Below are 57,671 nucleotides of genomic sequence, written 5' to 3' on the forward strand. Positions count from 1 at the left end.
CAGCAGGGGTGTCATCGGGTCGTCATCCACCGCATCCGAGGCCAGATAGCTGTTTTCGACATCCCGTTCCAGCAGGCCTTGCCGTTCCAGATAGCGACCCACCCGGTGGGCGATGGTGTGCGTCAGCTGGGTGAGCTCTGGGCTGGTCGGCGCCTTGACCCAGCGGAAACGCGCTGAGCCGTGGGATTGCTCGACATACACACCGTCGAGAAACAGCATGTGGAAGTGAACATTCAGATTGAGCGCCGATCCAAAACGCTGGATCAGGGTGACCGCGCCCGTCTTGGCCACTTGGTGGGTATGGCCCGCTTTCTTGACCAGGTGCGTGGCAATGACGCGGTAAACGATGCCCAGCACCCACCCCATGATCTCGGGCCGGCTGGCAAACAGGAAACGCAGCTGAAACGGGAAGCTCAACACCCACTGACGCATGGGTTGTTCAGGCAGTACTTCATCAACCAGCAAGGCGGCACTTTCGGCCATCCGCCGCGCCCCACAGCTCGGGCAGAAACCGCGACGCTTACAGCTGAAAGCGACCAGGTGCTCGGCGTGGCAAGACTCGCAGCGAACCCGTAGAAAGCCATGCTCCAGCCGCCCGCATTGGAGAAATTCTTCAAATTCCCGTTGCACATAGCCCGGCAATTCCTTTCCCTGCTCTGCCATAAGCGCAGCGAATGCCGGGTAATACTCGTCAACGATCTGATAGAGAAGGGTTTGCTCGGGTCGGTGGCTCTGGTAACGACCAGTATCCCGATCCCGGCTGGCCGTCCTGGCCGCCACATGAGGCATGTTCCGCGTCCTTGCAATACTGTGTTTACATACAGTCTATCGCTTAGCGGAAAGTTCTTTTACCCTCAGCCGAAATGCCTGCCGTTGCTAGACATTGCCAGCCAGTGCCCGTCACTCCCATTCAGTACTTAATGAAAGCTACGGAACAACTAATAAATTTTATGGTTTGCATCTCACCCAAGAAGAAGCAGAAAAAACCATCCCGAAATTATTAGAACGTACTCAAAAGTATTTAAACCATAAAAAAGGTTAATACCCTTGCGTTGATCAGCTAATTGATCAACTGCTGGCTTTATAAACGCAAACGATGTTTTTTTAGTTGATTAAAATAATCCAAAACTTAATTTTGATAATTCAGCACCCATAATTCTACTAATGCATTTCCATCAAGCCTTAATTCAAACCATATTCAATTAACAATGAATTAACACCACTACGGCGTTATTTCTTAAATGTGGTATATGGCTTTACCCACCCCCTACTCGTCTATGGCTAATTGTTCCAGTGTCAGTCAAAAAATGAAATATAATTCATTCTCAAAAATGAGAATCTGTTCACAAATGGGAACGCGAAGCAGCCTTAATTTTAAAAATACCAGTTCATCTAGACTAAATTTGAGTAAGTCTGATTAATATTGAATAAAAAACCTAAGTTTTTCGCCGTATGTTTTAATCTTCAATGGTTTAACTTTAATGAAATTTTTTTTAAATAAACTAATTTAGTGGATTTTGACCGTTATAATGGTTTTATCTCGAGGCATATTGCCTTAAACTTGGAGCCGTGTGATATTAAAACTATCTAGTATCTTTTCTCATGAAGCTAGGATTGAATCCCTTGTTATTCAATTTGAAGCCGATTATCAAACTGCACTAAAGCAAGGTTTAGATATTTACTTTGGCGTTGGCTATGCAACTAATGAGGATAGTCAATCTATACAGGCGTATCTTGTGAAAGATAAGGAGATTTATAAAAAGCATTACTGGAGTTGGGAATACCCAAGAACACCACACAAAATTGAAAAAACTAAAGCTGAGCACCGCCATTGGTTAAACCTAGCTGATGTACGAAACGCTGCGCTCGAGGCGAATATTACAAATGAAGCAGATCTACAATCTGTTTTACAACGTTCATTCGCTACAATATAAAAAGGTAATCTAAATGATAAAAAAAAGTGTGGGTTTTGAACGTGCTTCTGATGTTCAAGCCATCGTTTACTCAGTAAATGATGGATCTGCAGTTTTTGTCGTACCAAATGGCTTTGTGGTGCTGGAGGTTCCATTGTCACAAACTCAAGCCGAGTACTTCAAGATGTATGAGAAGTCACCTAATGTATTTGTGTTGCACGGTAAGGCAAAATTCCATTACGTGTGTGATTGTGAAGTTGAACTGGTTGGCTTTAGTATAGAAAAATCTAAGCTAACAAATCAATTGGTCAATCCAAGCTTATTTAGCCACATTGATAAACCTGCAGTCAGTATAGATTGCGTCTATGATGATATGTCTGCACCAACTATAAGCCCTGGCTTTTATTGTTAATTAGCTGGTATAAAAGTAGCCCGAAATTCGGGCTTTTAATTTGTCTGAAGACAAGTTATTTCAACTCGCACGGCGCTTTAATTCTGATGTTATTTGCCCAAGAAAAAACATCCGAACCTTTTTGTGGGAAAGGCTGACTCTTAGAATACTGCAACCAACACACCGAATTATGGGTTGGATCTTGTGCCTTACGTTTTTCACGTAATTTAATCAGGCTTTCTCTTAACGCTGCAGTATCGTATTTTGGATCAAGTGACATAAAACCTACCGCAAACAGATCCGCATAAGATTCTCGCCATAGTTGCGTTTTACCGCTACTTTCAGCGGTTACAAAGGTAGATACATCATCCATCTTTACTTTGGACCGATCAGACGGCGCAATTGAATTTAATGCTTTAAGTGGCTGGCCAAGTTCACCAGGCACATCGGTCGCACGATCTAAACAGTGAGATAACTCGTGCGCTAATATCAGCATTTCCCAATCGTTGTAGCTTACATCGGTTTTTGCTTCTTTATACATGGTGTTCATGCTGGTTTTAGACATATTCACCAGGCAATATCCTGTACTAGATCTTAATGAAGCTGGAGAAGCTTGCGGTATATCTAAGGAAGTTAAAGCCCAACTTTCGTTAAAGTCACCTAACACAAGTGGCGCGTTGTAGTTTTCCTTGGCAAACTTTTGTAGTTGATTGAAGTTACTACCCGGTACCATCGCAGCAATATGGTCATGGTTGAACTGTTTCTTTTCTAGCGTTTTGAAACACCATATAAAACCATATGACAGTAGAAACATTAGGAATGGAACAACAGCAACAGAGAGCATAAGTAGCATAAAGTTTTCGTCTAGTCGCTTGGTTCGGTCTTTGGTCTTAATATAAGGTGTTGCCAAGCACCAGCTGAGCACTACTGTCATCAAGATTAAAATAACAAGAAAAGTCATGGTGTAGCCAACTGGTTGAATAAACGTAAAGGCAATCCACGCAAAACAAGTTAGGACGGTTAAGGTCCACAAAATGATGTTTAAAATGATTTTTGTTTTCACGCCGTTGGCATCCCTAATCTATAAAAATAAATGTGGCCCATTAAACGGGCCATATTGAGTCTGTTCTCTTCATCATCGCCAATGTGGTCGATATAAATATATTAATAAACCATCAAAGCTAAAAACTTTTCTTAAAAATTTAAGATGCCTGCACACCAGGATAATCGTTGTAGTTGCCATCAATAAATTGATTGGTAGATTTACTGACATCATCATACCAAATCGGCATGCATTTCGACTTGTCAGTTTGATCGATGGCCATGTATGGAAGTCCTAATTCGTTTTGAATCAATTCAGCATCCATAAATGGCTCAAGAACCTTCATAGGAATGGAAAACAAACACTCAACATACCCATTATCATGAATGACCTTCCGGCTGGCTTTAGAAGCACTGTCAAAGCGCAATGCATTCCACAAGTGAGAAGCTTCATTGATGGTATGTGGTTGTTTTAGGTAATTAGGATTTTCAGACGCATAGATCGACAGTGTATTCACATCAATCATCAGCTTAAGTACACCTGAACCGACCATATGTTCAATCGGTATATACAGCATGATAGCGCCGTATCCTAAGCTTCGTTTTTTAGCATCTGGATGTTCACCAATACCACCAATAACGCTATGAATAAGAATAGGTAGAGTTGTGTTCATTTTATAAACCTTTCAATAGTTTTATATCTCTTTATACATTTGATACCGCGTATAGCAGATATATAACACGGCGATGTTAATAGAGATTGCATACAGCCATTAATATTGATTAATGACTTCATCCATCACATAAATTGAGTAGTTGTACTGGTCTAAGCGATATTTGCTTTCTTCAGTATGTTCACTGGCCAATGCTTGTAGTTGAGTTTCGTTCATGGAAGAAGCATAGCGGTTACGGATTGATTTAAGCTGGCTCAATTCTAAACGTCCAGTACTCTTGGTCAGATTGCTGACAGTTGTGAATAGATCCTGGTCATATTCTTGCAATTCACCATACAGCCAAGCAAGGTGTTCTGCATTGATGTATGGGTTATTTTTTTCATAGTAGTTTTTCAGTTTGAATAAACTCAAACCACATATGAACACAGCAACTATAAGGCTAATGACAAGCCCCTCACCGAGTTTAAGTAGGTATAGGAATATAAAGATACTAATCACGCCAATGGCAATAGAGATATATCGCATGGTTTGATTTTGGAACATTTCTAACATGGGCATTACTCACTTTTTGTAATGTTGTTTTGATAAAGATGGTCTATTTGAGCGATGGCAAGTTTCATGCGTTCCGTGGTGCAAGTCAGGTCGTCATCAAAACGATGGTTGAATTCAACAATCCCCTGTTCTTCCATGTCTTGCATTTCACGCTTAGCATTACTTAAGCCTTTTTCTATACCAACCAGATTCAAGTTAAAGAAGTCTTCTAGTAGCTTTTCACTCTCAATGATTTGTTTGAGCTCAGTAACATAGACTTCAGTTTTCTTTTTGCTGATTTCCGCAGCCATCGCATAACGAAAGTTGCCGTTTACAACAACAGTTTTGAGGTCTGGTGAATATTCGTTGTATTCACTTGGAATTCGACTAACGGACTGGACGGCGTGACTCCAGCCATACTTCTGAAAATATTCAATTCCCGTCATGGTATATACCTACGATTGTTCTTTTTTAAGTTCAATAACAGCCAATAACGCTTTGTTTTGGCGTTCCAATTCATATTGTTTTTGGCGGTCTACATTTTGGCGATCGAAAAGTTCTCTAATCTGCTGTTTGTAGTGGTTGTCATAGTACGAATAGGCTTTACGTTCTGCTTTTCTACGTGCAATGCGAACTTTGGGATGCCAGTTGAATTCTTTGTCGTCTGCATAACCCCTCATGAACTCAACCAGTTTGCTATCACCACGCATTTTACAAACCTTAATGAAGCCCATTTCTAAAACTGTAATTGGCGCACGGCGCGGATCTCCAAACTCCCAACGCCGTTTAATCCCAAAGCCACACATCTCTATTTGAACCGTAATCATGGTTTAACCTTTATCAAATGTTTGAGCTTCTGGATCTTCGACATTAAATCTGGACCATCACTTTCATGGTAAGCAAGGTGTTCATTAACGAATGTGATAAAAGCATCCAATTCAGTTTGAATCGTTGCCAATTGATTGCGTAACCACTGGCATGTGGCTTCATCTTGTTTTATCGCCGTTTCAAGCAATCCTCTCGCATGTTCATAGGCATTTGCCTCACCTTGCGCCACCATATCTGCAGATGATTTCCAATCGCCCCATTTCTTATTCCAAAAGTCATCAAGCAGCTGCAGTAATTTTTCTACTTCCAATTGGTCATCGCTGATGGCTGGTGTTTGCATTTGATAGATAGACTTTTTAGTTTCTACTTCACTTTGCATCCAACCATCACGAAAAGCTTCCCATTTCGCCTGATGCACCCAAGAAGAATAATTGCCACTGGCCAACAGACTACCGACCACGCCGTATTTATTTTCAAAAGCGCTACGAGCTTCAATTTCTGAAGCAATGTTTTCATTCATGTTCATTGTTATTCACCGTCCGTAATTCAATTTCAGTTGAAGTGGCTAAACGGATGGTACGCTTGGCATATGCGATGCATCCGTAAAAAGTGGAACCGTGCGGATTGATTAGGTCCACGTACAAATGGCGAGTGGTGATGCGGTTGATCTAGAGCAATGCGTATCAATCATGCTGACTATCCCCATGAAGCAAAGGCACTTGTAATGAGATTTTTGTTTCCTTCATCTCATGAAGTTTTTGAATCGCACGTTCTGGATCTATCACCCATGCATCAAAGAGCAGTTGTGTGACAAAAGAAAACTTCTCACCAACTTTGCGGAACGGTGTGCCGTGGCTATTCAGGAATTGTTCAAACACAAGATATTGCTGTTCGATGGCCTGGTTAAGTTCAAACAGGTCAATACAGCCCTCTATCAAGTTGTACTCACCTAAAGCATTCGGCATAAACATCCATTTACGCTCATGGGTTAAGCCATCTACATGTAGGTAGGCATGTTTGTTGAGGCTAGTCCACTCAGGTTTCATCATGACGTAGGTGTTGTACTCGTCATCTTCAAGATAGTTGTAGTGGGTAGCATCAACGGGTTTCTTTGCTAAAACAGAAATGGCCTGTTCAAGTGTCAGACCGAGAATGAGTGCATGTGGTGTAGTTGATGATTGGTGATCCATATTCCCTACCCCTTAGATTGTCGGGCTAGTCGGTTTAGGACCACTCAAACAAATTTCGTTTTGAACGTGATTGTAGATCTCAGCCAAGTGAGGTCGTGTGCTAAAGAATTGATCTTCTGATGTATCAGAGAGGTTAGCACTCATGACTGTGAGTAGTGCTTCATTTTTGAATTGCGCTTGAACCGCCGACTTTAATGCACCATTCAATGAAGCATGCAGATTGTTGAATAGCGAAATAACACGGGCATTCTGATCATTCTTTTTGAAGAAGATAAAATTAACTTCACGTTCACGGAAAAACACCAGCTGATATTCAAGCCCTGATTCTGATAAATCATTCCCCATATCAATCAATGCATCATCTGGCACGGCGAACGCAGCGTATTTTGAATCAAAGTTTTGAAGTGCTTTACTTGAGATTAGATTCAAACTTACTTTGCCTTGAATCGGCACACATTGGCTCAGTTTCTTAGCCAAGTAATGTGCAGCAGCCATGTGATGTGATCCACCAGCATTTTGAACAAAAATCTTAGGACTCCAGCCATAGATAAAAAATTGATCAGTGGTTGTATCTGGAGAGTTCAATAAACGGATTTCTGGCCATAACAACATTCGATCTAAATTTTCCATACTCACATCACTAATGTAATCAGGGCATGCGTTTTTTACAAAATCATCAATGCTACGGTACTGGCTTAAATCCGACTTGGAATTTGAGAAGCCCCCAATTTCAGATAGGTCAAGTAAGCATGGTGTTTCAAGATGAATGATTTCTGCAAAAATCGGATTAAATACTTCAGCCAATTCTTCAGCAAAGGTAGAGATGTAGAACGGCTTATGATTTTGCGTATCTTGACCAAGGTAGCTGATGGAATCGTTATCTTTGGCATGTGGATTCAAAACAATGTTTTTGCCTGGTACAAAATTAGTAGGAGATATACCAGTCATACAAAGAGAATCTTTGATTTGATGAAAAGGGAAAACATCGGTCATGGCGATGCTGTCAGAATTGACTAAACGGGTATCAATAAAGGGTTTTAACTTGAGATTCTTATAAAGCTTATGTTTTGCTGAAAATACCGAAAGTAAAGTGTCTAACATTTTAAGCACTCCATTGATTAATGCTTTATTAAAACTAATAAAGATATATTAATACAGAAAGTGCTTATAAGTATTTTTTTGGAAAATTAATTTAAGAATTGCGGTTGAGTGGTATTAGTTGCAAGTGGTTGTACGGCGTTGTTATCGACAGACTTTGAGTACTGTTGCACTTCAACAATTCGCACACCTTTAACGTGTAAACGTGTTTTATAGTCAGTCATTCCAAGTGTTTGTAAGTCGTCTAGCTGTTCTTTAGTCATTGCCTATATCCTGTATATTGGATGTGATTTAAGGGCAATTTAATTGATGTATTAAGGATTGTAAAGGGTAAAACACAGTTCATTAAACTTTTTATGAAATGGTATATACCGATTAAGCCTAAAACAAAACAAGGTTTTAAAAAGTGGTTTAGTTATGTTTAAGAATACGCACGTTAAAACTAAGTTATTATATTAAAATGCATCTAAACTAGGGTTAAAACCAAACTGGATGCCAATATGTGTTCAAACATTGAATCTTACGCCGTGAACCTATCCAATGTACCTAAAGCTATCTCTTGCTTGAATATGTATGACTTTCAAACGTTAGCACTAGGACCAACCTATTTACCCCGATTTATCACTTGCAGATCGCCACATTCCATATACGGCGCTATTGGTTGCATTTGATGTGAATGCGTCTGAAAAGTTTCGCTTAATCGAAATGATGGTGCCTGAAGCCATTCCGCTGTCGCAGTTGTTGTTATTGGCCATATTCAATGAAACGCCGTATAAGAGCGAATATGAAATAGCCCAATACATGCCGAGTGATGAATTAAGGCGTATTAAGTACAAACAGCTCACCCAAAAAAACTAAAGGCTGGATAACCAGCCTTATGTCTTCTACATGGATGCGTTTAGTCATCCTTTTTTTTGATTGTAATGCCTGATCGTAATGAAGCTGAAGAACCTTTTGAACCAAGTATCACCAACAATTTTTCAAAAGTAACGCATTCGTGCGAGAACGGGTTTTTCATCAAAGCTTTTTCAAACTTAGCTGCATACTGTTGTTCTACGAATTCCATTTCATTTTTAGTGCTATGTGAGATGGCTTGATCAAGACTGGCTTTGTTTTCCGCAATGTATTGTGTCTGATCTTCAGGTTTTACATGGCGTGGTATCTGAACAAGCTGATATTCAGTAATTGGCGCAACGGTTAAGTCATATCCTGTTAGGATCTCTTTCAATTCATCATAGTAGCTGTCTAGGTTCATTGGTGTGATAACGGCGCGAGTCACAGTTTCAACATCACTTTCCTGTTGAGCCTGTTCAGGTTCGCTTATACGTTCACCATAGATATTAAATTCAGCATCAAGATCCGCATTGTTGTAAGCACCAGCTTGTACTTGAGGTGAAATGTCAGAATCTTTACCGAAGTACTGGAACTGTTTTCGCTTCTCAATAATCTGGTCTTTAATGTTTGCTTCTTTTTGTGCTGAAACAATACTTTCACGGTGTTTTTGTTCTTTGGAGATTTCACCTTTCGCCGTGGACGAAGACATTACTGTTCTTTGACCAGGTGCCATCCCTTCAGGTGTGATGGATTCAAGACGTCTTGCTTCAAGAATCTGATGTACAAAATCTTGAGTAAAGTCTTTTACCGTGTTGTTGTTTTCGTACAAGGTGTTATTGAGCTTTCTGCAGATCTCAAAATCACCAAGCGCCGTGACATTGGCAGATGAATTGTTGTCTGTCAGTAGCGTGTGTTTTTCCTCAATCTCATGAATGAAGTCTTCAATTTTTAAAGTAGGATCGTAGATTTCAGATTTTTGGATATTGAAGATTGGGCAAAGGTCATTTAAGCGTAAGTACTTGGGTTGATCACCAGCCACATAGAACGCCAACATTGATACGATTTTAACGTCTGAAGTTTTACCACCTTCCCCTTTAGTTGATATGAGCAAGGTAAATTCGCCGTTGTGCTGTCCGGCAATTTGTTCAATTGTCACACGTTTTTCTTTGGCGAACTGGACTTCTGTTTGTGGTACCGAACGGTTGAATACTAGACCTTGATACATATTGATTGAGTTAACTTTACCTTGCCACTCTTCACCAGCAAAACCATCAACCAATTTGTATGTTGTACTTTCAGCACCCGAAGTAGTACGTCCAATGGCTTTAACGGTCGTGTTACCCCATGTAGCAGCTGCTTCCTCTTTAGATCCACGTTCAATATCTTCAAATGTTTGAGCACCGAACGTAATAGAGAAGTTAAGCGAACGTGCCTGAGCTGGTAAAACCGAAGCACCGACAATAACGATGTAGCCCCATTCGTCCAAAAATAGCTTAAATGAAGTAGTGGCGTTGGTTGGTCGTGCGTCAATAATGGCACGGCGTAAACCTTCCATTTTGTTACCAAGGGAACCAGCCATCATTTGTTTAATTGAGCCAATGATTAATTTTCCGAGCATTTTGAGTGAGTCTGGTGAACGCTCAAGAGCTGGTAATGGCACAGTTAAGATACGGCGGTTAAGTACAACGTCAAAAATATCAATATCACCGCCATGCTCTACACCAAAGATGTGACCGTAGTTAAACGTCAAGTCGTTAATCGCTTTGGTTAACTGCATGGTGATATAACCGTGTTGCTCACGGGTTTTGGTTTCTTGTTTCTTTAACTTTTTAGGGTTGCTTGAATAACCAGGTAATGAAACGAGGTAGCCTTGAAGTTGTTCAGCCACACGTTCAAAGTCAATCCCGTATTTATCGTTATGACAAAATACCAATTCTTCAAGTGCTTCAAGTTCCATGTATTGCGTGAATACTTTTGGTGAAAGCTGAATGAAGCCATTGTCACGTAGATAGACCAAAACTCGTGTAAGTGCGGCGATAAAGGCCATCGCACGACCTTTCCACATGTCACCACCGCCACCGCCTGAGTCATCAAGCAAGTTGATCAAGAATTCAATCAACATCCCTGAGCTGGTGTTGCTCATTTGGTTCATTGAGTTGGTCATCTTGTCGGTTTGTGCACGTAGCATGTTACGACCTGAGGTAATGAAGTTGATCGTTAATAGATCCTCATTACGCCCAAAGCGGTTACATAAACGATAGTGGTCTTGTTGAGCCTTGGTATCACCTTTTGCGTCTACAAAGATATAACCTGAGTTTTGTACGTACTGGTTGGCACAGTTACCTAGCATGTATTCTGTTTTACCCGAACCCGTAGTACCTAACACAATTTGATGTGTACGGTCATCGGAGTTAGATGCATAAACAGGTAGACCAGTTTCACGGCAACGACCAAGGTAAGTCACACCCTCACCTTGTAGCTTATCGCGATTGGTACGTGCGTATTCCAAAAAGGCTTTTGGATTGTCCAGTACGTCATCTTTTACGCGTGATGTAATGTCAGTTGACGCATCCAGTGAGTTTGAATGCAACGGCGCACGGAATGGCCACTCAAAAAAGTAATCATTCGGATGTGTGTAGCGTTTTAATAGGTAATACGCGATCCCTATAAATATCTCACCGCCAAACGGAACAACAAACAAAATAACTGCAATAGCACCAAGAACGCCAACCAAATAATTAGCGCCGTCTGGCGCTGTAAGTTTTAAATGGATTTTCTCTAAGCCTGATCGTGTATCACGCTTAAGCGAACTTGGCCTGAACTTTGTTTGTGTGCCGTATTTTTGTGTAGAAGCCATGCTTTGCGACCTACTCTTTTATCTTCAGGATAATAGGCAAAGTCGTTGTTTAACGACCTTACCCATTTCCAAGCACTTCAATGTATATACCAATTAACGCAAATCTATATAGCTGATTGGAGTTAAGAAGAAACAGCTTCAGACTTACGTTGGTTCAGTAATTTTTTCTTCATGTTTTGCTCAAGTTCATAGCGTTGATATTCAACAACCATCTCTTGTGCCATGGTAGAAATCACTGAAGCAGTTGCTTTGTTTTCGTCAAAGTCCGTGCCTTTATTTTTGGCATTTTTCTCAATCATGGTACGCCGTGTCTTAATCTGGTTCTTCGCACCTTTTGGATAGAATTGTGCAAGGACCTTCAACGCCTTACCACGTTCACCGATAAGGTCATACGTGTAGTTACGGAGCGCACGTTCATCGGGATGTGTACTGAGTGACCATAAAAGGATTGGACCAAGTGAAACGGTATATAAGCCCGAACATTCCATTTTTTCGAGTTTAATTTTACTGAAGTACGTTAAGCCTTGATCTGAGAAACCTACGTTACCTGAACCAAGCGCATCCATTTCTAGTTGAGTTAGACCGATGCTGTCACGAATAGCTTCACGAGATTCGCGTGTACCAGGATCGACAATCACATACGCCGTAGCAAAGCCCACCAAGTCTTTAAAGTCTTCTACTTTGTGAGATGCCAAGTTAAGACGAGCACCCCATTTACGCAATGTACGTGCGTCTTCAGCCAATTCTTCTAATAGGATTGGATCGCCTTTCGCAACGTGCAATTCGTCATAAGACATAATTTTGCGGTCTTCAAGAAGCTCATTAATCAGTTGGGTTGCATATTCACGATAAGCTTGTGGGAATTTTGGAATATCGTCACGGCTCACGGCGAACTTACGCTTAATGAACATCCGTACAATCTGGAAGAATAGAGATGTAGTTTTAGGATCTGATGATGTCGCAACTTCGTTTAAGTCGATAGAAGCTACACGAGCGTTACCGATGTCAAAGTTAGTGTGATAGAAGAATGCTGGATAGGTATTTTGTGCAGCCATAATCTGATGCGCCAAAAAGTCCAGTGCTCGTTCATTATCAATATGAACATCACTCCAAACATCTAAAATTGATGAATCAGAAAGGGTTTCAATCATATCGCCAATAGTCGGCATTGCGTAACGGTGTGCCAACGTGCGTCCACGGATCTCATTCAAAGAATGGAAAAGGTCACGTAGAGCGTAATAAGAAATATCCTTACCTTGTTCAGAATGTGGCTCAATCAGTCCGTGTTTTTCCATGATGCGATCTAGTTCTGGATCTGCAAAGCGCATGTACTTACGTGCTTTATGATCAGCATTCGTATCATCAGCAAAATAGAATGTACGGCGTAGGACCGCACCAATAACGTCAGAAGTATTTTTGGCTGGTTGCCCTTTCAATTCAGGCGGTGTTACCAATGAACTTAAAAACGCTGTCATTTGACGCATTTCGTAGTTTAACGGGTAGCGTAAGCCCATACTGAATTCAAGCGGATTAATCGCTTCTTCTTTTGAGTTTTTAATACGCTTATAGATGGCATAGTGACGTAGCTCTTCAGGCAATGAATCTTGCACTGTTTCTACTAACCCACGGCTTGACTCACCCACATCGACAATATAGGTCAACGGGATACGCTCGTTACCAGGCATCATGATGTCCTCAAGCATGCCTTTGTTCATTGTGACCGATTTACCCGTACCCGGTTTACCAATGTTAATAGTCGTCCATACAGTCACTTCATTTGAGAACGAATCAAGAATAATCAGTTTACCGTCTAAGGTTTTGTTGAGCTGATGCCCTTTATGGAATGGTGAGTTAATACGTGTCAGCGGTAACATGTAGAACACATCAAACAGCGGTGCCGGTGAAATAGGTGCGTGATTACGTACCATCAAGCCCGGTATATGTGATGCCCAAGTCAAAATAGGATCGCCAGCCTGTTCCATGACTTTTGCACCGCCCCACGCTTCAAAACTCTTCCAAAGCTTTTGGCGCCGTCCTACAAGAATGTTTACACCATCTTCGGTATTTGGTGCCCATGTCATCATGGTCATTTGCAGACCAGCAACAGTGTCTACTTGATCTAGGTCATTTTTAGTGGCCATCAAAATGTTACCAGCATTACGAATGGCTTTGTTTTGTGCCGTCATAAAGTGAATAACGCTTGATAACGTGCGTTTCATCATGGTTCCAGCCATACCATCACCAGTAATACAGTAACTCACCGCATATGGGATAGAACGGATGTTACCGCTAGTGTCGTGCGTTTTGGCCTGGTGTAATAAGCGGAATAGCGTTTCAAACGTATTCGTCTTCGCTGGATATATATCTACCATCAATGGAGCATATACAACGCCGTCAGTGATAACACTTCCCACTGGATAGAATGAACCTTGACTTGTACCAGGTAAGATCGCATTCGTCATGAGTTGTTCTGAGATCGGTTGATACAAAACGTGTGACGCATCATGTTCTGATGGTATTTCTTTCCAACGCATCGGTAAGCGTGTATTCAGCATCGGCACAGACAAGGTGAAGTCATCTGAAGTTGAATGTGAGGCAATTTGTTTTTTAATCGCTAGACCAGCTTCAACAACATTCAATACTTCATAGATTGCTGGAAATTCTTCAGTTGAGAGTGAGTTTAAGAATTGTGAGACAAAAGACTCATGGTGTACGTATAAGCTGTCCGATGATTTAAGCATGTCTTGAGCATTGACCGTACTTGGCATTGTAATTTGCGACAGTAGCTTTTTACGGTTTTTTGAGTCTTGAGCCTTATCGATTGGCGATAGTAAGGTTGGCTCAGAGATTAAAGCGATATAACAGCTTTCGTTAAATACACCGCCTGAAATGGTTTCTGTCATTTCATCAATGATGATGTCTAGATTCATCGCACAACGCGCCGTGGTCGCCTTTTGCATGGCATTCAAGTCATGAATCGCGTATGGCGTCTCATGGTCTACTTTGAACGCTAGATGAATCGTATGTCCACGGTCTTTGAAGTAGTTACGCATGTTGCTCGTCATCAAACCAATTTGACGGCTGAATGCATCACCACTAATTAAACTCTTAATCCCCTTGTATTCGATGATCGTAATCATTGTACCAGTTTTTGTGACAAACGTATGTTCGTCCGATACTGTTTCTAAATCGCAATAATCCTCTACGTCAGCTTTCATGCTTTGTAGGAATAACATCAATATAATTTCAATCTTGGAGTAACCAGTCTTTTTATAACCAGACTTCTCAGCTTTCTTCTTACTCATTTAAACACCTTTATTCACCTTTCTACGTCTATCTTTGATTAGACATGCCTTTAAGCATTAAGCACTAAAAAACGGTAATTCTCTTAAAACGTTAATCGCACTGTCGAAATCCTTATTTTGAATTGCGACCTCAAGACTTTTTACAGAGGGTTTTAAGCTTGTATCTAAAACCAACCTTAATAAAAGCTCATAGTAGGTACTGTTAAAAGGGATATTATCATTTTTTGAATTAGTAAATACATCAGTTTTAACGGTTTCGTCCTCTTTTAATTCGACATACTTCTTAAAACTATTTAGGTCAAACACTAAACCCTTATTAAGCAGTTGCCAAAACGCCGTTTCTAAAACCTCTTGGCTTTCACCTAAAGTACCCACCTTGAAGTTTAAGGAACCTGTATTTTTAAGTTGGAAGTGAACCTTATCAAGCTCTATGTAGATCTCTTTGTTCTGGTATAAGCCCTGTTCGTGGAAAACTTTAGACACCGATAGCTTTAAGTTTTGGTATATACAAAAAGATTGCAGCGAACTCATTTTTAAGTTGCCCGTATCTATCTGGTTTGTCGCATCTTCTACGGACGTTGGTAGATGTATCATCGGAAAGTAGCGTGTCAGTTCTTCAGACAGTTTCTTTTGTTCCAAAACGCTTATAATTGATAATGGATTGTCAAATCCAAAGTTGGTGCTTAGTAATTTCTTATGCTTCACACTCACACTTTGCTTAACCTGTATTTCAACGTCTAAGCCACTCAGCGCCGTTATTTTGTTTAGGTGTACCAAAGTGTCATCCAACAGCAAACAATCGCTGTTAACGGGGATATTCATCAACAGTAGCGCTTTAATCAGTGGATCTTGAAAATGCCCCGTTGAGTCTTCACCAGTTGTTGTCTGATTCCCTATCGCTATATGTACAACATGGAGTAGCATTAGCGTGTTAGATGTATGACCAGTGTCGCGAGTCGTTGGTATATACAAATCGTTCAGGAAGTTGAAAGCCTCAGTACCTATAACGCATAAGCGAAATATCGATAGCTGATCGTGCGTTTCCTTTGGTAGTGCATCTATCCCAAGTTCCCAATATTTGTAGATGTATGGACCAATAAATGAGTATTCATCATCATTCAATATGTCCGTCTCAAATACGCTATCCAATACCGCTATATCATTCACTATGTCAGGCTTAAATGGCTGTAACACTATGCCCGATATAACGTCTTCTAAGCTCATATCTATGTATTCGGTATCTGTTAAGCATTCTGTCATTTATGTGAACTCACTTATCACCCAAACCCTTAAATACATCTAGTGTTTGGTAGTACTCATACTGCTCGTCAGTAAAGATATTCGGGGAAAATACTATGTAGTGGTTTGGCAGATTAAAGCTCTCGTATGCTTCGTCTGATACCTTTTCCAAAGCTTTTGCGAGTTGATACAAAGAAAAGTTTTTGTTCTCTTTGATGGCATTCAAATACCACTCTTTGTACTTGCGGAGCTGGTCTACGTAATCAACGTTCGCTACCAACATATCTTCTTGCTTGGCTTCTTCATATTCAGCCATTGTGTTGAACTTAATGTCCGTGAAGTACAGTTGGGTATCAATTGTTTGGGTTCGTGTCTTAATCGCATTAAACGCCTGTATATCCTCAAACATATTACGTGCGTATTCTGCTTCAGACATCTTTGTAGGATTAGGGCGTTGATGGCGCTTTAACGGCTCTACAAGCAAGCTTTGGCGATGTCGCCGTGCGAACTTAGCAAGCTCAGGATCTTGGTTGTCAGACTTATGCGATAACACCAGTAATGCACGTTGATATTGATTAAAGATCTCTTGAGGTATGTTCGTACTCAATACGCATATTTCAGCTTTCTTTTCCAGTGATAGTGCAAAGATGTGGTTTTGTGCATGGCATAGCGTACAGACCGCTACAATGTTCTCAGCCGTATGGTTGCTATGATCGCCGTCTAAGTGATGTGGCTCTAAAAAGTATTCGTCATAGAAATCACAAAAATAGCATTTAGCTGGTTGTGAAGACATTATTTGCTTTATTGTCTCATTGGTTTTAAAACCATCATGGATAGTTTTATCTTGACGTATCTCTTGCTTGTCGTTTACGCCGTTAATAGGTCTTAAAATACCAAACTTACGGTTTATATGTTTCACTTAAACCCCTTAATACTATTAAGTAAGGTCTAATTAAAACATGTATATACTATTTTTAAAATAAAAAAAGCGCAGCCTAAGCCACGCTTTTAAACTTATTTATTATTGTATTACGCTTTACCAGTAATAGTGTTCGCAGCAGAGAACATGATGAAGCCTACGATTGATAACGCACCACCCACACCAATACAGATCCAAGCAGTTTTCTTTTTCTTTTGTTGATCTTCTTCTGATGTATACATCATATACAAACCAGTACCAACTAAGCCTAAACCAAGCACCATGAACACTACGATTAAGAATTTATAAACGTTTTGACCTAATGTTTCACCACGGCCTAAGATTTCATTCGCATCAGAACCAGCAGCGTGTTTTCCGTAAGCTGTACCACCTGGGTTCCATGTGCCAGTGTTTGCATATGCAACTTGACCCATTAATGCAGAAACAAAAGCTAAAAACATTACTTTTGCGCGGAATGCAGTCGCTTTTACAGTGCGAACTGAGTGTTTTACTAATGATACCATTGTCATTTTCCTTTTATTTAATATACGGGAGCTAATCTCCGCACTGTAATTAAACATTCTTAAAACCCTATTGCTTTAAGTTGCTTAATTTTAAACTTCTCGTTAAATATCTTCAATATCTTATACAAGGTTTTTAAGAAACTCTCACCCTATTTTAAGAAGATTGTTTAAAATATTGTAAAAAAGGTTCCTCCTATTTGTGTTCCAAAGGTATTAACAAAGACATCGTGTACGTCCTGAACGTATACGCATAATACACCTGTTATAATTAAAACCCATGCTTTGCGGTATGTCGCATTGCCTTGAGCATCAATTTTCTCTACAAAACCATATAAGCCACGAGCTACCGCTATAATCCCTACCAGTTGCGTAAAACCTACAACCGCCGTAACGATATATGCACCTAAATCATTAGCACCAGCATTAGGCAAGTAACTTTGTACCGTTACAAGTTCTATGCCATTACCACCAAACAATGAAGAACCTAGTGCACCAATGATATATCCGTCATATCCAAGTGATGCAAAAGCACCACCGATAAGAATCTTCAACAATGCCCCACCAGTGGTAGGCTCTTTCATTCCATGACCAAAGAACTTTTGTTGAGGTGATGATGCTTGCACTAAGTCAAAAAGCGCCGTGCCAGTAATCACCAACCCCGTTACAACAAAGCAAATGCGTATAAAGCTTAGTAGTGGACCGTATATGTTTAATATCGCTTTAACTATATCTAATGCATCCACGCTATTTTCCTTATTTCACCCAAATGGCTTGTTCGTTTTCGTCAACAGCATAGACCGTGCGATTGTCTGGCATCTTCTGACCTACATAGACTGTATATGTATGGTTTTGAGAATCTGTCATCCAAGCGCGATCGCCTACAACCGCAAAAGCATCCAAGCGTTTTGCACCTTTTGGAATTGATAAGGTTTTAGATCCCGATGTACTTAAAGCCTTTTGCTTAGTCTGGTCTTTAGCTATTTTGATTAAACTAGTCTTTAATTCCTTAATTGCCTGTTCTTGCAATTCAACAAGGTTTTTAAGATCGTCATTTTCAGCTTTCAGTTGTTCATTTTTGATTATGGTTTCTGATTGAGCAACTGCAGTTTGTTCGCCGTTTTGTACTTGCCCATGCGCTTGCTCTTTTTCTTTCAAACGTTGTAATAAAATAAGTGCATTCGTACCCTGACTTTGATAGAAGTTAACTGCCTCTATTCCTAGATCAGAATCAATCGGATACGACATGGATTTGTACATAATCATGTATTGACCAGTGGTAGGATCTTTAAACACAATATTTTCATCAACAATGAACGCCGTATCATCAGCAATACTATTGTCCTTTAAAGGTTGTTGATTTTGGTTGTATGTTGCTTGTGTTTGTTGAATGCCTTGACCAACAGTATCAATGGATTCTGGTGTTTGTTCTGGAGCAACTGCCGTGCTGACGTCTTTTGGTTTACTCATTTGTATCCAAAAGAAAGTACCAATCATAATTAAGGCAATAACACCAATAACAATAAGAAGTTTTGGAGGAATACCACCCTTCGCACTACCTTCGCCTTTTTGGGGTTTGCCTTCAGCATCTTTTAGATTTTTCTTTGCCTGTTCAGCAGTCATTTGATTATCAGACATTTCGCTTACCCCTTATTTTTCGGTGTTGTTACGTCAGCATCAAAAAAGACTTCAAATACTTTTCCGCTGTTAACGATATACGTAGTTGGTCGAACTGTTGATGTACGTGCCATGTTCGCCATTTCCGTACCAACGTTACCAATGATGTTCCCGGCAATTTCTTTATCGTTTGGCTCTTCCTTCGTGCTTACAACATTGCCAGTATTTGTGATTTGGGTTGTACCAATGTTTTGATAGGCTTGTCCGTAACCCTCAAAGATTCCAGCAGTAACCATACCGCCAAGCTTTTGCAAAGTGTGTTTTTGGACTTTATCAGCCATGCCCGATTGTTTTGTTCCAAGAGTTAAAGCTCGTACTTGGATTGCATACTCTTCGCCCTTAAACAACATACGGGTAAAGTTAAATTCAATATCCGCAGTATTCAGACCAACAGTACCAATAAGTTTTGCGCCGTTAAATTTACCGCCAATAACAGTAGCAAATAGGTTTTTACCTTTATCAGTATTCACACCTGTATCTAAACGCGCTTTCATTGTTGTACCAGCTTTAATGATTGCTAGTCCTTTAGTAGATTCGCTAGTCGTATTCGCAACGTTCAAGCTTCCAAGGTTTTGTTGCCCTTCCGATGCTTTAGTGTTGTGTGAATATTTATATGTTGAATATCCGTTGACCTTGTTCTTTGTATTAGAAAACGCAGCAAGTTGATCAACAAAAGCAGTTTGACTTAATTCACGCGTTGCAGCATTACGTTCTGCATAAGCAGCTGCTTGTTGGCTATATACACTAGCAACATCATTAGCAGCAGATGAAGCATGTTCATATTGTTGCGCGTAGTTAGTTTGATAAATCGGTGCGTTTTGATTAGCACCGTTTTGTGTTTGTGGTTGTTGTGGTAGACCACCGCTAGTTGGTTGAGGTAATGCACCACCTTGATTTGCCATATTAGCTCTGGCCATCTGGTCAAGTTCAAGCGTAATATTTGGTGTACCACCTGTTGCAGAACCGTTTACAGGTTGCCCATTTGGACCTGTAATAAAATTCTGATCGTTCAGATCGCCGTTTGGATCTTGTGTTGCAACTGTTTTAAATTCGGGCAAATAGCTTTCACCATTTTTGCCAGCTCGAGCAGCTTCTTCAGCTTGTTTTTGACGTTCATATTCTACATATTCAGGAGGGATAACATTTGTACCCTGTCCTTGGATTTCTGGTGTAGCAATAGCAACCTGATTATCTAAAGCTAGTTGGTCACTTTTCCCCATTGGGTTAAACATAAAAAAGCCTAATCCACCAACTACTACCAAACCAATAATTGCAACAACGCGAAAGCGCGTATCTGCAAAAACACGTTTTTTGTTAGCAGTTTTAATACTTGTATTTTTCAGTTTTTTAGGTTGGTCTTCTTCTGAATGAACTTGGTTTGCAGAAATAATAGTTTCATCGGTAGTACCTACTTCAGTGCTACGACTAGAATTCTCTTCAATGTCATTCGGGTTATTTTGTTGGTTCGTTGAATCCATTTTTAATTCTCACTTAATGACTTAAAATGCGTCTTCGAGGTAAACAGTTTTAGGTGTACCGCCAGTCGTTGAAAATGTGATGTACTTCAGATCTTCAGAATCTTCATAACGGAAGATCTTCATACCGTTGTTAGCGCGGAAAGAACTCAAAAAGGCTGGTTGAATAACACCAAAGTTACTACGCACATATATATAGCCACCAAACTTCCAAGCACGGACATTAGGACTATCGGTTCGCATTTCAACAGCACCCTCAGGCGCTAAGCCATCCATAAATTGCAAACTCACACCATCTGGAATAATCGATGTTTGATTGCCTGTTGAATACATAGCTTTGGCTGTTGGGCTTCGACCAGGTATACGTGCGTCTACACGAACATCTAAATCACGTTGGCCAGTAGCTAACATCAAAATTACTGGAGCACCCAATCCCTTTAATGTGACCGTTACGTTTCCGAAAGCAGCTGGATCTAATGGTTCGATTGAAAGGATGTTAGTTTCAGGGATTTCGTCTGGCTCTTTTTCGTTTTGCTCACCTAAGCCATCTGAGAAACGTCCACGGTCCAAAGAAATCTTTTCAATGTTCCATGGATTTCCTGAAGAATCGCTAAAGACAATAGTAGATAGCATGCCAGCGCTTAAACGAATTACTGGCGGTTCCTCACCAGGGTTTAATGAAATACCCAAACTACGGGTTTTCGCTTGTGGCGTATTTACATAAGGACTAGAAAGGCTTCGTTTTTGTTGCAACAAAAGTCCTTTAACTATTTTTGTTTGCTCAGGTGTGAACTGCAAACCAACAAGATTGTGAACCTGTCTGTCAATTTCCGATGCTGTATCAACTACCTCAGGTGCAACCAAAGGAGATTGAGCATCCGCAAAAGTATTCGGAGGCATATCAGCAGCATTAACTATTGTAGTTAATGCAGTAGAAGCAAAAAGAGCCAAAGATAATTTTTTCAATTTCATAAGTATCATCCAATTAACGCGCTGGAGTTAACGTAATTGTCTTAACAGCAATACCGTTGTAGTTCAGATAAGAACGTGGATGCTCAACAATAGTAACTGTCGCAATGAAGCGGTGAGTCTCTTTAGGTTGTTTGTCACCTAAGAAGAATTGAGTAGTGATAGGAACACGAACAGTCCAACTAGGTTCTGCAGCATGTAAATCACGGTTTTCGATTTGTGGAACATCAGTAGCAGTAGTTCGCATCGTTAGGTTGTTTTGTACGATTGTGCCAACTGTTTGTGATTGAGCGATTTGCTTCATCAATGAATCTTTACCGCCCTCAGTGAAATACATTGAACCAGCATTGTTAATAACGTCACGCCAGTTCAAGAAATCAAAGTTGTAGACAGAAAGAATTGCACTCTTACCGAATTCAGAAATAACAACGTCAGTAACGCGAGGGTTTTTTGATGCTTCGATTGGACAGATAACCGAGTTATCTACTGTTTGAACAGCTTTGACTTTTGGGTATGCATTAAAGGCAGCAAAAATAATCATCGCAAGAACAGCACTCACGATAAAAGCGAAAAACACGAAAACAAGCCATCGTCTTAACTTTGCAATCTCCTTATCTTTTTCATCCACCTGTTTTCTGAGCCAAAGACTAGGATCACAAGAACCTATTTCAGCGTTTTCATTAGATTTGTCTTTAGACACAACAGCACTCCTATTTCGCTGGCTGATATATAACAGATGGAATTGGACGATCTGATTTAGAGCTAAGCACACACTTAACTGGTGTGCCGTCATCAAAAACCAAAGATTCAAAATCTGTTGTGGTGAGTTTAAAAGCTACAAAACTAAGCGTTGTTAAAACGGTTAAAATGCACAATGAGGCAAACGTACTAACCAACACTCTTAAAAGCCTTGCGTATTTTCTTTTACCTATTATTGATACTTCAGCGTAAGGAGAACCCCATGTTGAAGTAGTCAAATTAGTTTTAGAGTTATCCATTTAGTCAATCACTAAACCCGACTTTAATTCGTCCTTATAATAGTCGGTATTAAACTCATTTGCTATATTAAGATCAAAATAATAAAAGGTATCTAGGTTATTAGCTAAAAGTGTTTTAACAAATTCATGGCTACCATTAACGTTTTCAATAGAATCTAAAGTAGGCTTTATACTAAAACCACTATGGCCTCTCCACTTTCGCCCATAAAAGTTAGAAGCAGTATCTTTACCAGCATGTCCAAAAGCACCAGCTATCACAAACTTATCAATACCCTTTACCTTAGCATTTGCAATACATTGATGCCTTGTACTGTATAAAGTAGGTCGTTGATCTTCATTAGTTAAAACCTTGCCTCTAAGCTTAAAGTAATTGATATAACTTAAACGTAAACGCTCTTGCAGTATTTTAATAAAAGTCTGTTTTTCATCCCATCCAAAGGTATAGCCACTAGTTTTATTTAAACTAGATACCTTTCTCACATACCTATTTAGCAAGTTCCAATAAAGGTATATCTTTTCTTGATCTTCATGTTTAAGGTCATCAAGTATTAAATACCTTTTAAGTCCATTAGCCCGACCATGTGTAGCCTTGCCATTTTCCACAATCATGATCAGTTTTGGTCCTTTTACTGCACAACAGAATGAAACGGAAAACCACTCAACAGGACGCAATCCAACAACAAGATTGGCATCAACAAAAGCAACCATCATCCGATCAAACTCACTAACCCTGGTGTTACTCTCGTTCTTATGCTCGAATTCTCTTACCAAGTAGTTGTAAAACGTGCGTTCAAAGTACTTTGTTTTCAGCTCAGAAGTACGCTTAGGTTTGTCCTTATTAGCTGTATATTTTGTGTTAATGATTCTTAAATATAATTCTTCTAAAAAATATTCATCAAAACCAGCATCTATATCTTCATCATTAATAGAGCCATTATTTAGCTCATTAAGCTTTAGACCGATTCCATACACTAAATATGCACGATATGTTCTAAATGTAGATTCCGCGTAATAACCATTTTCAGATTTAGTTTTAAATTCAGAATATATGTTTTCATATAACATTTTTAAATCTAGCTCTGAACTATCTAAATGTTTATCAATTTTTTGCTTAAGCTCAATATCATATTTGGTCTTAGTAGAATACGGAAAATCTTCTATACGACTTGTGTATTCTTTTAATGTCTTTGGATAGCTATTAGGATTCTCAAAACTGCTCACCACTACCACCCTTTATCCACATGCAAAACATGAGCACATACTACAACGTTAAACACCTTTCTAAAAGTACTCGTTAAAACGTTTTTCACTTTAAGCAAAATGTTTTTCACTTTTAAGCCCAATAAATGCGAATGTCTTTTTTGACTCCTCTCTTGTTAGTACAGTGGAAAAATCAAAAAAATGAAGTTGAGAAATCATAAAAACACAGTGGTCCTTTTTTACAGTGAAGTGCTTGATATGCATAGTTTCAATAGTCTTTTGCCAGTTGCGATGCCTTAAATTTTTAGGGAAAAATACGACTCTAAGCCTATCATTATTGCAGTTTAATTGGTGTTTAAGGTGTCAAATCTTTATATTTAAGATGCACAGCACTAAACCATAAGATAGGTTTTTATAAGTAGCAGCTTTAATGTCTTTAAACTTTTAAATTAGGAATGGTATATACCAAGATGCATTTTTTCTTCAAACAGTTTTTATCAATTTATTTAATATTAAAGAAGCTGGCTTATAAATAAATTGCATTATCACCAATAATATTTTTAATATTAATTAAAAAAAGCATATTAACATCTTTATTAATATACTTCTATACTGTAAAATATAAATTACAGTATTAATAATATTTTAATTAAAAAAAGAATAAATGTACTTTGTTATTTTCTGTATAAATTATATTCTAAAAAAAGAACAAAAAAGAATAGAAAAGATAATAAAAAGAAAGAATAAGACTATAAAGGAATATAAAAGACGTCTAGCAAACTATAAGAGCTCATTTACTCTCTATAATTGATTGAAAAAAGTACGTTGTATTTCCATTTCAGATAGGTACTACTAAAAAAAAGCATTGTTTTGGACAGACAATGCACTTAAAAAGAGTATTTTTTACAGATTTGTCTTGTTTAGGCCAGGTACGACTGCCTGAAGAACGCCCTTAGATATACGTTAAAGCTTATAAATTAGGTTTAAGCGAGTGCCTAAAAGTCGGCTTTATACCTTTTAAGGGATTTTTTATAATTAATAAAGTGCATTTTAATAGTTTTTAGACTAAAATCATTTTGTCTTTATACCCACTTAATCCGGAGTAAAAATGAAGCACAATAAAAAGCTTTTAAGCGTTCTTGTAATTGGTTTAATGATGTCTGGGTGTGCTAGTCGTGATGTAACGCAATTAAACGTAGCAAGCCCTTTATCTATTATATCTGAAGCATCTCAAGAGGCTTTAATTGCACAACAGAACTTAAAGAACTCTTCTGCAATTCAAATGCAAACTGTTCAGAAGAAACAAGGTAGCATCAACCATGACCTTTTAAATATCGACTACATAGGCGATCCAATACCTTTAATTAAAAGTATTTCTAGCCAATACGGATACCGTTTTGTAGAAGCTGGTCCTACTCATGAGCTTCCAATTGTTAATTTTAATAAAAAGCGTCTTACTGGTGTAGAAGCTTTACGCGATGTTTCTGCATATTTAAATACTGCTTCGATAACTCTAGATCATCAAAATAAAAGTATTTTATTGACTTATAACTAATACCCTTTAAATCCTTTTATACATATCTGGAGTTTTTATGGACTACTCTAATAATGCTTCATTACAAGAGCTACTAAACCCATCTAACCAGTCTTCTTTAGAAGTTCATGTTAGTAATGTTGAACAGCAAGCTCGTTATGAAGCCATGCTTGAATTAGTTAAGCAAAAAGGTATTAAGTTAGGGATCAATACTTATTTAAGCAACGCTCGTGAGGTCATCAAAAGCCAAGAGCGTAACCTTGATACAATCTTTAACTTTAAACCTTACATGATCAAAGATGTTGTTGTTCCCCCGGTTATTATTGAATCAAAAGATGTAACTGAGACACCTAATGCCATGTCGTACAAGACGACTAAGCAGACTTATAAAATCTTGAAACAAGCTCGTTTCAGTACTCGTGCACCTGATTGGCGTCAGTACCTTGTTTTCCCTACACTTGATAGCAATGTTGATTACGTGACTTTCATTCCGAAAGAAATGTTACCAGCTAACGAACAAGAACGAAAAATATGGAAAGAGACTGCTGCTAAGTCTTATGAAATGGGTTTAGTTGAGGGCCGAAATATTGTTGAAGATGCAGTAGATCGTCTTAAACGAGATTATTTGGGGATGGTTACTTTCCATAAGTTTGTTTTAGAGGGCAAGTTATCAATGCCAGCAATTAGCAGTCAATCACTGGCTGTTTCTTCTACACAAGACACTATTGCTCTTGATATGAAATTGCTTCAAATCCAACAATTACCGCAGTTCAATTCAAATATTGAAACTTGGAAACCAATTCTCCAACCTGAACAAATTGCACCTAGCTATCAAATTCCAAAAATTAACCTTGTTAGCGAACCTTAAGTTCGCTAACTCAATTGGAAGTTTTAAATGCAAATGAAGGTTTCGACATTAAAAGCAAAATCTGCATTATTTGATGTTAACAAGATTAAAGGATCTGAAAATAAGATTCTGACAGCTACCAAAGACATTCGCAAAGACTACGATTCTAGCCGTGGTTTTGGTTTGGCTACATTAACAGCCATAACGACATACAAAGATCCGAAACAAGGGTTTAAAAGTCGCGATGAATTTGAAAGTCTTCTATATGAAGCATTAGCTCATGGTGCTTCAGATATTTTCATTAGTCCAGATCGCCCCATCACAATGATGAAAGACTTGGAGTTATATTCGTTAACACACCGTATTATCAATCGTGATGAAGCTCTACACATCCTAAGAACGATTGCTGATGAAAATGCCTACTTAGTCCTTATTAATAATAAGTTTATTAATAAGGCATATCGTATTCTGCAGAAAGACGCTTCAGGTAAGGAAACTCGTTATAACTTTCGTGTGAACGTATCTCGAACTTCGTATCGTGGATCTGGAGATTCTTTTCAGATAACGTTACGTACAATTTCTGGCATTCCCCCTCACTTTTCAAAAGTGGGTTTAGATGAAGATTTCATTAAAAGATCGCTACCTCACAATGGTTGCTACATCATTGGCGGAATCACTGGTTCTGGTAAAAGTACAACACTAGCTTCAAATATTCGCTATGTGTTGGAAAATAATACTCATATTCGTGGAAATATTTTGACTCACAACGAGCCTATCGAATACGAGTATGACGCAATTGAAAGCACACACAGTATTGTTAGTCAAAGCGAAATCCCCAATAACTTCGAGACTTTTGCGGATGCAAATAGAGAGGCGATGCGTAGACGTCCTGCTGCAGTTGAAATCGGTGAATTGCGAGATAAAGAAACAATTTCTGCAGCTCTAGAACTTTCTTTAACTGGCCACCCTGTTTTTGCAACGGTTCACGCAACCACCGTAGACAAAATTATTCCACGTATGTTGAAGCGCTTTAAGCATGAAGAACATCTTCAGGCTGCAGCTGACATTATTGGTTCAGTTTATACATTGATTGCTCAACGTCTTGTTAAAGATGTGAACGGCAAGGTATTTGCTGTAAGGGAACACTTAATTTTATCACCTCAACTGAAAGAAGAATTGCTTTTAATTGATGATATTCATGCTCAACAGAAGTTTATTCGAGAGTTAATGATTAATTCTGATGGTTCAGATCCAAACATCAGTAAGAGTTTCAGGAAACAAGCTGACGATCTACTCAAAGCTGGTCGTTTGCATGAAGACTACTATTACAAACTGATTTATTAAGAGGCGAATATGGATGATCAATATGCACACTGGTCGCAATTTAGATTAAATCTAATCCTATGGGGCGGTTTAAACGGATATTTGTTTATACCTTTTCTAGCTGTTGTTATTAAGTTTTCCTTGTTCAAACTTATGCTTTTCATCGGCTTGATAGTAGCAACATTGGTTATTGAAAAAGTATTTAAATACAAATACAGCTATATCCCCTCTGCTCTTAGACGCTTAGTTTTTGGGGGCAATAAATACACTAGACGCGGTAGAAGACGTTACTCGTTGTAAATCTTGAAAAATTGAAAGGTAAACTTATGAAAAATACTCAAAATGAAAAACCAGCGATTGAAGAACGTTATATTGTTCTAGGTATTGATGATGGACATGGCGGTACAAAGCTTTATGCTGGTCTAGATCAAGATGGAAATGAAATCAAACTGACTATTCCTAGTATTGCTTATTCAGGAAAAGTCCTCACTGGCGAAGAGGATTCTACTGACTATTATGTGGTTAAAGTAAATGAAAACTTTTATACAGTTGGTAAGAAGATCAATAGTAGTGTTCCTCTGGATACCAGAACAGACGAATACCCGACATCTGAATATAACAAGGCACTAATACACCAGGCAATTAAGGCCTATATTGACCATATCGGAACATATGATGGTAGAGCGTTTGCAATCGCTACTTCACTTCCTGTTAGTCGCTATTACACACCTGAAAAAACCAAAAACATGCCACTTATTGATATGAAAACTAATTTTCTACTCAATGGTGATGTTTGCTTCAACTTAAAAGATCATAAAGCTGGTAAACCGCTTAATATCATTAAAAGACATATTGTTAAATGTGAAGCTCAAACAGCTTATTTTAATGAGATTATTGATGTACACGGAAACGGTTCAGAAGATAGTGATCTTTTAATAAGTTCTGAATGTGCTGTAATCGATATTGGCGGTAAAACCACTGATATTGTAGTCACATTAGATGGAGGAAACATGCTTGATGGCCATCGTTCTACATCACGTAACCTTGGTATTCTTACCATCTATGAACGAATCACTAGCTTAATTCTTGAATCTGGCTATAAAACAGTTAACGCTAACTGGCTAGATTTCGCACTAAAATCTGGAACTTATGGTATAGGATCTCAAGCCAAAGATATTACAGGTTTAATTCAGCAAGCTAAAAACGAATTCATGATCGAATTAAATAACTTTATCTCTAAACAGATCGGTGGAGGCGATGATTTAGCATTAGTATTATTTTGTGGAGGCGGTGCAGCTTTTCTTGAAAAAGAGATTAAAGAAAAGTACGACTTACCGAACGTAAGAATCGCTGAATCACCAGAGTACGCCAATGCTAAAGGTTTATATAAGTTAGCTAAATACATGTATAAAATGTACGCAGAAATCAAATGACAGATTCAAACTACATACAACTATCCTATCAATTAATTCACTTAACAAGAGAAGATCTTGATGTGATTAGTAATGTTAATAGAAATCTACCAGGTCTAGACTTAAACGCTTTTAGTTTAAGTCTGCTGTATTTAGGATTTATCTTTTGTACTGACAAGCAGAAGATTTTTCTAAATGCGCCAGTGCAAAATGAAATAGACGAGACGTTTGCACAGCCTGTACGAATGAAAATAGATAAAAATGCAAATCAAAAACTATTTAATTCAATTAAAAAACATCCTCAAGGAAAGCTTCGTAGAAATTACATAACTGCTGTTTTACATGCTGGTATAGCGGTTCTAATTGAGCTTTCATACCTTTATAAGTTGTATGAAGTTAATGAGGATATGGCAAGCCTATATTCTGTCAATTCTTTCCTATTAAGGTTTGGCTTAAGTACTTGTGTTGAAACATACACCAAGTTTAATACTGCTTACTATGTGTACGATATTGAATATCTTGAAAAAAAGTATCTTGATCATATATCCATACAAATACCAGAAAGTAGTAAGGAGCAAATTGAACAATCACCTAAAAAGCCCGTAACTAATTCTATCAAGAGCAAGGAGGTTCCTGTTCAAAAAGCAGTTAAGATAAAGGAAGCTAAACATACTGAACATAAAAACATTCAGGACCACTCCCCTACCGTTGAAACATCTCAAAATACCGAAACGTCCGAAATTAACAATGCTAAACCAAGTCAAAACGTATCTGAATCAAAACCAGTAACCAATCCAAGTAGTTCGGATTGGCTTAACCAGACTTTTAATCCAGATCTATTATAAAAAAAACCGGCAATGCCGGTTTTTTTCATTCAAAGTTTTGAAACTTCAATCATTCAAGCTCTTAAAAAACTCTTCAATTTTTCTAGCTTTCTCTTCTGTAATATCTGCATCCAAGGCTACTCGCAACTTAAGTACACTCTTACCTTTGGTACCACATTCAGAACTCATAGAACCAAATTTAACGCCCTTATCTGTCTTAAAATCGAATTTAATCTTACTCGGTTGTTCTTCAGTAGTAGCTTCTTCAGTTTTTTCAGGCTTAGTCGCCTTATTTGCTTTTTCTTCTTCACTCAAAATAGCTATAAATCCTTTATGACGCTTGCCCGTGGATTTAAATTCTTCAACGTATTTATCCCATTCTGGTCTTAACAAGTCGAAAATTGCTTTTTCAGTTTTAGTTTCTAAAGCTTTATTTATTGCGGTATTCACTTCTTGAGCAATATATCCAGAAATTAGCTCAGGATCTTCGTTCAAAGAGTCCAAAATGAACTCAGGTAAGTCTAGAATATATTTGAGACGGAAATACTTCGACTTATCAATCGCAAATTTTTCAGTAACAAATTCATAACTTTCAAAAGGATAACCAAACTCTTCACATAATTGCTTGATTTTTAATATGCTTTCAAAATCTGAAAGATTTTGTCTAGCAGTATTATCCAATAAAGCTGTTATAGCAGCTTTATCATCATTCATAGATGTTTTAACTAAAGCAGTAATTCTCTTGAGCTTTAAAATCTCTTTAATTGCTCTAAAACGTCTCTCACCAGCAATTAACTCGTAACGATTACCCTTCTGTCGAACTGTAATCGGGTTAATTTGTCCATTAGTTTCTATATCAGCAGCCAAAATTGGCAACTTCTCATATACACGTTTATTCATGATACGTGGTTGATAAGGTGATGGATCAATTAAATCAATGTCGATTGATTCTAAATGAGATCCGCTAACAATATTTTTTGTTTCTCGCTTAGCTAGTGGGTTAAGACTCCCCTCTTCTATGGTTGGAGTCGCTGTATTTTCTTTTACATCAGTAACTTGAGCATCACTCCCTGTTGCATTAGCAACAGATGTTTTTTTCATGCTTTTTACTTTATCTTTAAAGTTCATATCAGCACCTTATAATTTTTTGTATTCAGAAACCATTAGATCTACAAGTTGATTAATTGCTTGTTTTGCTGGTGTTTCTTTTCCAGCATCCAGATCAAATACGGAACACTTAACATATGATGCTTGACTAAAAACCGTAGCATTTGGAATACAGATTAATTCCTTATTTACCAGTTTTTCTTGCAATTTTGGTTGAGCATATTCATTGCGAATATCTTCAGCCAAGGTAAGATCCACTGTATTACGCTTGTTATAAAAGTTTAGTACTGGCGATAGAATTTTTAAATCTGGATTGCTTGTCTCTAAGTCATCCATAGAGTTAAGTATATCTTCCAAACCCTGAATACTGTATTCACCCTGTAATGGAATTAATAAACTGTTTGATGCTAACAAAGCATTAAAAGTTAGAGTTTCCATTCGCGGTGGACAATCTAACAAAATAAAGTCGAAATCCCCTTTTATCTTTCTTAATACACTTCTAATAATTTCATTAGGAACTGGACTAGAACGCTGAATATTGATTTCAACATCACGAATGTTATTAGCACAAGCAATCAAAGACACATTTTCAAAGTTGGTTTTATCTGGACCTTGTATAACATCGTGAATGTTAATTGTTTTATAGTTTTCAAAAATATCTTTTAGAGTGCCATCTATATCGTTAATATCTGGAACATTTGAAATATGTTTTGTTGCATTACGTTGGCTATCTAAGTCGATTACTAAAACCGTATAACCTAATTTTCCAAGCTTAGCAGCACAATTCACCGTAGATGTTGTTTTGCCCACACCACCTTTAAAGTGGATGCTTGTACAAATATAAGTTTTTCCTGAGTTCTTTTCCATTTTTCAATCACCTTTCAAGTAAAGTCAAACAATACAATATTTGAAAAATATTTAAAATACTTTTTCACTTTATTTTTAATATATTTCAACTTTTTCAATCTATATGCCTAACATGTGTCCATATCTTATGTGTTTTTCATTATCAGACTGATAACAGCTTTAGATTCCTTGGCGTGGATTTTTTCATTATCAGACTGATAACAGCTTTAGATCCCTTGGCGTGGTTTTTTACATTATCAGACTGATAACAGCTTTAGATTTTTAATCGTGGATTTTTTCATTATCAGACTGACAACAGCTTTCGATTTTTAATCGTGGATTTTTTCATTATCAGACTGATAACAGCTTTAGATCCCTTGGCGTGGATTTTTTCATTATCAGACTGATAACAGCTTTAGATCCCTTGGCGTGGTTTTTTTCATTATCAGACTGATAACAGCTTTAGATTCCTTGGCGTGGTTTTTTTCATTATCAGACTGATAACAGCTTTAGATCCCTTGGCGTGGATTTTTTCATTATCAGACTGATAACAGCTTTAGATCCCTTGGCGTGGATTTTTTCATTATCAGACTGATAACAGCTTTAGATCCCTTGGCGTGGTTTTTTTCATTATCAGACTGATAACAGCTTTAGATTCCTTGGCGTGGTTTTTTTCATTATCAGACTGATAACAGCTTTAGATCCCTTGGCGTGGTTTTTTTCATTATCAGACTGATAACAGCTTTAGATTCCTTGGCATGGTTTTTTTCATTATCAGACTGATAACAGCTTTAGATCCCTTGGCGTGGTTTTTTCATTATCAGGCTGATAACGGTTTTTCGATTCTAAATCGTTGATTTATTCATTATCAGACTGATAAAAATGGAGTTGCCAAGAAGAGGGGAGGGCTTACTACTACTTACAGTTAAATAAATGAGTAGACGTTGTGAAATGCACAACTGAAAATGATCTATATTAGCTGAGTAGGGGAGTGCCCTATTCAATAAAAAGACTACCAACAATATTTATAGAGAAATTTATTATATAGGCGGTTAATCCACTTAAATGTCTAGTAGGGGAGGGCTTCTTATTCATTCTTTTTAGTATTTGACCAAGAATACTGGCTTAGTGTTGAGATTGACCTGATTTAAGCTTTAAAAGGTATTAAATGCCACTTTAGTCAAGAGCTTAAAACCAGACTTAAAATCCTTAAAAGGTTTAAGGGGAATTAGATTAAAACCAATATTAACTATATAATACCCAACAATACACATATTAATAGGCTATAAAATGGCAGATCCAAAAGATAAGCTTGTACATGAGAATCATATTTATATATTTACTGTTGTTATGGTTTTAGTGGCTTTTTTGGCTGTATGGTTTGCTTATAAACCTCAAATTGTAGGGTTTTTAGTATACACAAAAGGCATTTTAATTATTCCTCTATGGTGGATACATAGCATATTCAAAGCTATCGGGCTTAACTACGTGCCTTTACTAAGTGAGTTGGTGTATTCAACAGAACACCTATGTAAACCAACAAACAATTGGCTTCCATTATTTTGTCAAAATAAGTTTAGCGAAGTCACTATTTTTCAAATTTCAAAAGCCAGTCAAGCATGGAATTTATTAATATTTTTGCTGGCAACACCTTGGATAAAGAAAGCTTATGACCGCTTCAACAGCGAGCATCCAGCACGGGGCTTTATCAAAAGCATGAACCTAGAAGAGTTCATAGAGGAACAAATTCCAAACCAAAGACACTTACAGGTTTTTGGTCCATTAGACTTGTCAAAATATGATACGAACAATGGTCATTTTAAAGCGCTAGATTCAACTTATGAGTTTGCAAATAGGCATGAGTTAATTACAGGAACTAAAGAGCGCCTTGTGAACATTACAATCAACGGAGTAACGAAAGAATATAATGATAAAAGTGAAACAGTACCTATCATAGATGAAGAGAAGTTTTTAAATGTCTTACGTGAACAACTAGGGGATCTTTGGATAACCCTTGATAATTCAAAAGAAACATCACCCGATGAATTATCGTATTTATCCGATGTTGATACAATTTTGCTAGCTTTGTATTTACCAGTAGCATGTGCAACCGATGAATCTATGGATGATGAAGAGTTCCGTAAAATCAAAAAAGATTCAACAACATTAATTAATTACTATTGGGATATTTGCACAAAAAATATACCTAACAACCCATTGTTTGCAATTGAAAATCAGTATGTTGAGGGCGATCGTAAGCTTGTAGGGTTTAATTTTGATTTCCTTAGAAAAAGAATTCACAAATACATTAAACATCCCGTTGCTACTAAGATTTTTAAAAACCATGCATATGTAAGAACTATTTTGTGTGAGGTTGTATTAACAGCAAGACAACTAGGTGTAATGCCACCAACAGATATACGCTGGTTAAAACTATACAATCGAACTGCATACGCATTCATACAGAATATTGGTAGACCGTCTTTGTTTAGTGAGGGTTTAGGTCCAATCTCGCATTATCTAATTGAGGTGAAATTAGGGAAGCCATTAGAAGAGCCAGACTTTAACATTGGCCTTGTTGGTTTTGAATACGAATTATTGAGTTTTGCCATGACTGAAGCTAGACAAAAAGCTGCTGAAGATGTGAACAGTATTATTCGAGTAGTAGAGTTTACGGACAAGGAATTAAACAACGGATCTTATAACTCTAAAAACAATGATAAAGATGATTTTAAGTATAGTGACGATCATGTTTTTGATATGGTGAGCGTAGAAATACCACAGGATGAAATACAAAAAAACAAGCAAAAAGGGTTTTAGTCTTAAACTTATAAGTTATAATTGACCGGTATTAAAACACCGGTCTTTTTTATTTAACTATTTTTTTAAAACCATATTTTAACTATACTGCTAAAACATGGCTTAAAAGGTAATACTCTAAAATGCTTTTAAATAATTTCACTAAAATAGTAGCAAGTTGCGCTATTAGTATTATTACAATCTCTACTTACGCTGCACCATCTCAGGACCTTACTTCTAAGATGCAAAAAATGGGCAAAGTAAAAGAAGTTAAACCCTTTAGTGGAGGTTTAACTTCTTGGATTCTTGAGGCACCTAATGGGAAAAATGCGGTGTTTTTTACAACATCCGATGAAAAAGTCATCTTACATGGTACAGCTTGGGATTCTGCTACTAAAAAAAATATATCTGAGCCTCTTAAATTAACTGCAAAAAAAATGAATACACCAGCACGACAACCAACAGCTTCCGTTGGGAATTTGGCCAGTGCATACAATCATCCAGTCTTTAAAGCTGTAAAAACGCTTTCAGGGTTTAAAGAGGGGAAAGCGAATGATAACAACACTGTTTACATCATTTACGATCCACGCTGTAAATATTGTCACGAAACATTCAACCTTTCTCGCTCATACGTTAAAAGCGGTGCAACTATTAAATGGATTCCAGCTTTAGTTCTAAACCAAAGTGAAAACGGAAAACAATTAGCAGCTGGAATTCTTCGTAAACCATCTGAAGATACTATTAATAAAACCTTTAATGGAACAGATGAAGAAATTAACTCAATTAAAGTGATTCCTACACCACAGGAACTTGCTGAGTTGGATAAACACTTAGGCGCTCTTCAATCTATCTTCTTCTATCACGAAGATATTGTTGCAATGCCAAAAGAAGATCGTGAACAGCGAGAAGCAATTCGTAGCGCTGGACAAAAGCCACAGCCACTAACTGCTGGTGTACCAGTTGCTATCTTTGTAAATAAAAAGACTGGAAAAGTTGAAGCTCGTAGAGGAACTTCAGAAACAGCCACTCTTGACTATATTTTCAAATAAGAGGGAATTGAGATGAACAAAACTCAATTGAAAGCTTTCCAATCGATTGTCGGAAACTTTTCACCTTATTTCTCTAAGATAAACAATGAGTCTATGTTTTTAGATTCTGACCTTTCTGGAGATACGGATAGAAATCGCCAGGTGAGCATCTTCAATATAGATGCAAAGGCCACGGATCTACTATTAACGATCAAAGGATTTGATCAGGTCGAGAATAATTTGTTTAGAGGACAAGTTTTCTTAAAGTCTGACGAAAACACAGAAATTCTTATAAGTGAGCCATGCTATTACTTAAACAAAAGCAAGGTTCGTTTCAGTACATATGAACTTCAGAGCTACATAAAGGAAGTTTGGCATCAAGCTCTAAATGAATATAAGGCTGATGTTACAGACAGCCCTATACGTTCTAATGAAGAAAAATACAGCTTATCTTTAGCAGATAGATTCTCTAGTTTTAAAACGTCTTGGCCAGCTATGGGCATTGTAGCTGCAGTAGTTGTTTTTGCTGGAGGCGGTTACTTTTTAGGTTCAGGTACTAATGAGAAAAATGCATCTTCAGAAACAAGTTCGCAACAACTAAGCACATCTGATAACCCTGAACTTGACGGTAAAGCCTTGGCTCTTAAAAACATGGGGTTAGATCCTAACTCAATGGCTTTTGATAACTCATGCTTTCAAGAAAAATAAGGTGAAATATCTATGAGAGCTAGACGAATAGAAAACCTTGAAGCATTACAGCTAAAGGCCTCAGAAATAGCACAAATAACCGTTAAAGAGTTGGAAGCACGACACTATTTAGTTTGGTGGTTGAGCTCATATGACCGAAACATGAAACGTGGCTATAACAATGAAACCATTTGCTTAAGCACCTATCAGGTGAATGAGTTTTGTTTTTCATATGCAATCACAAGCGAAGTTGAAAAGTTTTATTTACTAATACAACCCGAAAATTGGTTTTTAAATGATTTAACTTTCGAGTCTGCTTCTATAGATGAAAAAGGCTTAGTTTTAAATTTAGCTGAAGTAAATGATCAGTTATTCAAGCTGTATATATCGCGAATGCAAATCAGATTTAATCTTGATGAAATTCATGCTGAACGTTTAACACACGCAAAGAAATATGCAAAAGAACTGGTCTTTATTCAATACAACCCACAGAAAAATCAGGTCATGAATGTAGGTGTTTCTATCAATTTAGAAAACAACACAATCACTCGAAAATCATCAAATCAAACGGCAAAAAATAAGCGCTTGAAAGGGGCATTCTAATGAAGAAATCAAACTATTTTAAGGTAATTGGTGCAATAGCAGTTTCAACAGTTGTTTCACTTGCTTATGCTGGCTTTACTGAAATTAATAGTTCTGGAGACATTGTATCTAAAGACAGTGCAAATGCTTTACGCACCAGTTTTTCAACACCAAATCAAAATATACCAGCGCCATTACGCACATATTCACTATGGGATAAGATCTCAGAGACAACCAAATATAATGGCACAGTACAACCAAAGCCAACACCTGTTGCAATTGAGAGTACATCTTCTCAAGCACAAAATATTCAAAGCAAGAGCAATATTAATGTGGCTAACATAGAGAGCCAACAGGAAATCAAAAGATTACAGGCAGCACTAAAAGAGAAAGAAACTGAGAATAACAAGCTCAAATATTCAAACCTTGAGATGCAAGTGCAAGTAGTTGAACTAAAAAGCGATATAAACGAACTGAAGCAACAAGTTAACTTTTTAGCAAGCCAGATGCAAATTGTTGAAAGCGATGTGCTTGTAATGAAAAACAAAAAACCAAGTTCTTTTTTAGCACGAAATTAAGCAATGGTTGTGAAGAAAATTACTCAAAAACCTACCAGTGAACAGCAACGAGCAATTGATAAAGCAACACGACTAAAAACCAGTTTTAAATTGATTGCTTTTGCTGGTACTGGTAAGACTACGACATTGATCCATTGTAGTAGTGCTTTGCAACAACTAGGTAAGCTTGGACTATATCTATCATTTAATAAAAAGATGGCAGATGAAGCTAATCAAAAATTCGCTGAATATGGGCTGAATTCAGTCACATGTTCTACATTCCATTCTCTAGCTTACAGAAATATACCTGGTTGGCTGAAAAATAAGATTAACAAACCTACGTTACTTCCTAAAGATATTGTTCAAAAGTTTAAGCTTGAAAACATTCGATTTCAGTACAACGGGAAAAACCGACAACTCACCGATCTAACATTAGCGCTGATTATCCTTAATACATTACGTTATTTTTGTATGACAGTGGATCAGACTGTTACCAATGATCATGCTTACATAGCTTTAAAAGAACAAACATCAATTAAGCGCAATGACGTTCTTGAAGATAAAATCACTTCAATTGCGAAAATGATCTGGAATGATGTAGTTGATCCAAACGGTGATTATGGTATTACACACGATTACTATCTCAAGTGGTGGGTACTGCAAAAACCACAACTTGATTTTGATTACGTGATGGTAGATGAAAGCCAAGATAGTGACCAATTAATACTAGACGTACTCAAACGTCAAAAAGCAAAAGTTATTTTTGTTGGAGATCCATACCAAAGCATATATGGCTTTAGGGGTGCGAAAGATATTTTACAGAACCTAGATCTTGAAGCATTGTACTTAGAACAGTCGTTTCGGTTTGGTAATGCAGTTGCAGATATAGCTAATCTACTTCTCAATAAACTTTTTGGTGAAACCAGACAGTTAAAAGGTTTACCAAGTAAAACGTCAAAAGTTACCACTTTCAGTACATCAAGTTATGCACCATCTTCATTGAACGCGATTATTTGTAGAACAAATGCTACGGCTTTTGAATACTTTTTTAAGTTTCATGGCTACCTTAATGGCGAAAAGAAAATACGTCTTGAGGTTGATGGAAAGCGCAGTAAAGATATTTTCAGTGGGATTTTTCAACTGAGAGCAAATAAACGGCCAACGTGTAAAGAGCTTCAAAACTTTTCTTCCTACCAAGAGCTTGTGGACCATATACAAGTGTTTGGAGAAGTGGAGGGGGCAACTACAGAATTAAAAACCTTTCTGAATCTAACAAACCAATACTCATGGCAAGTGATTGAGTGGGCGTTAGAAAATAGTATGGCTGATGATGAAACTGACCCAAAAAACACTTTGGTCATTAGCACATCACACAAGAGTAAAGGTTTAGAGTGGGATAATGTCCTAATCGCAAAAGGCTTTAACTATAAAATTCTCGATAAAAAGCTAATGATTTCTGCAGATGAAAAACGGCTGTTGTATGTGACCGTAACACGAGCCAAAAACATATTATTTACAGATGGCATTAATGATTTATTGGAACACTTAAATTCAAAAAATACGGAGATTTCAAATGCCTAATCAAGTTGAAGTTCTGCAAAATAGAGTGTTTCAGGCATGTCACAATGCTAGTTATATTCGCGGAGAGTTTCATCACGAACCGTATATCATGGAGCTTGTTAAGAAAAAGGGCTCACAGGTCGCAGATATAATCACACCACTTCTTGAAATGTTTCATCTAATTGAAAAGGAAACAAAGTCAATCTTTAGTTTCACGGAAGATTTTAATTTCAAGCAACGCCATTTTGAACCAGGTGTTTATCTCAAAACTAAAGAGATATTAAATGGTGTAGAAACGTTCGATGGCCTGGCTATCGTTGATATTCCTTCAGGATCTTTTAGAAGCATTGTCATAGATTCAGGCGGTGGAATTGCTTCAAGTAAACATACAATTGAGCAGTTTAAGGAATTAAAGGGGAGATATTTAATTCCATTTTATTTTGATGGAATATATGTGCACCCTCACTGTTATACATATTTTTTCATCGAAAATGATATTAAGAGGGTGATGCCCCTTGAGGCTTATGATTCAAGCAAAGTAGGAAATGAGCAAAACATGGGCTTGCATTGGGTAGAAGAAGCAATTGAATACGGTAATCTTCACTTTGGGTTTGAAGTTGAAACACCAGATACCGAAACAATTATAGAAAAAGTCTAAAACCAAACGACAAAAAAGGGCATCTTATAGATGCCCTTTTTATGTTTTGAAATTAATAAGAAAGGTCGATTGCCACTTGTGCTAAAGATGTAAAAGCAGAGGATTCACACATAAAAGATTGACGAATAAAAAACGATGGATTGTATGAGCTCACCATAGTTTGACTATCACAGTTTTGGCTAAATTTAATATGTTGTGTATTGATTGCTTGCCAAGCTGCAGCATTCTTTTGACTTTCCGCACGAACGTCTTTGATGAAACGTGTTAATGATTGGTTGTATGGTGTATTGCACTTAAGTTCTGGTGAACCGTACTCAGAATCACGCGCTTCATTATAATTAAACACGCATTTTTGATACTCAGCTTGTACCTTGTTATAAGCTTGAATAGCTTCAGCTTTGGTCTTATAACCAGCGTTGGCAGATGACGTAATAATGGTAGCAGCACATAACAAAGCTAAACTTAAAAACTTTTTCATAACCTGATCCTTTATTACTTCATTAATGCCGGAATAAACATTGCCCAACCTAATTTATTGGTCGCTTTACATTGCATGCTTAGTGTTTTGTACTTTGCAGTCTGGCCAGCGTATAACTGATCGCAGTTAGCAAGTAACTGAGTAAAGTTTCGATTGTGATCAGCTAGAACACGCGGAGCTTCTTCATTATTAATATATTTAGAAGCAAGGCTACCAAGCTGACTTGCGCGGTTATAAACATTTGTATAGCAATTTAGGTGTTTTGCATCAAATGGATCGTTAGAAACCGCAGCACATTTAACGTTTACTAAGCGCAGTTTTTCAAGTTCAGCACGAATAGAGTCTGAGCTAGTATTAGCACTAGCATTAAAAGATGCACATGCTAAAAGGCTAAAACCCAATAAAGACAAAAATCTGTTTTTCATAATATTTCCTTTAATTGCTCTATTAAGGGTATTCAGAATAGTAAGGGCATAAACGCATAACAATACCTTCAAATGTAACGGCTTCAGCTAAAGTCACAACACCATCTCGAGGGTTTCTATCGAGGTTTCTGTTCGCATTATATTCACGACTAGGGCTTTTATATGGTCCACCTAAAACTAGAGCATAAAACCCAGCTATTGTTTTATTATTATAGTCGCTTTTACGTTGTCGTGCTTTTACTGCAAGATATAAATCTAATAATTCGACTTGTTGTTGAGCACTCAGTGTAGTGATTTGCTTAGGGTTTGATTTAATTGAAGCTGGTATTCCTCTCGCTGTTAAATCTGAAGCATTAATATCTGTTATACCAATTTTAGTCCATTGACTTAAACCATATGCACCAGCGTTGTTGTCAATTTTAAGATTAAAACCGGCAGATTCAAAACCAAGAATAGCTGCAACGTCATTAGGGTTATAACCATGTTTTAAAGAAACACGTTTAATACCATCTTTAACCGCACCAAAAGCACCTGGTATACCCCAACCACATTTACGATCTGGAGTACCTTGTCCACCTTTTAAGATTTGTGCATCTGAATAAACTTGCCCGTTTCCACCTTCCTCAAAAAGCTGTTTCATTTCAACTACTGCTACTTCAGGAATAACAGTTGGTTGTTCAGCTTTCGTATAAAGTTCATCTACACGGCCAGAATAGCGTTGAGTTTCTGACGCTGTATAAGCTGCCAAAAGAGCCTCTAAGCGTTCATTTTGTTTATGGATCTCTTTAGTCAAATAGTTTTGTGCATTGATAATGTTTAGCTTTTCAATCAAAAGCCCCATCATCGACATAGTTGCTAATTCATTAAACCATTTAGAGTTGCCATAACGTCCAGTACCAATGTTTTCAATTAATTCTGCTGGCGTAGAATTAAGTGCACCAATATCAAAACCCACATCATCAGCCGTACCACCAAAAATAGTTCTAGGCGGTGCATATTGAGCAACATCATTTGCATAAATGGTACCGCTTGCAGCTGCTTCAGGTGAGATAGTACCGTCAGCAATCATTTGAGCGACTTGCACTTGTGCAGATCCATAAGCATCCATCGAAACATCGCCACTAAATGCAAGTGCTGGAAGCTTTTTGCCTTGTTTTACTGCAATGCCATCTACCGATGAAGAAACGGGGAGGGTGATTCCTGTTGATGATGAATATAAGGCATTCCATTGAGTCCTAATGGTGTTACCCAAGTACGGTGTGTATTTGTTTTCTAATGCTTGTCCTTGTGGCGAGACACTAATCACAACGTCTTGAGGTAAATATGGCGTAGGATCTGTTAACTTATATTCAGAACTACCCACATATGGCGCAGATCCTTTAACGCGTTGCTGAAGTGCAATGGATGGATTTTTAAAAACTTGATCTAAGTTTTTATTCAGCCAAACATCTAGCCCACGTTTTGCCTTTACACCATATTCAATGTGCAAATGCACGGCACATGAACCACAGCCTTTATTTGACATGTGTGCGATGTTTTGACCAGCTTGAATACGTTGACCAGGGTAAGCGTTATATTTTTTTTGATACGATGGATCAGTATGGCGATACATGATTCGATCGCCAGTATCCATCTGCATAATTAGTGGGTTAGTGGTTGATTGGTTGCTTGCACCAGATGAACGTGTGTCATAAGAGACAATAGAACCTGAACCAATTGCTTTAAGTGTAAGGTCATTAGGATTCGCACGACTAATATCAATACCGTTATGACTACCAGCAGCGCCCCCTCGCAAACGAAATTCACCAAAACGACCAGCACTACGGCGCCCATCATTCGGCATGATCGAATATTTATGGAAAATCATTTTTTGAGCGTTGTTAGGAACTTTTGCCGTATTAGCATTTGTAGCGGTTACGTTTTCAGAAATAGGATCGGCGTTAGCGGTATAAATAAAAGCCGAACAAGTCACTAAAATTGCGACTTTAATGCCACAGCTCAAGGGCTTTAATTGAAATGAGGGTTTAAATTTCATAAGTGAATCGCCAGGCTTAAAGGAAGTTCTTAAAATAAATTAACTTCTTATTAAATGTCCCTAATAGCTAAGTGGACGGATTAAGTATATACGATTAAATACTTATTTTATACTTTAAAAAAAGTTTTTAGGTTTTGTTTTAAGATAGTATATACATATAGCGTTAATCTTATTGATAGGTTTAAGAATAAGGTTACATGGTTTTAATATTTTAATTTAATAAAAGTAGTGAGGTATCTAAATATGTTAAATCACGCACACGTTTTAAGCGCTACTTTCGACCAAGCGATTGACCGTGCTTCAATGGGATTAGACTTTTTAATCCAAAACAAAGTACACATGAAGAATGAAAATGCCTTGTTAGCTCACATTGAAATGCTAGAAAACAGAATCAAAGGTATTACAAATCAGTACAACGAATTGGTTACTGAAGCGAACGCACACATTGATGACGTTACAAGCAAGCACAATGAGCTGGCGAACAAGTACAACAATGTTTGCGCCCAAATGAAAGCAAAAGACATCGAGCTTAATAACAAGCAAATTGAGTTAGAAGAAGAGCGTATCAACAACTTTGACTTACTTGTGCAAAACCGTTCATATAACAATTTGAACCGTGCTTACAGTCATGCAGTTGGTCAGCTAGAGAAAGATCAACAGCAACTTGTTAATATCGGCGTTCGTAGATTTATTTTTAACTCTACAAACAAAAACAACATTCAGAAAATCAACTTTTAATTATGAATATTTTGATAAAAAAAATGGTGCTTATAAAGCACCATTTTTTATTGTCTAGATTTTAAGGTTTACCTTTAAACTTAGACAGAGTTGAACTTAAACCTGAACGCACACGATTAGTCATAGTGCTACGGCCAGAAATATTAGATTTCTTGGTTGCACTAGAACTAGCACCAAAACGTGCATTAGGAGTCGAACCAGTACCATACGTATAGCCAGTACCACTTGCAACATTCACACTACCGAAAGTAGAACCAGTCTTAGATGCTGATGCTTTAGCTACACCACGATTAAACGTAGAAGCTGTTTTTCCGTAAGCATTTGCACCATATAGACCACCACCAGTAGTAGGCGTATTATTTGTACCACTTACACTTGTAGCACCCATACCGAATGTAGATTGACCTTGGCTTGGGGTAGGTGATGTTGGTTTAGCACCAAGACCAGTTCTACCACCCGTACCACCAGTGACACCACTTGGAGTAATACCACCTGTACCACCAGTTGCAGCGCCAAAAGAAGCGGATCTAGCTGGCATGTTTACAGGGCTATATGCAGTCGTACTACCAGTACCGCCTAATGTATTACCACCTGTACCACCATTGCCACCACCACCACCTTTCGGATTATTTGGACCACCCTTACCACCATCAGGACGTCTACCAGGCGGTAAAGGACGGCGAGATGCTGGAGATGGACCAGACAACGTACTTGCAGCGCCACCAAACTTTTGAATAGCTTCTTTTGAGTTTGTTTCACCCCACTGACCGCCATTCAATCCAGAACCAATCCATTGTTGTACTTGGTCAGCAACACTAAATACCAACCCGTAAATCAGGTAGATCGCTGAAGTCATCAAGAATAGATATAAGAAGAACTTCCAGATAAACGTAATCAGCTCAGTAAAGATAACTGTAAACGTATTAGATGAATAAGCGATGCTCATTGCACCTTGGTAGCTAAAGAACATATCAGTAAGCGTAACAAGAGCTGGCCCGATAATAATTTCAGCCATCCAGAAACCAACAATGATAAATATTGGTCGCATGAACAACGTTAATACCGTGACATAACCTTGTGTTTGGCTACCGACAAAAGTACGCTCAGGGATCATGTGCATTAGCGCCCATAAAGGCAAACCACACACAGCGTATAGGATATGGATGATCCAACCTACACAAGCTAGACCAAAGAAGATCATTGGCATATATGGAATAACAACCGCCATCCACACACCAAGAATCGTCAAATACGTTACTAGCTGACCAAGGATAGGAGCAAAGATATTTTCAACGGCATATTCTAAAGCGTTGGTGCCTTCTTCAGTTACGCCCTTAAGCCCTGGTACCCATTGAACAAGAGCAGAACCAGAACGAGCAGTAAGCACGACTAATTTCATGCCGACAACAGTACCTTGAGCCACAGCTTTATAGACTAAGATTGCTTCACCAGTATCTTGAATATTACGGATAACATTCGTATTGCGGTGCAATGTAGTAGGGCTGATATTTGAGCTTGACGAATTATTATTTAATAATTCCGCATCGCCTTTTTCACCGACCAATACACCCATTACCAATGATTTAGTAATGTTTGTTGCCCAAGCAGAACCATATGCCGAAAACTTTTGATCGATGTTGGATACTTTGTTTGAGTCACCACCATCGGTAGACATTGATATTAAGTTGGTAGAGTCGGCAATATCGCCGTTTGCCACCCAATTATTGTTGGATGTAATGCTACCAACAGCATTATCCATTGCAACATAAACGGTGTTATAAATTGCTTCACCTTTTGAGTTGCTCATGATTGCTGAATTCAGTGTAGGAGGGCTGAACGTCCACAAAGGTTCAGTAATATACTTCTCAACAATAGCGCGATATTGACCTACTTTAATACGAGCTTCAGGCGTCATCATCCAACCGCGCTGATTTAGCGTATTAACAACAGTTTGAACCGCAGTATAGCCATTTTCAGAAGTCAGAACATTATTCGTTACGGTATGACTCTTATTCACATAATTATCAACTAGCGCATTGAAAGCATCCATAGCAGCTTTACTAATCGGGAATGTTCCTTCCTGTTCAGTGGCATTAGGGCTTACTTGATATGCGATATACCACTTTTCTAAATCGATAAAGAATTGACGATATAGATTGTTCTTTTCTTGTTGTAACTTAGCTTGAACATTTGCCAAAGCAACGTTGATCTTGTTTTGATCTGATTGGCGAAGTTTATAAACAGGAATGTCCATTAACTCAGCATTAACCGCAGCTGGATTAACAACGTTCATTGAAGCACCGCCACAGATCGGCTCTTTTTTGCCCCCAACTTCTAAACGGCTGTCAGCGTAAGCGAAGTTATAAGTAACAGATGTCCAGTTACTTGCAGTTTTAGCGGTTTTATCAATGTAGTTTTGCTTTTTCTCTACTGCAGTCATGCTAACACCAGGATTAGCATTCGCCCCATAAGCACCATCACTAAAATAGCGCCCGAATGCTGGCGGTAGAGTATAAAACTCTTGGTTTAGAACGTTAATACAATGCAACTGGCGAAGCATAACAGGCGCATTTTTCCTAAATCCAAAGATGTCACGCTGATGATCGTGCGTATCTGACAAACTAGCCGAAGCCATTAAGGATTCGCCTAACGTTCTATTATTAATTGTATTGGATACATTATTTGACCATAGCACCATACCTAGCACGACTACTTGAATGAAACAGTAGCCGGACGCCGTAGGTAAAAGTAAAATAATCGAATATAATATTCGGGAAAACATCGTAGTGACTTTTGAATCTTTCCCGAAAGCTTCACCGTCCTGGGCGCTTTTCAAAAGTGCTGTTAAACCAATACCGATCGCAAAAACCAAAACCAACGACATTGCCACACTAGCTACACCGCCTAATAATATATTAGTGAGTAAACCTGATGATGGTACTGTCGAGGCTGGTCCAGACGCATTGATAAACGCATTGATGAAGTCGTGTCCAAAGATAGATGAGAGAAGAGTAACGGCTTGGTCGCCATCACAATTCGGATTTGTCGATTGACAAAATAAACTCATAGCTAACTCACCGTTTTTCTTAATGCTTCTTATACATCGCTTACTTAAGACGACTAAAAGCAAAGTGTTATAAATTACAAGTTAGACGTTTAACTAAAAGGCTTAATACCTTTTAACCAAAGAATCATTAAAACCATTTTATTACAAATAACAATGGTTTTTAAATTAGCAATAATGTACCACAAAACTGTTATTGGTATATACAGAAAGTTTAAACATGACTTGCTAATTGTTTTAAAGATTTAGTTTAAATACAAGAGACTATTATGGATAAAGCAAAGTTTACATCTCACTTAATTTTACTGTCGGAAATTAAGAAATCTGTATCTAAAGATATGGGGAAAGATATAACTGTTTTAGAGTTATCCTACATACTCAACCAAAGCATAAATCCTTTAATGGCAATAACTTATAAAGAAAAACTAGATAAAATAAATACTTTTGAATTAGATCCTATTGAAGTTCTCAAAAAACGGAAGAACCTAAAAATATTAAAAGTATTAAACCTCATGCTTACGTTAAATCTAGACAAAACCATTAAAAAAGACGATATAGAAAGTTACAACGAGTATAAAGACAAGTTTTTAGAGAACATCGCAACAATAGGTTTAGACAGATTAGAGCAAGAAGCGTTAAAGGTACAAATTGAAAATTTATTGAAGTATAATTGGGTATCTTAATACATCTCTTAATTTTAAGATTCTGACTTTAATAAAGGGTTTAAGCCAAATGGAAAACATACAGAACGAAGAAGATATACTTCAAGACGCGACCAGAGCCGTTTTTAATTGTGGCACTAGTTTTAGTGAAGCTAAAGTAGTTTCCCTTACTGACGAGTTTAACCCACAACCTACACTACAAACACAACGAACCAACCTAAAATATATCTACGACAATAAACTACCGAATGAAATTGGACGTCAATTAGCGCAAGAACCAGAATACCAAGAAGAAACACGTTCATTACTTGTTGGTCACTTTAAAGAAATGGCTCTAGAAGATTTAATTGAGCAGCAAGATTACCAAAACCGCTACAAACAAACAGATCCAGAATTGGACCAAGACAATGAATCTGAAAACAATATGGATAATGAATACACATCACGCCCACCAGAGCCTAGACCTTGGTAAGCCTAACCATTAAAAAGAAAATGCCCGAATGATGGGCATTTTTTATATCTACGTAATATCTAGCTTCAAAAGTTCAGATGGATCTATGCGCTGACGGAATGAACATGCGAGTTCTTTTACAATTTGATTTTGATATTGTTTGCGGTCGAATGTGTCAAAAGCTGAAACCTCAATTTCAGGATCAGTGATTGCATTTAGAAGATCCTTGGTTGCATTGAGTGATGCTGTAGGACAAACATAGATAAGGTTAAGCACTGAAGTACGAAGCAAAATATCTAATAAGTGATATTTGGGCGGTTCCAGTTCCTTATCTACATTAGAAAAGTAGTTCACAAGATAAATGTCATTTGATAAATGCAGATTGATATTGTCAATGAGATCTTTGGTAACACCGTCAAGAATGCCATTCACCTTCAACAAAAGTTCAGTGTTTTCTATGTCTTTAATTTTTTGCGTATCGACACGTTCATTAAATAAGTTGTTTAGATTTCTCAAAAACTTTGGTTGTGGCGCCGTAGTTTCAAAATACATCTGATTTTTAATACGGTTCTTCATGTAAGTTTGGATCATCTTAGCTTCAGAAGAAAGAAACTCAATCTTAAACGTGTCGTATGACACTAGATCAATAAATACTTGCTGGCCAGCACCCGACTTAATATCAAACCAGTTCATAAAAATACTGGCTTTGAGTGATTTCAATTGTTTAAGAATAGCCGTCTTCTCAAAATCATTCATATTGAAGTAGCTACTTGAAAAAGTATCGAGATAAAACTTCCATTTATCTTGCACTATATTCCACGCTTGATTAATAGAAATGATTGGAGCATCTATAATTTCATCTTTGATGAATTTTGACAGCTCATATAATTCATTTAAACGTGCTTGGTAGTTGAAGTCTTGAGTAATCACATTCTTTTCTGATGTTGTGGACTCAGAATCCTCAAGATCCGCACCAACCAATAAATAAGCATCGGTTACTTTTGGTGTTTCCTTATTTGACGGTGCTGGTACTGGAGCACTAGAAAGTTCAGTGGAAAAAGTTTCATCATCTTCCGCTGGCGTATACGGCGGTGTAGTCTCTTCATTAGGAGAACGTGCGTCTGTACGTTCAGCAAAAAAGTAAAACAATTCTTCTTGCGGTGCAACTTTAAACGGCGTCACATTATTATTGATGATTGCTTTTACAATATGGTTTGCCAGTTTAAGCGTGTAGGATAGGGCATGTATATAAAGCTCTAATGTTGCAAAGTTACTGGTATCAACTTCATTAGCACCAAACCAAGATAGGTTACGCAGTTCAAGCCAGCTCGTGAAAGAAGCGTGAGAGCTATTAAAACTTAGATCTACGGTCTTGGACAAATAGATAAAAACGCAAAACAAAAACCTATTTTTGTACTCATACTTAAATACATCAGAATCGGTCCAGATCTTATTCTCAATGAGAGCAAGAATGTAATTTAAAAGCTCATGGTGTTTAATCGAATCGATTAAGTTGTCTGGTAATACTTTTAGTTTATTAAGGTGTGGTTTTACAGGTGCATCATTGGATGGTTTAAGGAAGTGGTAGAACAAGTTAAATGTTTGCGTATCATCTATATCAATTACAGGTTCATAATCATCTTCATCTACGTTATTTAGATCCTGTTGAATATCGACTATTTGCCCGGTGTGACCTTCTGAACGGTCAATCTGGCAGATACTAAAAAGAACAGGCAAAACCCCGACAATATTACGGTTGTCAATTGTTTGATAGTGGGTATCAAAAAATATCGTATCAGCTAAAAACGTACCTTTATGATAGTTGAGAAAGAAGAATAGTACGTTATTTAAAGAACGGTGATTTTCACCAGAAGAGGTGTTAGAAGTAGCGTTAAAGTCATCGAAAAAAACTAAATTTGTATCCATCTAAAAATACTTTAAACCACACCCTTAAACTATTACTAATAAGCATATAAGTTTTAAGAGAGGGTTTAAAGTTAATTTTAAATATATTTAATGGAGTTTAAGACATGGGGCTTTGTAAGCGCTCTACATTTGATGAAAGGTCAGAAACATCTTGCTCTAAAGTCATTGCCTGGTCTATCGCACGTTTCATTAAATATTCTTGATTAATTTCTTTAGGCTCTTTACGAGTAGCATTCTTTTGTTCTTCTTCTAATTTGAAACGTTCAAAAGCGAAAATAGAACGAATAATACATAAGCTATCTTCAAGTAGGTCTGAATGCACTTTAGGAAAAATTAGATCAGGATCTAAATCAGATGCGACTTGGTTAAACAGCATAAATTGATCGCGATGTTCGATAAGAAATTCATCATATGTACCGAACTCAGATTCGATCATATCTGGACAATTTGCGAGAGTAGAGACTTTCGTATCTTGTGATAACAGAATTGAATCACCTGATGGCGCAACTAAAGCATGAATAGGTTGTTCTGCAATAGGAGCCAACAACACTACAGTAAATGGGCGTGTTTGGTTTTTCATGGTTAGTCCTAATTAATATAAAAAAAGCTTTGGCCAAAAAGTCTATTTTGAAATTTTGGTAGGTTAATGGAATCGAATAGAAGGTCCGTCTCTTTAGTACACTTCTGATTAATTAGATAAATGATATTTTGAAGAAGTGCAATTAATTTAAATGGACTGTTGTATTCATTGAATATGGGTGCAGCAATGCAAAGAGTCTTTTTTCTATCGGTTGATAATGCCCATGGGTTCACCAGGGTAAAGCTCACCTTGGCATTATTATGTTCAATTGGTCGTGCATAAATATCAAGAACATCGGATAAAGTAGATACCTTTAATTCTTTTGAAATGTCAGTAAGAATCTCACTGACTTGAAGCGCTGTTTTATCATGAATATCGCTTATAGTGATGCAAACACCACTATTACTATTCATTAAATTTGCATAAAGAACTTCAATAACCATGGACTCGTCTTTGGATAAATCCTTTAAATTGGCATTGACTAAATCTATGATCCGATCTGATTTTTGTTCAAGTTTAATTTGAAGCAAAAGCGGTTCATTCTTTTTTGAAACAGGGAGTACTTTATAATCGCTAAGATTGTAATTTAACCGCTTCATTTCAGTAATCAGTGTTTCTTTGGCATTATCAAAAAGCTTCTGATCTCTCTTGGTTAAACCAATAACAAAATTTGTAGACATGAGTATATTCATGATCCACAAAGCAGTAGATAAGGATAAAACACTATCCTTAACAACTTCTGAATCTGAATCAGAAAACCCAGATATTTGCTTGATTTTGTCGGTTATCGAAATCATGTGAACCCTTGTTTAATTCGGCATTTTCATCTGAAACTTTGTCAAAAAGATTAGTTTGATTAAGTACGTCTTGGATATTTTTTTGTGGATCATCACTGAGTAAACATTGGAATAGGGCGCTAATTAAAGTAGCAAGTGATGTTCCATAGTCATTGGTACACTTGATTAACTGGCCAGCATCTAAGCAAATTGGTGTTTCATCATCATAAAGCAAGTGTAATTCTGGTGATTCAGCATAAACCAACTTTACATGAGTATCCGTGATGATTAACTCAACTTCTAAGTACTCATTATTTTCAACAAAATATTTAAAGCGCAACATCAATGCATCATCGCCACGTTCTATATATACAATTTGTCGATCGGTCGTATTGGTATGGCTGACGAATCTATTCTCTTTTGTGATCTGATCAATGTAGTTCAAAAAGATGGTTTTGAGTGACGCACTTAAAATACCTTTGGCAGCGAGTTCACTTTTCAAGTAAGGCAGAAAGTTTTCAAGATTTTCATGCAATGGTTTTTGCATTCGATCATCTCCAATGGGATTAATAAAAGGGCATACACATCAAATGTACAGCGACTCAGTTATGACTATTTCGTTACAACAGTTACTTAAAAGACTGCAGACTGTTTGACTTATAAAACTGATACTTTCGCCACACTTTTAATTCAGAAATATCTAACTTGTTTCTAAATCAATATGGCTTTATTTGATTATAAAGCCACATTGAAAGTTTAAATATTTAAAAATTATTTTTAGTATATACCTAAATCTAAGATTTAAAATGGATCTAACTTTTAACTGGCAAACTTTGTTGCTTTGGTTAAAAGGGTTAAGTCTTCATGGAATTGATTTTTTAAAAACCCATAGTTAAAAACGTAACTAATAAAGGTGAAAAACTCTAATTGGTTCGGTATTTTGTCTTCAAGAATACTGACCTCTAATTGCAATGTTCCTGTTGCACGTTTCTTAGAATGAAACTTAAGACCATCAAATGTTTGACCGTAATAAGTTGATATTTCCAAGAAAACTAAACGGAAAAAATAAGGGAAGATTTGAGAAACAACACGCTCAGGATCATCAATTTGAGTTAAACGTCTACCGTTGTGATATTTAAACTTAATACCATCAGCCATACTTTTTTCTACCAACAGGCGAATATAGGCATGACTACGAGTAATCATGCTTTTAAGTGGCGTTTTTGCTTCATGAATATTTTCGTATTGCATTTAGTTATCTCACATCTCAAGTCTTAATTGGTCAGCTTCATTTTCTTTTTCAATCGAAACTTCAGCAATAATTTTTTGGGTATTTTCGTTTTGCAGATCTTGATCAAATATTTCATTCACACAAGTTTCGACTAATTGTTCAGTCAAGTTTCTGCAGATCTCAAACTCTAAACCTTTAGGTTGTACGGTAGGGTAGCCGTCAATTAAAAATGAGTTTTTCATTTCATTTTCATTTGAAACTTTAGAGTACAAATAAGTCTCAAAATAACGAGCAAACATTTCGGTACTGGTCGCGTAATACGGCGTTGCACGATTTTCAGCACTGTCGATATTTAAACAGTCCTTTTTATAACGCGATAGATTGTCACTAAAACGAATATCACCTACGTTAACTTCAACGTCTTGCGACTTATCAAAGAAGTTTTGCATTTGAGTATGAGGATTTTTAACTCCCTCAGGCATGTACTTCTCTACCAGGTTATAGAACTTGTATTTAGATGACTCTATCAAGTATTCAGATAGGTTTTGCGATAGTGTTTTTAAATCCACATTCGCTGCGTTCGCAACACCTGTAATTTTTTCTTCCAAACCGGTTGTAGGTAAATGATGTTCTGGCTGGCGCATATCATTAAGTTTTTGCTGATAGCGCTCAAACGACTTAAAGCTTATAGCATTAATGTCAGTGTTAATTTTAGAGACAATGACATCCACCTTGTCTTGAACTGTACTGAAGAAAGATAGGTTTGTATCAGCTTTATATTCACGCTCATACTTCTTCAAGTACTCTTCAATTTTCTCAAACTGACGGCGAATGAGATCTTCATAGTGCTTTTGGTGCCAGTCAAAGAAGCTGTTTAAGGTTTTGCGCGTAGAATTAGGATAATTCTCTTTATTCTTAATCACTTCATCATGCATTGAATCAGCAACAGTGTGGTACGCCTTGATTGCAGTCTCAGCATTCTCATGAAGTACTTGACCGTAATTTTTCATTGGCTGAACTGGCTCATTCATCATCGCACGATGTACCTTTTCAAAAGCACGACCGGACTCAGTAACAGGGGAGTATCCAGCATCCAACATATTTGATAAGAAGTGTCGTGCACCTGGTATCTCAAAATTAGGGATGTCTTCATAATAGTCCTGAAGTACAGAACGATTCATTTGAGCGTGATTTTTATATACTTCCGCTTTTTCCAACATTCCCAAGTGTGCATCTAGCGCATGGCCATACTCATGAGCCAAACTTCCAGATCCGCTATCACGAGTTAAGTTAACCACGTTCTTAGACAGTTCAAAATGCGCTGCAGATCCTTTAATTCCGCGTGAAGCCAAAGCAACACCCAAGTTCAATAAACCATTGTTTGATTTAAAGCCCATGAGTTGTTTTAAGTCAGCCAATGAGTCATACACGGCATTAACCAACTGTTGAGCCACAGGACTAACTTTATTGCCTACTTCAACACCACGGATAGAAAAGTCATCTTTAAGCTTGAATGAATCCACATCGGCACCTTGGCGATGATCAGGACCAGTACGAGAGTAATTTAACAATCCGTAAATACTTGATTGGACTTTTTCAGTCACAAAGCCATTTTCAAGTTTTTTCACTTCACTGGTAAATGACGGCAAACGTGGTGCTTTAGGTGTATTCACAGCTTCAGTCGTTGCTTCTATAACTGGTGCAACAGGATCTTTAACATAAATAGGTGCAGATTCAGCTTTAACTAAACCACTTTCAATCGCACTTTTCAGAACGTATGGTTCAAGCACAGTTGAATATAAGCCAGTACGTTGCATGTTGCTGATCGCATCGCTCACATCTTTAGTGACTTTCGACTTACCGTAAAAATCAAAGATCTTACCTGTTGATAGAATCTCACTGAGTTCTTTATCAATCGTTTTTTCGATGATTTTCTCAAGCTGAACACTGATACCGCCTGTATGTTCTGGCATAATGTAGTACTCATTCAAATTGCTAAGCAATTCGAAGTAGTTTTTGTAGTTGTTCTTGGTACCTTTACTATAAAGCCCGATATAGTCTTTACGTTGGCGATCAGTCATACCAAGACTTTCAGCAGATAAGCTTTTATTGTTTCTTACCGCATGAATCAACTCTTCTTGAGTATCTACCATCAAATTTCTGATGTTAGAAACAACAGCCACATACGCACGTAATTCTGTCGCTCGTTGGCTATCAAGCATCAACGCATTTTTAGAGAATAACGGTTTAGTTGGGCAGTAGTCATACATTGCCTTTACGAATATTTTGTCATCAATACCGAGTGGCGTATTGGTGTACCAAGCTTGGAATTCTTTATTTGCAACGATTTTTGCTTTTCGATAGTCCGTAGCTGTTTGATCGGCTGATGTCGCTGAAATATATTCCAATGAAATGTATTCACCGTAGCGATCTTTATGTGCACCGCCAAACTTGGCACCTACATCACCTAAGTACATAGCAGGGGAGTCACTTGGCTCTACCTTTACATCAACAGGCACATATTTGTCTTTTGGTACCAATTGATCGATAAACGTGAAGTCAGTAAACACACGGTTTTGAAGTTGTAAGACATCTTCAACTGAGCGCATACTTTTAACAGGAAAAACGCACAGAGACTTGTAATCACCGTGAATATCGGACTTATCACCAAAAAGTTTAACCGATGCATATTCATTGTCGGTCGATGGCTTGATGGCCAAAAACAATTTGTGATTTTCAGTTTTGATATACGGCTTTATGTGTGCGGTTTGATCGTATAGAGCACCAAGCGTATTCGTAATCAAAGTTTGGAAATGCAAACTTGCTAACTGTTTATTCTCAAAGTCAGTTTTGTGTTTAATCTGAATTTCAGGCAAGTTAGATAGTGCTAATTGCTCTAAAGTGGTACCGAAATTAACCTTAGATTCGATAGCATTTAAGATTTCGTGACTAAACTGGTCTACATCATCAAAACCAGTAATCAATTGATACTGATAGTCATGAGACGGTATACGAAGAAGCACGGCAGTTAATTGAGGCTCATAGTCCGTATCAACCATAAACAATTGCGGTGTTTCATCTTGTTGAGATGATTTGTTTAGCAACTTGTATTGGTGAACTTTAGGGTTGGAACCTACAAAATGCTCAGCATAAGCCTGTTTAATCGTATCTTGTAATGCTTTGACATGCTCAAGCATGACGGCATTGACTTCATTTAAAGCGGTTAAGGTTTTATATTTTTCTGCAAACGCCTCATTCACGGCGATCTGCTCTAACATAAATCTAGGCTGAATATCCTCAAGTTCTGGATTACCTACACGGTTTAATACAACACTAAATTTGAGCTTATTAATGAACGGATCAGGTTCACCATTGATACCATTGCTAAAAAGTTCTTTAAGATCACTTTTCTGAAGTTTAGAGTTCACCAAATCAAACGGATGAACTTCTTCAAATGCCTGAACATCAAAAACTTTGGTTAAGTTTTTAGGCATGATTGCTGTCTGGCCATCTACATGAGCGATAACATAGGTGTACGCTGGAGAGATGTTGCTCAGAAGCTCAGTGACTTCATTCGGTTTTTTATCGTAGCTAAGATCCTCAAACTTTTCGTATGTTGCAGAATTAAGATTGCTGATGAAATCTAATTTAGAGTTGAAATTAGATGGATGATCAGAAATGTACTGGAACATCTTGTTTGGTAAAGACGTAAACACTTTATTGATTAAAGTTTGCTGACTATCTTTAGCTTTGAAGAAGTTGAGATCTGACTCGTAATATTTTTCAAAAGTGAACTTAGCTGGAGGCATAAACGTCATGCTGTTGCGTGAAGTCGATAACTTAAACAAAGCATTCGCAGACGTTTTAACCGCATCTCTATCATTAAAGCCAGTAGCCTTATGTATATTGGCATCTAGGGAAACTGAATGCCCAATAAACGGCGCATTTTTGTCTTTATGATTGTAGAGGCGTATATACTGAAGATCATTCTTTTGAAACACAGTTATAAACAAATCATGATCAGGGATCTTGATTGCGCCGTGGTGATCTTCATAGTGCTTTACAGCATTTTCTAGCTGAGTGTTAAAGTATTCAGATTCACTATTGAACTGTACGTTCTCTTCTTCAGCTGTTAGAGAAAAATATTTAACGTTATTCTGAAAAGCTACATTAGGTTTGAGAAGATCCTTAATCACCTCAAATTCTTTTTGTACTTCAACATCAAATTTGCCAAAAACTGTACGCTGATTAATATCAATCAGGTTCAGATAGTTGAATAGCTGAATGTTGTTGTAGTTGTGGTTCGGTAGGGCAGTTTTGTTTAACTGGAGCTTACCATCTTCTAACTGCATGCTTTGGACTTGCTTCAAGTCATCTGCAGTCAGCTCTACACCAAAGACTTTCTTAGTTTCTTGTTTGAGCTCTTTATCTTCACCAGCAATCACTAAGGCAGCTAGTTTTTGTGCCTTGTCATAATCGCCATCTTCTAGATATAGGGTTTTTTCAACAAAATACTTGGCAATGTTCGCATACGCTTGATTTGTTGCTTTGTAGCCATCGGTAGACAATGAAAAATGTTTGTTTTCATCAAATTCATTTGATTTAACGGTTTTAACTTTTAAATCGTCAATGTCACCCGTTGGTTTAATCTGAACATAGATTTCATCTGCAGCGAGATCCATGTTCGAGACAAATAAGGTCGAATTTTTAGAATAAAACTGACGTTCGATACTCGACAACAGATCCTTTGCATCTTTACGGTCTTCTTCCATGTCAGACTGCATATCTTCAGCAATCGACTTGATGTTTTCGCCACGGTCATCCTTTGTGATAAATGACCAGTCTTGTTGCGGATATTTGGCTGTTAATGCCTTTTGGAAGCTTTGAACTTCAACAAAGCGATTGAACTGACGGTCCAGACTAAACCCATCTGTATGTGATGAAGTTTTAGCAAGAATATCCTCAGGAACAGAATCAGATTTAGTCTTACGATTGAAGTTTTCACTTGCATTTGGCACCAATAAATTACGGAATAAAATCTCATTTACACCGTTCTTTAAGAATGACGCACTTTTAGTTTGTGATAGAGATTGTTTTAAAAATGCTTCATCAAAGTTTGATTCATCAAGAAGCCGAGTAAACTCTTCAAAATACGCTGAAGCTAATTTATCGTTATTAGCAAGATCAGCCGTGCACAGATCGCTTAACTCTAAACGCTGTACATCTTGCTCTAGCTCTAAAGGCGCAGAAAAATCACCAGCAACAAAATCATTGATATTTTGCTCAACATAATTGTTCGTGCGTGACATCAACATATCAACTGCAGTTTCATTATTCACAAATTCCTGAAGCTCAGGCGTGTTAATTGAAACCAATTGATTGTCGAATTGCTTAGATAGTAATTTGAACAGATCCGCTTTATGTTGATTGCTTTCTACTTCAGATTCAAAACCTACAAATTTGCCGTTTTCATCTTTAGCGTAGTAGAAGCTGTTTTTATTAAACAAAAAGGTATTTGTTGCAGACGTAATGCCAGATACCAAAGTTTCACTTTGCCATAAGACTTTTTTAACTTCATTGTACTGTTTTGAGATCTCAACATTGTGTGTGTCGATTTCGTCAGAGATCGCTTGAATATCATCTACGCTGAAGTTTTTTGTTTGTGTAGCTGAGCGCACGACATCTTGAATTTCAGCATATTTCTGATTTAGATAATCACTATATTGCTTCTCAATTTGTTGAGCTTGTTCAGTAGCCTTAGGAATGACATAGACATCCAAGATCTGTCTAATTTCAAGCATAGACGGCGCGAAATCACGCACCTTGTCATTGCCTCTTGCATCCAATAATTCTTCAGGAAACTTTAAGAGCTCTTTAAGTA

51 protein-coding genes and 1 pseudogene (1 of these 52 running past the window's edge) are annotated in these 57,671 nt (G+C 37.5%); 18 read left to right on the forward strand and 34 right to left on the reverse strand.

All coding sequences use genetic code 11. The features are described from left to right. A pseudogene (locus FTT77_RS13155) lies at positions 1–789 on the reverse strand (IS91-like element ISVsa3 family transposase); the annotation flags it as partial. A gap of 782 nt (positions 790–1,571) precedes the next feature. Between FTT77_RS13155 and FTT77_RS13160 the strand changes: the two are divergent. Further along, positions 1,572–1,934, forward strand: a complete 363-nt coding sequence (locus tag FTT77_RS13160; RefSeq protein WP_227520106.1) for a hypothetical protein — start codon at positions 1,572–1,574, stop codon at positions 1,932–1,934. 13 nt (positions 1,935–1,947) lie between these two features. Further along, complete coding sequence (locus tag FTT77_RS13165; protein WP_057694184.1) at positions 1,948–2,325, forward strand: hypothetical protein; 378 nt, start codon at positions 1,948–1,950, stop codon at positions 2,323–2,325. Positions 2,326–2,380: 55 nt separating this feature from the next. Here FTT77_RS13165 and FTT77_RS13170 read toward each other — a convergent pair whose 3' ends face one another. From FTT77_RS13170 to FTT77_RS13210, 9 genes are all read right to left on the reverse strand, one after another. Then, positions 2,381–3,367, reverse strand: coding sequence for a hypothetical protein (locus FTT77_RS13170; protein WP_065995117.1), 987 nt, complete (start codon positions 3,365–3,367; stop codon positions 2,381–2,383). A gap of 139 nt (positions 3,368–3,506) precedes the next feature. Then, complete coding sequence (locus FTT77_RS13175) at positions 3,507–4,019, reverse strand: hypothetical protein (protein ID WP_043041524.1); 513 nt, start codon at positions 4,017–4,019, stop codon at positions 3,507–3,509. 99 nt (positions 4,020–4,118) lie between these two features. Further along, positions 4,119–4,571 (reverse strand): hypothetical protein, encoded by a 453-nt coding sequence (locus FTT77_RS13180; protein ID WP_033917408.1) that lies wholly within the window; start codon positions 4,569–4,571, stop codon positions 4,119–4,121. 5 nt (positions 4,572–4,576) lie between these two features. Further along, on the reverse strand, positions 4,577–4,996 hold the full coding sequence (locus tag FTT77_RS13185) for a hypothetical protein (protein ID WP_000145713.1): 420 nt from the start codon (positions 4,994–4,996) through the stop codon (positions 4,577–4,579). Between the two features lie 9 nt (positions 4,997–5,005). Continuing rightward, positions 5,006–5,377 (reverse strand): hypothetical protein, encoded by a 372-nt coding sequence (locus FTT77_RS13190; RefSeq protein WP_005005929.1) that lies wholly within the window; start codon positions 5,375–5,377, stop codon positions 5,006–5,008. Beyond that, positions 5,374–5,904, reverse strand: a complete 531-nt coding sequence (locus FTT77_RS13195; protein WP_033917402.1) for a hypothetical protein — start codon at positions 5,902–5,904, stop codon at positions 5,374–5,376. The genes FTT77_RS13190 and FTT77_RS13195 overlap by 4 nt, the downstream gene beginning before the upstream one ends. A 157-nt stretch (positions 5,905–6,061) precedes the next feature. Further along, complete coding sequence (locus FTT77_RS13200; RefSeq protein ID WP_033917403.1) at positions 6,062–6,568, reverse strand: hypothetical protein; 507 nt, start codon at positions 6,566–6,568, stop codon at positions 6,062–6,064. Between the two features lie 12 nt (positions 6,569–6,580). Beyond that, positions 6,581–7,669, reverse strand: a complete 1,089-nt coding sequence (locus tag FTT77_RS13205; protein WP_065995116.1) for a DUF6685 family protein — start codon at positions 7,667–7,669, stop codon at positions 6,581–6,583. 86 nt (positions 7,670–7,755) lie between these two features. Next, positions 7,756–7,929, reverse strand: a complete 174-nt coding sequence (locus FTT77_RS13210; protein WP_162900306.1) for a hypothetical protein — start codon at positions 7,927–7,929, stop codon at positions 7,756–7,758. A 409-nt stretch (positions 7,930–8,338) separates the two neighbouring features. On the opposite strand from FTT77_RS13210, the gene FTT77_RS13215 reads away from it, so the two are divergent. Then, a complete protein-coding gene (locus FTT77_RS13215) occupies positions 8,339–8,524 on the forward strand; it encodes a hypothetical protein (protein WP_058952567.1) in 186 nt (61 codons plus the stop codon). 40 nt (positions 8,525–8,564) lie between these two features. On the opposite strand, the gene FTT77_RS13220 is transcribed toward FTT77_RS13215, so the two are convergent. From FTT77_RS13220 to FTT77_RS13275, 12 genes are all read right to left on the reverse strand, one after another. Then, a complete protein-coding gene (locus tag FTT77_RS13220; RefSeq protein WP_042892356.1) occupies positions 8,565–11,357 on the reverse strand; it encodes a type IV secretion protein DotL in 2,793 nt (930 codons plus the stop codon). Between the two features lie 122 nt (positions 11,358–11,479). After that, on the reverse strand, positions 11,480–14,662 hold the full coding sequence (locus tag FTT77_RS13225) for a hypothetical protein (RefSeq protein WP_120364225.1): 3,183 nt from the start codon (positions 14,660–14,662) through the stop codon (positions 11,480–11,482). 57 nt (positions 14,663–14,719) lie between these two features. Next, positions 14,720–15,922 carry a hypothetical protein gene (locus FTT77_RS13230; protein ID WP_024160951.1) on the reverse strand — a complete coding sequence of 401 codons (1,203 nt, stop codon included), beginning with the start codon at positions 15,920–15,922 and terminating at the stop codon, positions 14,720–14,722. 10 nt (positions 15,923–15,932) lie between these two features. Then, complete coding sequence (locus FTT77_RS13235; protein ID WP_228141528.1) at positions 15,933–16,694, reverse strand: HNH endonuclease; 762 nt, start codon at positions 16,692–16,694, stop codon at positions 15,933–15,935. Positions 16,695–16,930: 236 nt separating this feature from the next. Further along, a complete protein-coding gene (locus FTT77_RS13240; RefSeq protein WP_024160796.1) occupies positions 16,931–17,344 on the reverse strand; it encodes a hypothetical protein in 414 nt (137 codons plus the stop codon). 167 nt (positions 17,345–17,511) lie between these two features. After that, positions 17,512–18,087, reverse strand: coding sequence for a hypothetical protein (locus FTT77_RS13245; RefSeq protein ID WP_024160795.1), 576 nt, complete (start codon positions 18,085–18,087; stop codon positions 17,512–17,514). 10 nt (positions 18,088–18,097) lie between these two features. Beyond that, a complete protein-coding gene (locus tag FTT77_RS13250; protein WP_024160794.1) occupies positions 18,098–18,979 on the reverse strand; it encodes a hypothetical protein in 882 nt (293 codons plus the stop codon). A 5-nt stretch (positions 18,980–18,984) separates the two neighbouring features. Further along, on the reverse strand, positions 18,985–20,496 hold the full coding sequence (locus FTT77_RS13255) for a DotG/IcmE/VirB10 family protein (protein ID WP_024160793.1): 1,512 nt from the start codon (positions 20,494–20,496) through the stop codon (positions 18,985–18,987). A 21-nt stretch (positions 20,497–20,517) separates the two neighbouring features. Then, complete coding sequence (locus tag FTT77_RS13260; protein WP_180087401.1) at positions 20,518–21,465, reverse strand: DotH/IcmK family type IV secretion protein; 948 nt, start codon at positions 21,463–21,465, stop codon at positions 20,518–20,520. Positions 21,466–21,478: 13 nt separating this feature from the next. Continuing rightward, on the reverse strand, positions 21,479–22,039 hold the full coding sequence (locus tag FTT77_RS13265; RefSeq protein WP_228134816.1) for a DotI/IcmL family type IV secretion protein: 561 nt from the start codon (positions 22,037–22,039) through the stop codon (positions 21,479–21,481). A gap of 133 nt (positions 22,040–22,172) precedes the next feature. Continuing rightward, on the reverse strand, positions 22,173–22,460 hold the full coding sequence (locus FTT77_RS13270; protein ID WP_024160792.1) for a hypothetical protein: 288 nt from the start codon (positions 22,458–22,460) through the stop codon (positions 22,173–22,175). Next, the gene (locus FTT77_RS13275) at positions 22,461–23,681 is read right to left on the reverse strand and encodes a hypothetical protein (protein WP_228199015.1); all 1,221 of its coding nucleotides are present in this window, start codon (positions 23,679–23,681) and stop codon (positions 22,461–22,463) included. A gap of 1,087 nt (positions 23,682–24,768) precedes the next feature. Here FTT77_RS13275 and FTT77_RS13280 point away from each other — a divergent pair. The 5 genes from FTT77_RS13280 (at position 24,769) to FTT77_RS13300 (ending at position 29,621) form a co-directional block, all read left to right on the forward strand. After that, on the forward strand, positions 24,769–25,215 hold the full coding sequence (locus tag FTT77_RS13280; protein ID WP_024160790.1) for a DotD/TraH family lipoprotein: 447 nt from the start codon (positions 24,769–24,771) through the stop codon (positions 25,213–25,215). Positions 25,216–25,252: 37 nt separating this feature from the next. Then, complete coding sequence (locus tag FTT77_RS13285; protein ID WP_024160789.1) at positions 25,253–26,062, forward strand: type IV secretory system conjugative DNA transfer family protein; 810 nt, start codon at positions 25,253–25,255, stop codon at positions 26,060–26,062. A 27-nt stretch (positions 26,063–26,089) separates the two neighbouring features. Further along, complete coding sequence (locus FTT77_RS13290; RefSeq protein ID WP_024160788.1) at positions 26,090–27,385, forward strand: ATPase, T2SS/T4P/T4SS family; 1,296 nt, start codon at positions 26,090–26,092, stop codon at positions 27,383–27,385. A 305-nt stretch (positions 27,386–27,690) separates the two neighbouring features. Beyond that, positions 27,691–28,797 (forward strand): ParM/StbA family protein, encoded by a 1,107-nt coding sequence (locus FTT77_RS13295; RefSeq protein WP_024160787.1) that lies wholly within the window; start codon positions 27,691–27,693, stop codon positions 28,795–28,797. Beyond that, a complete protein-coding gene (locus FTT77_RS13300) occupies positions 28,794–29,621 on the forward strand; it encodes a hypothetical protein (RefSeq protein ID WP_024160786.1) in 828 nt (275 codons plus the stop codon). The genes FTT77_RS13295 and FTT77_RS13300 overlap by 4 nt, the downstream gene beginning before the upstream one ends. Before the next feature lie 45 nt (positions 29,622–29,666). Here FTT77_RS13300 and FTT77_RS13305 read toward each other — a convergent pair whose 3' ends face one another. Both FTT77_RS13305 and FTT77_RS13310 read right to left on the reverse strand, forming a co-directional pair. Then, positions 29,667–30,728, reverse strand: coding sequence for a ParB/RepB/Spo0J family partition protein (locus FTT77_RS13305; RefSeq protein ID WP_024160785.1), 1,062 nt, complete (start codon positions 30,726–30,728; stop codon positions 29,667–29,669). Positions 30,729–30,737: 9 nt separating this feature from the next. Continuing rightward, on the reverse strand, positions 30,738–31,574 hold the full coding sequence (locus tag FTT77_RS13310) for a ParA family protein (RefSeq protein ID WP_005028640.1): 837 nt from the start codon (positions 31,572–31,574) through the stop codon (positions 30,738–30,740). A 1,269-nt stretch (positions 31,575–32,843) separates the two neighbouring features. Here FTT77_RS13310 and FTT77_RS17485 point away from each other — a divergent pair. The 7 genes from FTT77_RS17485 to FTT77_RS13350 all read left to right on the forward strand — a co-directional run bounded on the left by FTT77_RS17485 (position 32,844) and on the right by FTT77_RS13350 (position 39,424). Further along, positions 32,844–34,373 (forward strand): Type IV secretion system protein IcmP/DotM, encoded by a 1,530-nt coding sequence (locus FTT77_RS17485; RefSeq protein ID WP_024160802.1) that lies wholly within the window; start codon positions 32,844–32,846, stop codon positions 34,371–34,373. Positions 34,374–34,495: 122 nt separating this feature from the next. Continuing rightward, entirely contained in the window at positions 34,496–35,401 is a 906-nt protein-coding gene (locus tag FTT77_RS13325) for a hypothetical protein (RefSeq protein WP_005028646.1), read from the forward strand. Positions 35,402–35,413: 12 nt separating this feature from the next. Further along, positions 35,414–36,088, forward strand: a complete 675-nt coding sequence (locus FTT77_RS13330) for a hypothetical protein (protein WP_005028648.1) — start codon at positions 35,414–35,416, stop codon at positions 36,086–36,088. A gap of 141 nt (positions 36,089–36,229) precedes the next feature. Then, positions 36,230–36,670: a hypothetical protein gene (locus tag FTT77_RS13335; RefSeq protein WP_228254382.1), complete on the forward strand. Its 441-nt coding sequence runs from the start codon at positions 36,230–36,232 to the stop codon at positions 36,668–36,670. Continuing rightward, positions 36,670–37,227 (forward strand): hypothetical protein, encoded by a 558-nt coding sequence (locus FTT77_RS13340; RefSeq protein WP_005028652.1) that lies wholly within the window; start codon positions 36,670–36,672, stop codon positions 37,225–37,227. The genes FTT77_RS13335 and FTT77_RS13340 overlap by 1 nt, the downstream gene beginning before the upstream one ends. Before the next feature lie 3 nt (positions 37,228–37,230). Then, on the forward strand, positions 37,231–38,787 hold the full coding sequence (locus FTT77_RS13345; protein WP_044100668.1) for a UvrD-helicase domain-containing protein: 1,557 nt from the start codon (positions 37,231–37,233) through the stop codon (positions 38,785–38,787). Further along, positions 38,780–39,424 carry a hypothetical protein gene (locus FTT77_RS13350; RefSeq protein ID WP_005028658.1) on the forward strand — a complete coding sequence of 215 codons (645 nt, stop codon included), beginning with the start codon at positions 38,780–38,782 and terminating at the stop codon, positions 39,422–39,424. The genes FTT77_RS13345 and FTT77_RS13350 overlap by 8 nt, the downstream gene beginning before the upstream one ends. A gap of 52 nt (positions 39,425–39,476) precedes the next feature. On the opposite strand, the gene FTT77_RS13355 is transcribed toward FTT77_RS13350, so the two are convergent. The 3 genes from FTT77_RS13355 to FTT77_RS13365 are packed head-to-tail and all read right to left on the reverse strand — an operon-like array spanning position 39,477 to position 42,362. Next, on the reverse strand, positions 39,477–39,902 hold the full coding sequence (locus FTT77_RS13355; protein ID WP_005028662.1) for a hypothetical protein: 426 nt from the start codon (positions 39,900–39,902) through the stop codon (positions 39,477–39,479). Positions 39,903–39,916: 14 nt separating this feature from the next. After that, positions 39,917–40,327, reverse strand: coding sequence for a hypothetical protein (locus FTT77_RS13360; RefSeq protein WP_005005820.1), 411 nt, complete (start codon positions 40,325–40,327; stop codon positions 39,917–39,919). Positions 40,328–40,349: 22 nt separating this feature from the next. Next, complete coding sequence (locus tag FTT77_RS13365; protein WP_005028664.1) at positions 40,350–42,362, reverse strand: peptidoglycan DD-metalloendopeptidase family protein; 2,013 nt, start codon at positions 42,360–42,362, stop codon at positions 40,350–40,352. A 243-nt stretch (positions 42,363–42,605) separates the two neighbouring features. Here FTT77_RS13365 and FTT77_RS13370 point away from each other — a divergent pair, with 243 nt between their 5' ends. Next, entirely contained in the window at positions 42,606–43,100 is a 495-nt protein-coding gene (locus FTT77_RS13370) for a hypothetical protein (protein WP_005028665.1), read from the forward strand. 61 nt (positions 43,101–43,161) lie between these two features. On the opposite strand, the gene FTT77_RS13375 is transcribed toward FTT77_RS13370, so the two are convergent. Further along, positions 43,162–46,167: a DotA/TraY family protein gene (locus tag FTT77_RS13375; protein WP_005028667.1), complete on the reverse strand. Its 3,006-nt coding sequence runs from the start codon at positions 46,165–46,167 to the stop codon at positions 43,162–43,164. Positions 46,168–46,433: 266 nt separating this feature from the next. Here FTT77_RS13375 and FTT77_RS13380 point away from each other — a divergent pair, with 266 nt between their 5' ends. Continuing rightward, the gene (locus FTT77_RS13380; RefSeq protein ID WP_005028668.1) at positions 46,434–46,847 is read left to right on the forward strand and encodes a hypothetical protein; all 414 of its coding nucleotides are present in this window, start codon (positions 46,434–46,436) and stop codon (positions 46,845–46,847) included. A 49-nt stretch (positions 46,848–46,896) separates the two neighbouring features. Next, entirely contained in the window at positions 46,897–47,298 is a 402-nt protein-coding gene (locus tag FTT77_RS13385; RefSeq protein ID WP_005028669.1) for a hypothetical protein, read from the forward strand. A gap of 48 nt (positions 47,299–47,346) precedes the next feature. Here the strand turns inward: FTT77_RS13385 and FTT77_RS13390 are convergent, their stop codons facing one another. The 6 genes from FTT77_RS13390 to FTT77_RS13415 all read right to left on the reverse strand — a co-directional run. Continuing rightward, positions 47,347–49,203 carry a hypothetical protein gene (locus FTT77_RS13390; RefSeq protein WP_005028670.1) on the reverse strand — a complete coding sequence of 619 codons (1,857 nt, stop codon included), beginning with the start codon at positions 49,201–49,203 and terminating at the stop codon, positions 47,347–47,349. 97 nt (positions 49,204–49,300) lie between these two features. Next, entirely contained in the window at positions 49,301–49,783 is a 483-nt protein-coding gene (locus FTT77_RS13395) for a hypothetical protein (RefSeq protein ID WP_005028671.1), read from the reverse strand. A gap of 8 nt (positions 49,784–49,791) precedes the next feature. After that, positions 49,792–50,580, reverse strand: coding sequence for a hypothetical protein (locus FTT77_RS13400; RefSeq protein WP_005028672.1), 789 nt, complete (start codon positions 50,578–50,580; stop codon positions 49,792–49,794). Then, on the reverse strand, positions 50,534–51,106 hold the full coding sequence (locus FTT77_RS13405) for a hypothetical protein (RefSeq protein ID WP_005028673.1): 573 nt from the start codon (positions 51,104–51,106) through the stop codon (positions 50,534–50,536). Before FTT77_RS13405 ends, FTT77_RS13400 begins: the two co-directional genes overlap by 47 nt. Positions 51,107–51,378: 272 nt before the next feature. Next, a complete protein-coding gene (locus FTT77_RS13410; RefSeq protein ID WP_005005806.1) occupies positions 51,379–51,810 on the reverse strand; it encodes a hypothetical protein in 432 nt (143 codons plus the stop codon). Between the two features lie 9 nt (positions 51,811–51,819). Further along, on the reverse strand, positions 51,820–57,671 hold the 3' portion of the coding sequence (locus FTT77_RS13415; protein ID WP_227504984.1) for an LPD1 domain-containing protein. It continues 1,375 nt past the right edge of the window; 5,852 of the gene's 7,227 nt are visible here — the last part of the coding sequence; its start codon lies off the right edge, out of view — the gene reads right to left on this strand; its stop codon occupies positions 51,820–51,822.

It is taken from the genome of Acinetobacter sp. YH01010 (assembly GCF_013420775.1).
Classification (GTDB): Bacteria; Pseudomonadota; Gammaproteobacteria; order Pseudomonadales; family Moraxellaceae; genus Acinetobacter; species Acinetobacter amyesii.

Excerpts from the sequence above, each read along its gene's own strand:
- FTT77_RS13165 (WP_057694184.1), top strand. The coding sequence starts at position 1,948 with ATGATAAAAAAAAGTGTGGGTTTTGAACGTGCTTCTGATGTTCAAGCC.
- FTT77_RS13175 (WP_043041524.1), bottom strand. The coding sequence starts at position 4,019 with ATGAACACAACTCTACCTATTCTTATTCATAGCGTTATTGGTGGTATT.
- FTT77_RS13180 (WP_033917408.1), bottom strand. The coding sequence starts at position 4,571 with ATGTTAGAAATGTTCCAAAATCAAACCATGCGATATATCTCTATTGCC.
- FTT77_RS13185 (WP_000145713.1), bottom strand. The coding sequence starts at position 4,996 with ATGACGGGAATTGAATATTTTCAGAAGTATGGCTGGAGTCACGCCGTC.
- FTT77_RS13190 (WP_005005929.1), bottom strand. The coding sequence starts at position 5,377 with ATGATTACGGTTCAAATAGAGATGTGTGGCTTTGGGATTAAACGGCGT.
- FTT77_RS13195 (WP_033917402.1), bottom strand. The coding sequence starts at position 5,904 with ATGAACATGAATGAAAACATTGCTTCAGAAATTGAAGCTCGTAGCGCT.
- FTT77_RS13200 (WP_033917403.1), bottom strand. The coding sequence starts at position 6,568 with ATGGATCACCAATCATCAACTACACCACATGCACTCATTCTCGGTCTG.
- FTT77_RS13205 (WP_065995116.1), bottom strand. The coding sequence starts at position 7,669 with ATGTTAGACACTTTACTTTCGGTATTTTCAGCAAAACATAAGCTTTAT.
- FTT77_RS13210 (WP_162900306.1), bottom strand. The coding sequence starts at position 7,929 with ATGACTAAAGAACAGCTAGACGACTTACAAACACTTGGAATGACTGAC.
- FTT77_RS13220 (WP_042892356.1), bottom strand. The coding sequence starts at position 11,357 with ATGGCTTCTACACAAAAATACGGCACACAAACAAAGTTCAGGCCAAGT.
- FTT77_RS13225 (WP_120364225.1), bottom strand. The coding sequence starts at position 14,662 with ATGAGTAAGAAGAAAGCTGAGAAGTCTGGTTATAAAAAGACTGGTTAC.
- FTT77_RS13230 (WP_024160951.1), bottom strand. The coding sequence starts at position 15,922 with ATGACAGAATGCTTAACAGATACCGAATACATAGATATGAGCTTAGAA.
- FTT77_RS13235 (WP_228141528.1), bottom strand. The coding sequence starts at position 16,694 with ATGTCTTCACAACCAGCTAAATGCTATTTTTGTGATTTCTATGACGAA.
- FTT77_RS13240 (WP_024160796.1), bottom strand. The coding sequence starts at position 17,344 with ATGGTATCATTAGTAAAACACTCAGTTCGCACTGTAAAAGCGACTGCA.
- FTT77_RS13250 (WP_024160794.1), bottom strand. The coding sequence starts at position 18,979 with ATGTCTGATAATCAAATGACTGCTGAACAGGCAAAGAAAAATCTAAAA.
- FTT77_RS13255 (WP_024160793.1), bottom strand. The coding sequence starts at position 20,496 with ATGGATTCAACGAACCAACAAAATAACCCGAATGACATTGAAGAGAAT.
- FTT77_RS13260 (WP_180087401.1), bottom strand. The coding sequence starts at position 21,465 with ATGAAATTGAAAAAATTATCTTTGGCTCTTTTTGCTTCTACTGCATTA.
- FTT77_RS13270 (WP_024160792.1), bottom strand. The coding sequence starts at position 22,460 with ATGGATAACTCTAAAACTAATTTGACTACTTCAACATGGGGTTCTCCT.
- FTT77_RS13280 (WP_024160790.1), top strand. The coding sequence starts at position 24,769 with ATGAAGCACAATAAAAAGCTTTTAAGCGTTCTTGTAATTGGTTTAATG.
- FTT77_RS13285 (WP_024160789.1), top strand. The coding sequence starts at position 25,253 with ATGGACTACTCTAATAATGCTTCATTACAAGAGCTACTAAACCCATCT.
- FTT77_RS13290 (WP_024160788.1), top strand. The coding sequence starts at position 26,090 with ATGCAAATGAAGGTTTCGACATTAAAAGCAAAATCTGCATTATTTGAT.
- FTT77_RS13295 (WP_024160787.1), top strand. The coding sequence starts at position 27,691 with ATGAAAAATACTCAAAATGAAAAACCAGCGATTGAAGAACGTTATATT.
- FTT77_RS13300 (WP_024160786.1), top strand. The coding sequence starts at position 28,794 with ATGACAGATTCAAACTACATACAACTATCCTATCAATTAATTCACTTA.
- FTT77_RS13305 (WP_024160785.1), bottom strand. The coding sequence starts at position 30,728 with ATGAACTTTAAAGATAAAGTAAAAAGCATGAAAAAAACATCTGTTGCT.
- FTT77_RS13310 (WP_005028640.1), bottom strand. The coding sequence starts at position 31,574 with ATGGAAAAGAACTCAGGAAAAACTTATATTTGTACAAGCATCCACTTT.
- FTT77_RS17485 (WP_024160802.1), top strand. The coding sequence starts at position 32,844 with ATGGCAGATCCAAAAGATAAGCTTGTACATGAGAATCATATTTATATA.
- FTT77_RS13325 (WP_005028646.1), top strand. The coding sequence starts at position 34,496 with ATGCTTTTAAATAATTTCACTAAAATAGTAGCAAGTTGCGCTATTAGT.
- FTT77_RS13330 (WP_005028648.1), top strand. The coding sequence starts at position 35,414 with ATGAACAAAACTCAATTGAAAGCTTTCCAATCGATTGTCGGAAACTTT.
- FTT77_RS13335 (WP_228254382.1), top strand. The coding sequence starts at position 36,230 with ATGAAACGTGGCTATAACAATGAAACCATTTGCTTAAGCACCTATCAG.
- FTT77_RS13340 (WP_005028652.1), top strand. The coding sequence starts at position 36,670 with ATGAAGAAATCAAACTATTTTAAGGTAATTGGTGCAATAGCAGTTTCA.
- FTT77_RS13345 (WP_044100668.1), top strand. The coding sequence starts at position 37,231 with ATGGTTGTGAAGAAAATTACTCAAAAACCTACCAGTGAACAGCAACGA.
- FTT77_RS13350 (WP_005028658.1), top strand. The coding sequence starts at position 38,780 with ATGCCTAATCAAGTTGAAGTTCTGCAAAATAGAGTGTTTCAGGCATGT.
- FTT77_RS13355 (WP_005028662.1), bottom strand. The coding sequence starts at position 39,902 with ATGAAAAAGTTTTTAAGTTTAGCTTTGTTATGTGCTGCTACCATTATT.
- FTT77_RS13360 (WP_005005820.1), bottom strand. The coding sequence starts at position 40,327 with ATGAAAAACAGATTTTTGTCTTTATTGGGTTTTAGCCTTTTAGCATGT.
- FTT77_RS13365 (WP_005028664.1), bottom strand. The coding sequence starts at position 42,362 with ATGAAATTTAAACCCTCATTTCAATTAAAGCCCTTGAGCTGTGGCATT.
- FTT77_RS13370 (WP_005028665.1), top strand. The coding sequence starts at position 42,606 with ATGTTAAATCACGCACACGTTTTAAGCGCTACTTTCGACCAAGCGATT.
- FTT77_RS13375 (WP_005028667.1), bottom strand. The coding sequence starts at position 46,167 with ATGAGTTTATTTTGTCAATCGACAAATCCGAATTGTGATGGCGACCAA.
- FTT77_RS13380 (WP_005028668.1), top strand. The coding sequence starts at position 46,434 with ATGGATAAAGCAAAGTTTACATCTCACTTAATTTTACTGTCGGAAATT.
- FTT77_RS13385 (WP_005028669.1), top strand. The coding sequence starts at position 46,897 with ATGGAAAACATACAGAACGAAGAAGATATACTTCAAGACGCGACCAGA.
- FTT77_RS13390 (WP_005028670.1), bottom strand. The coding sequence starts at position 49,203 with ATGGATACAAATTTAGTTTTTTTCGATGACTTTAACGCTACTTCTAAC.
- FTT77_RS13395 (WP_005028671.1), bottom strand. The coding sequence starts at position 49,783 with ATGAAAAACCAAACACGCCCATTTACTGTAGTGTTGTTGGCTCCTATT.
- FTT77_RS13400 (WP_005028672.1), bottom strand. The coding sequence starts at position 50,580 with ATGATTTCGATAACCGACAAAATCAAGCAAATATCTGGGTTTTCTGAT.
- FTT77_RS13405 (WP_005028673.1), bottom strand. The coding sequence starts at position 51,106 with ATGCAAAAACCATTGCATGAAAATCTTGAAAACTTTCTGCCTTACTTG.
- FTT77_RS13410 (WP_005005806.1), bottom strand. The coding sequence starts at position 51,810 with ATGCAATACGAAAATATTCATGAAGCAAAAACGCCACTTAAAAGCATG.